Genomic DNA, 57,671 nt, shown 5'->3' on the forward strand with positions numbered 1-57,671 from the left:
TGGTAAAGACTTGTGGGCTATGCGTTCACTCTTGTTCACTGAGCCTGTCGATTTCATGATCGGTAACAGCTATGGTAAAGAGTTGATGCGCGACACTGGTACTCCGTTGATCTACATCGGATTCCCAATCTTCGACCGTCATCACCTACACCGCTATTCTATCAGCGGATACGACGGAGCGTTGAACCTTCTTACTTGGATCACGAACAAAGTTCTTGACCAATTGGATGAAGATACCAAAGGTATCGCAACCACTGACTACTTCTTCGACCTCGTTCGCTAAACCTTTGTCCCCTCTGCGGGACAAAACTTCATTGTTTCTCGTCATTTTCCCGCTTTGCGGGATTTTTTTGGTTGAATCTTTTTCGAAATATTCAGTCAAACAAATAGGATGATTTATGGCCGGTGTACAAGATAAACTAAAAGCAGAACTTATGGTCGAAATCTATGCCAGTATCGATCGTATTTACGATTCGATCGAGCAGCATTTCGATCTCGATGATACGCGCCGAAATAACGTCATTAAAAGTCTCAATACTCTAAAAGATGAACTCTATTTCGTCGTTCAGACCACTGCGTTATCATGATCTAATGTGCAGTGCTGAATTCAAAGTTTTTTTCTTCAAACAGTTTCAAGCATGCATCAACAACTGAGGGTTCATACCAGTTTCCCCGTCCTCGTCTGATCTCCTCTAATGCCGGTTCGATTCCTAATGACGCGCGATAAGGACGATGGGATGACATTGCTTCCACAACATCGGCAACGCAAATAATTTTAGCTTCGAGCAGTATTTCACCGTCCTTGAGCCCTTGCGGGTAGCCAGATCCATCGAGCTTTTCATGGTGCTGTAAGATGATGTCGGCAATCGGCCATGGAAATTTTACATTTTTGAGAATATTGTATCCTTCCTCGGGATGAGTTTGTATTAGCATGAACTCTATTTTGTTGAGTTTTCCGGGTTTGGAGAGGATCTCTGCAGGGATATGAATTTTACCCAAATCGTGGATGATAGCGGCGAGATGTATCCCCTGAATCTGTTCTTCACTTAATTCCATTTCACGGGCAATTGCAGTCGCCAGTTCACTGACTCGATGCTGATGCCCTGCAGTATAGGGATCGCGTGCCTCGACTGTAGCAGCGATGGTTTGAATGGACTGTTCCAAACTTTGCCGAAGGAGTGTTGTGTGTTGTTCATGAAGAGCACGGGTACGGAGATTGAAGATACCGTAGGCCATATCGTTGGCGAGTTCTTCAAGCAGTTTGATTTCTTCATCATCGAATGCATTTTCTTCGGAAGAATAGATGCAAACAGCCCCGAATGTTTTATTTTGATCTGTTAGAGGGAGGGCTATATTTGAAATATATCCTTTTGATAGGGCAGTATCTTTCCATTGTTTGAAACCGATTGCACAGGCGATATTGTGACAGACCTGTGTTGTACCGGTCCGTATGGCAAGCGAAACGGGTAATTGACCTTTTGGGGTATCTGCCCATGTAAGATCGCTTGCCCAATCATAATTATCGACTTTTATTCCGGAACCGGCTATGAGTGTAATACTTTTTTGTGGGTTTTCTTCAGCATAGACAACGGCAGCAAGGTTGTAGCCTGCCTGTTCAACGATCACGTTTGTAACTGTATGAAGTAATTCGAATTCATTTTTAGCTCGTACCAAGGCCATATTGCACGATGAAAGGGTTTTGAGTGCACGATTAGCACGACTGAGAGTGACTTCTGCGTGTTTTCGTTCTGTAATGTCCCGATCGATTCCTCGATAACCGGCAAATTCCTCTTGTTCGTTAAAAAATGGGAGACCGCTCGTTTCCAATATTTTGATGCTGCCGTCTTTACACACATTAGTATTTTCTAAGCTCGTAAGCGCACTATGATCAGCAACCAGTTGTTTAAATCCGGAACCTAGACGTTGAGCCTCTTCGGGAGGCATAAAATCAAAAGGAGATTTGCCCACGACTTCTTGAGGGGTGTAGCCAAGCAGTGTTTCTACACTTGGGCTGGCGTAGGTGTAGTTCCCATTTTGGTCAACTTCCCAAATCCAGTCACTGGTTGATTCGACAAGTGCACGGAATTTTTCTTCGCTTTGTCGCAATAATTCCTGGTTTTTTTTACGCTCAGTGACATCTAATCCTACGGAAAGTAGTCCAATTGTAATGCCCTGTGTATTTTTTAGTGTCTTGTCATACCATTCGATTAGCCGTTGTTCATTATTTTTTGTAAGAATGATGGAGATATTTCCATACGTTCGTATATCATCCATTGCTTTAAGAAATAATTTTTTGGTTGGTTCTCTCTCCGGTTCAGGGAGAAAAGTGTTGAACCAATCTTCTCCTTTGACTTCACCCAGTGTATAGCCGCTTAGGGTTTCCATGTAATTATTGAAACGGACGATTTGACCTAGCGGATTGAGGATTAGAATGATGACAGGAGCCGTATCCACCAGCCGTTCAGAGAAATCTCGTTCTTCTTTCAATAAAGTTTCGGCTTGTTTTCGTTCTGTGATATCGCGGATCATTCCGATAGCATGTTGTTTCCCCTCTCTCCTAACGATCGAAAGCGATAATTCTATTGGAAATTCACTCCCGTCTTTTTTGAGGGCAGCGAGTTCAAGGGTTTTGCCGATAGCTGGACCTTCTCCCGTTTGTTTGAAATGTTCAAACCCTTTGTAATGGGAGGCGAGAAATCGTTCGGGTGCGAGCAGTGTATGCAATGATTGCCCCATTACTTCTTTTTCGGTGTAACCGAAAATTTTTACGGCTGCTTCATTCCAATAGGAAATTTTCCCTTCATCATCCATCATTAAAATAGCATCTTGGGCAGAAGCTGTGATACTGCGAAATTTTTCTTCGCTTTCGCGCAGGGCTTGTTCAATTTGTCGTTGTTCGGTAATATCTTCAAGAATATGCAAAGAGTAAAGATAATTGCCTTGGTTATCTTTGATGATGAAACCTTTTGAATGAAAAAGTTTATCGTCAATCTGAACATCTTCCTCGCTTCCCTCACTTAGAGGATCTTCGAGTGCTTCGGTGCAGTGGGGAAGGGGACCGTCGTTTTTAGGGAAGAGCTCATAATAGCGTCGGCCGATAATCTCGGTATAGGGAATGCCTGTATACTGACTGTAGGCTTTGTTACAGCGGAGGATGCGGAAATCTTTATCATGCAGAAATATCGGAGATGAAACAGCATCCAGAGCACATAACCATTCTTGATGAGCAGACTCTATTTTTTCGTTGATCGATATTTCCATTTCCATGCGCCCTATAATCTGACTTTGCCTTATCCGTATTGGCGGATATTATAGCACTTTCTAATTGCATAATCTAATTATTCCGTTACCGTAAATATCTTCCCCTTTCCTCACTTTTGTATTATTTGTTTCAATTATACACATTACAGAAGTCTTTTTTTGATTTTGCTCAAAAAGTGTCATGATTCATTGTATAAAGTTCTATCATAAATCAGATATTAATTAAAGGTTTATTTTGTGCCTTTTATAAAAAAAATGACGGTATTGCAGCGAACAGTAGTCTGGTTGATCGCAATTGCTATTATCTTTTTTATGCTTCTGCTCTCTATAATATGGGAGTTAAAACAAAGTATTCTACAAGGACATGATCCTACAACCTCCTTGATCGTTTTATATTTTATAGGTGTTTCGATTGTTATCGGGCTGATTATAAAAGTATTTCGTTCGTTTGAAAGACCGATTATCGAATTGACCGAAAATGCTATGAAAATAGCTGAGGGAAATTATAATGTCCATTTCAATATCGATCAATACGATGTTGAATGGCAACTTCTGATGGGAATATTTAACGATATGTCCTCGGAAACCCGTCGTAAAATTGAGCAGCTTAATTCTCAAAATGAGGTATTGTTTACTTATAAAGAGCAGATTGAAGAACTCAATCAGCGTCTCTCAAAAAAGATCCAAATCAAATCAAAACAGCTTGAAGGGTATGTTGAGATTATAGATCAATATGTTATCACTTCTCAAACAGATCTATATGGCAATATTACCTATGCTTCAGAGGCATTTTGCAAGATAAGCGGTTATACAAAAGAGGAACTTATCGGTAAAAACCATCGGCTTATCCGACACCCTGATATGCCTAAAGAGTTGTTTGAAGAGTTGTGGCGTACGATCAGTTCCGGACAAATGTGGCATGGTGAAATCAAAAATCGTAAATCAGATGGTGGTGATTATTGGGTAGATACTACCATTACACCCAATGTAGAAGAGGGTGTAATTATCGGCTATACGGCCATACGGCATGATATCAGTGATAAAAAAATGATCGAAGAGATGGCCATTACCGATTCTATGACCGGTCTTTATAACCGCCGTTTTTATGTTCAAATAATCAGTGAAGAGATGAATCGGATCAAACGTCACCGTTCAAGTTTGGTTTTGATGATGCTGGATGTTGATAATTTTAAACTTTACAATGATAATTATGGCCACCAAGCGGGGGATATCGTTTTAAATCAAGTGGCTAATGTTTTAAAATTCTATACGTCGAGAAGCGGTGAATATGCATTTCGGCTGGGCGGTGAAGAGTTTGCTGTTTTGGTCAGTGATATGAATGAAGAGGGATATTTGGCTTTGGCAGAACGTATTCGCCGTGCGATCGAAATGCTGGAAATTCACCATAAAAAGAATGATGCTTCAGCGTTTGTTACCGTATCGATAGGGGTTGCAATCTATTACCATGATTCTATGATTACCTGTGAAGAACTGTATAAAGAATCAGATAATCAGCTATATCGTGCAAAAGATAACGGCCGAAATCAAGTGGCAATACAGAGTGAGAGAACCTGATTTAATTTACGTTTTTATGCTTATACATTGATTTGTCCGCTGCTTCAATAACACTCGCTGCATCTGCACCACGGGTAAAGGGAGCTATTCCATAGGAAAAGCTGATTTTAAACGATTGATCTTCGACTTTGAAGTGGATTTTGTCAAAATAGGCGAGAAGGGATTCCATCTTTTCTTTGATTTGTAATGAATTGATATTTGAATCGAATATGACTATGAATTCATCTCCTCCATATCGAACGACTCGACCGCCGCACTCTTTGAGTTTGATAGTCACATGGATTAGGACTTTGTCTCCGACGACATGACCGAAGGTGTCATTGATATCTTTGAATTTATTCAAATCAATGAGTACGATGGTTCCATTTTCACGTAAAGTGAGGTGATCATGATCCAAAATGGTATCGTCGAACCATTTGCGATTATAACTTTTGGTGAGGCTGTCTTCGTAGACGATTTTTTGGAGTTCTTGGATCTCTTTTTGGAGCTTTTTGGTTTCTAATAAAATGGAGGCTAAAATTGTTTTGTTTTTGGTTTCTATGGCATTAATCGCTTGATCGGCACACTCGGCAAGAGTGATGACATGACGTACTATTTTCTCATCCAGCATTTCTCGTGTCAAGAATTCATTGGGTTTAAGTTCAATATCACGTACATGTGCAGCTTCTTGATAAAGTTTTCCATATAAAGCGGGGAATACTATTTTTAGACTTTTTATAGTTTGTTTGACTTCATCGGTAATTTCTATATGCTCTTGGTGTAAATCTTTCATATTATCCCATCAGCGTTATATTATTTAGTATTTTTCAATAATTATACTCTGTTTAGCAGCGTTTGATTTTTTTAAATACTGAATAATATAAATTAATTTTAATGTTTTAAAAACAATTCTTCTGCTTTTTCAAAGGACATAGGTTTATAATAATAATAGCCTTGAATTGAATCGATATTGTTAGCGCGTAAAAAGTTCAGTTCTTCAAATGTTTCGACCCCTTCGGCAAGGGCTGTCATCCCCAACCCCTTTGCCAAAGCGATAATCGTTTTAACGATGCTTTGGTTTTTTGCTTCATGCGTGATATTCCGGACAAAGGAGATATCGATTTTTAGTTTGTCAATCGGAAGATTTTTGAGGTAAGAAAGGGAAGAATAACCCGTACCGAAATCATCAATAGAAATACTAAACCCTTTTGCTTGGATAATATCCAAAAGCGCGATCATTTGTTCAGGATTTTCGAGGATGGAACTTTCAGTGATTTCAAGCTCGATGAAGGTGGGATCGCATTGTGTTTCTTGAATAATACGATCCAGTGTCATTAAAAAATCGATATGGGTAAGCTGACGTGCCGAAACATTGATTGCAAGACGTCCATAAGAAAATCCTTTTTTTGCCCATTGGGCAGCAGTTTTACACCCTTGCATCAGAACAAATTCACCCACTTGCAGAATCAGTCCGCTCTCTTCGGCGATCGGAATAAATACTGCGGGTGAAATCATCTCTTCGAAGCTAGTCCATCGCAACAGTGCTTCCATTCCAATAATATTTTCTGTCTGAATATCAATTTGAGGTTGAAAATAGAGTTCTAATTCGTGATTTTGTATCGCTTTTTTTAATTGTGTGGCGATGGTAGTACGGTGGAGTGCTTTTTCAGTGAATTGTAAATCGTAGAAGCTGTACGTATTTCTCCCCATATTTTTGGCGTTATACATGGCGGCATCCGCTTTTTGGAGGAGTTCTTCGGCACTGCTGGCATCACTTGGATACATAGTGATACCGATACTTGCTGTAATGTAGACATCTATTTCATCGATGTGAAAAGGGTTGTTGAGGGTATTGATGAGATGGAACATGGTGTTATGTATGATATTCTTATCTTTATGACATGATAATAGAATGACAAATTCATCTCCTCCGCTTCGTGAGATAAAGGTATCGGGGGGGAAGAGTTCTTGCAGCAATTGTGTAATACGAACTAAAAGTTCATCTCCGAATCGATGACCGTAGGAATCATTGATCTCTTTAAAACCATCCAAATCAAGGAAGAGGAGGGCGAACGGGTGATTTTCAATGTCTGATGTTTGATGTTGAAGCTTTTCAATTAAACTTGTCCGATTAGGAAGTTCGGTGAGCAGATCATGGTGTGCCATATAGTCGAAATGTTCTTTCGCCTTGATTATTGCTTGTTCATTTTCTTTGATGGTAGTAATATCGCGTGAAATACCGAATATTCCAAATGTCTTTCCGGTTTCAGACAACAGTGGTCCTTTGGTGACCCAAAAGTATTTTTGTTTTCCGCTCGCGGTTATTACATCTTCTTCGTGATTTTGGATCACACCGCCGGCGAGAATTAAACGATCTATCTCTTGGATTTTTTTTGCCGCTTCAGAGGAAAATAGGAGTTTATCGGTATGCCCAATGACATTTTCAGGGGATATATTGACAAGTTCTCCGGCACCTGAGTTAAATAACATATATCTGCCTTCCATATCTTTTGCAAATATGGCATCAGGAGAACTGTTGACAATGGTACGAAGAAGGGTGTCTTGTTGGGCAAGTCGGTCGTGAGAAGCTTTTTGCTCGCTGATTCGTTGCGTGTATTCGATAAAACCCTTATGTAAAAATCGATGCATTAAAAGAAATAACAAAAAGGTGGTAATGAGAATAAAAAACCAGCCTTTATAATGTTGCAAAAGGGTAAGTTGATGAGGATTTCCTGATGAGAAGAGCTCTACAACACTATCAGAGAAGTAGATCCATACGAATCCGAAAATAAGATATAAAGCGGAGATTTTCAAAGCACTCTTTACACTTTGTGAATCTTTTGATTCCATCTCTGTCTCCCTCTTTAGCTCTCAAGTGTAAAATATTATACCATAGAAAAAAAAGGGTTTTTGTCCATGTTGCTTATAGCTTCAAGAGGGCTTCTACTTCTGCTTGCGAAATGGGTTTATAGTAATAGTATCCTTGTACTGAATCTATGCCATGCTCTTGCAAAAATGTGAGCTCTTCAGCGGTTTCCACCCCTTCGGCGAGGGATGACATTCCCAGCCCTTTTGCCAACGCGATAATGGTTTTTACAATGGTTTGATTCTTAGATTCATGCGTGATATTTCGGATAAAGGATATATCTATTTTGAGCTTGTCTATCGGAAGATTTTTTAAATAGGAAAGAGAGGAATACCCTGTTCCGAAATCGTCGATAGAAATGGTAAATCCTTTGTTCTTGATGGTTCTAAGGAGAAGAATGATTTTTTCAGGGTTTTCGAGGATAGAGCTTTCGGTTATCTCAAGCTCAATCCATGAAGGGTTACAGTTAGTTTCTTGAATAATGTGTTCTAGCGTCGAAAGAAAATTAGGGTGGACAAGTTGACGTGCTGAAACATTGATAGCGATGCGTCCGTTTAACAGTCCGGATTGCGCCCATTGTGCAGCGATTTGACATCCTTGGCGAAGGACAAAGTCTCCTATTTCTTGTATAAGACCTGTTTCTTCGGCAATAGGGATAAAGATTGCTGGTGAAATTTGTCCATTTGGTGTAAACCAGCGAAGTAATGTTTCAACACCTATTATTATATTTGTGTAGGCATTGACTTGTGGTTGAAAATAAAGCTGCAGCTTGCCTGCTGCAAGTGCTTTTTTGAGGTTCGTAGCAATAGTGGTTCGGTAGAGTGCATTTTCGGTCAGATGAGCACTGTAAAAACTATAGGTATTTTTACCCATTTTTTTAGCATTGTACATTGCAGCATCGGCCCGCTGTAATAAATCTTCGGTTGTGAGGGCATCGTTTGGATACATGGCGATACCGACACTGGCCGTAATATAAATATCTGTTTCTTCAATATGAAAAGGGTGATTTAGAATATCGATCAGTTTATTCATGGTTGATTGAATAAGTTCCTGATCTTTTTGACATCCTAATACAATGACAAATTCATCTCCACCGGTACGGACAATAAATGATTCTGGCGGGAATATCTCTTTGATTAATGAAGAAAAATGGATTAAAAGAGTATCTCCGAATCGGTGCCCATAGGAATCGTTGACCTCTTTAAAACCATCGAGATCAAGGAAGAAAAGGGCGAAAGGATGATCTTCCATCCCCGATGTTTTATGTTGAAGTTTTTCAATAAGACTGAGACGGTTGGGAAGGGCGGTTAGCGGATCATGATGGGCTAACCGATCAAATCGCTCTTTGGCTTCAAGAATGTTTTGTTCTACGCGTTTGCGCTCGGTAATATCTCGGGCAGAGGCATAGATATAGTGTACTCCTTTGATCACAATTCCTCTGGAATTGATTTCTACATCCATCAGTGTCCCGTCTTTGCGGGTATGTACGGTTTCAAAAGAGATTTTTTGATCTTTTAGGGTGTGCATCATTTCATGGATTATGGTAGGGTCAAAATGGTGATCCCAATCATATATATGCAGTTGTGCCGTCTCTTTTCGCGTATATCCGAGCATTTCCGCAAAGGAATCGCTAAAAAGAATGAGGTTTCCCTCATCATCATGTACATGAATGCCGTCCGTGGAGGTGGAAAGGATAGATTCGATCTGTTTGGTATGGATTGCGGCCTGACGTGATGAGAAGATGTAATAGAGGGTAAAAGATGCTCCGCCGATTGTCAGAAAAATAAAAAATATAATTAGGGTGAGACTGTATTTGTCGAGAACGTCTTGAAACGTAAACGTAGCCGTGTCAAAGGGATAAATATGATAGTTTTGCATCATATCCCGTGTCGATTTGTAAGAGAGAGGGTTTGCGAATGCGTGAAAGTCTTGATTGTCTGTAGCGTTGATTTGATAGAGGGCTATTGTCGTCTCTTTAATCATATCCGTATCGGGACGAGTGGTGGATGCAACAGACCATTCCGGATAAAGCGGTGTTGAACGAAGGTAGTGGAATGCGTTGTTTATTGGTTGCGGATTGATAATCTTGAGCTCGCCGGAGTTAAGTTTGCCTTTGGCTATCAGCTCTTCGATGTATCCGGTACGAAAAAAAGCAACATCGGCTTTACCGGAACGTAAAGCGTTCAATACCCGTTCTTGGGGTTGACCGGTAAAAAGCATACGGCACTCTTTGCGCATATCTACACCGGCGTGCATTAATGTATCGAGGGGCATCAGATAGACGGCAAATCCCTCTTTATGTGTCGTCGCAATCATTTTACCACGAATATCACTGAGTGTTTTAATATCAGATCGATTCGCTTTAACGGCGATGACACCGCCGTAATGGGTTAAATGATTGTGGTTTACATCCTGACGTATCAGCGAAGCGATGTTTTGAGCATCGTATTTGGTCTCCATAGTGATGAAAGAGAGCGAATGCACAATAATAAAATCGAGTTTGTTGTGTGCCACAGCTTTTTCAAGATCGGATTCGCTGTAGGAATGAATGCGGTAATCATAATGTTTTGAAAAGCGGTTTAGTTCATCTGCAAGCGGTTGCCAAACGTGTTGATTTTCTTGGATAGGCCGAAAAGCAATAATACCTATTTCAACCGGTTTTTTTGAAGAGGGGAGAGCCGCGAATAATGATGTTATAAGCAGGAATAGAATGATAAAAGATTTAAACAAAGAATTCCCACTTTTTATAAATATGTTCATTAACATTATAACACAAAGTAAAAAGATGCCATCTGGAACACTCTATGCAGATGTTTTACCAATCAACTTAGAAGGATTATCAGATGGAACATCACGTCGTTATAGAAAAATTGTGCAGCTGTGCAAAAAAAGAGGGATTATCCCAAATCGCTACTTTTGATGCCAAAGATGCTGCATTTGAAGCGGCTGAAACACAACTTGCCCACATGAATGGAAACTTTTGCGGTAAACATACGTTTCAGCTGGTTGAAGTGAATGACAATTTTGTCATTGGTATGGTCGGTGGCGGCTGCGGCTGTAAATCCGATCACTAAAGAAGGAGAAATTATGGAACATCATGTCGTTGTTGAGAAGTTGTGCAAATGCGCAATTCGGAAAAAAATGCCTCAAATTAAAACATTGGATGATAAAGAAAATGCAATGCGAATAGCCCGTGCATGGGCACAGGAGATGAATGAAAGCTTTTGCGGGCAGCATTCCTTCGGTGTGGTGGAAGTGGATGACAACTATGTCATAACCGTAGGGGAAGGGAGTTATTAACCCTTCGCCTCAGATATGAGAGGAAAAGAGAGTTACTATGTTGTCCCAATCTTCTAGGGTATCGATATCTCTTGAGTCATCTTTGCTTAAAGGAATATATTGATAGATATTTGTTTCAAGTAAGGCTTTGGCTCCTTTATCTCCTTTTAATTCGCGCAGGGCAGGGAGATACTGTTTTGGAAAGACAGCGGGGACACCTGATTTTTTATCATAGTGTGATGCAATGATCAACTCCGGAAATTCTTTAGACGTTTCTATCAATCTTTTATAATGCATTCGCGGGACTAAGGGTTGGTCACAGAGCATAATCAAAACGCAATCGCACGCATCCAATGTCGAAACTCCATAGGCGATTGAACTGCCAAGCCCCTCTTCATAGCGTGAATTAATGACTGTTTTTACAGGGAGATCTTTGATAGATTCACTGCATTGTTCATGTTTATTCCCTAATACAACAGTGACGTTGGGTGTCAATTCCAATGCCTGAGCCGCTGCGTACCATAACAGTGTATGGTTGTTCAGTTCTAAAAGTTGCTTAGGCTGACCTAAGCGACTCGACATTCCTGCTGCCATAACAAGAACCTCAAGCTTATGGTTAGTTAGCATGGATTGCTACCCTTTTTTTTTCTCTTAGTGACATCGGAGTAGCTCGGTTTCGATGGGATTCGATTTCTGCACAAATAGATAAGGCGATTGATTCAGGGGACTCTCCTCCCAAATCCAATCCGATAGGATTATGCAATCTCGGATCCATAAAAACTGTTTCACCCATTGTACTGAAAGAGTCGATGATAGTTCTCGTTCGCTTCTGCGGACCCATAATACCGATGTAGGAAACCTCTGAATCAAGCAATGCTTTTAAATAAACGGCATCGCTGTTAAAATTGTGGCTCATAACGACAGCAGCATCGAAATCTCGTTCTAAAATCTTAGTAACCTCTTCACAGTCGTTTAACAAATGTGTTTCATCGGCGGAATGGATATGGGTAAGATTGGATGTTCTTGTATCACAGATTGAGGTTTGCCACCCAAGAGCATTTGCCATGGAGAGTAACGGTTCACTCCCCGGTCCTGCTCCTAAAATCAATAACCGATAAGGGGAATTGATCTTTTGATAAATAAGGCGAAGGTGCGATTCTTCATCATAAAAGATCTCTTCTTTCCGCTCTTCGGATGAAAACCCATAAAAACCCTTTTGCTCCGTGGAACGGATCAGTGTTTTCTTGGTTCTCTTTAAAGCATACTCAAGCGCGATACCGATCGCACCGTAGTTTTGATTGTAATAAAACGGCTCCATCCAAAGTTTTATCAGTCCGTTGCATCCAACCCCTTTGCCCCAACTGTCCAATGTGTCATCTTTCATTCGCAAGTCATGGACAACATACTTTCCTTCGTGTTTTGAGAGGATATCTTGGGCGCAATGGACAATGTCCTCTTCAAAACACCCTCCGCTGACGACGCCGATAAATTTTCCGTCGGAATTCACCAGCATGGTCGCACCGCTTTTACGATAAACGGAACCTTCCGTATCCAACACATTGATACAGACGATATCTTTTTTATCGCTTTTAGATTGTTGTAGAAAATTGATAAAATCTTTGTGAGCAAACATGATATGCCTAACTTATTTTAATTGGCAGTGAATGATATCGTTTCCCCGTCGCATCAAAGATTGCATTGGCGACTGCCGGGAAGATAGGAGGAACTGCCGTCTCGCCTATACCGCCGATTTTTTCTCCTGAATTGACGATGCTTACTTGGATATCCGGAGCATCGGAAATTCGTGTGACTAGATAATCATAAAAATTATTCTGTTCCGCTTCACCGTTTTTGATCGTTATTTCACTGTATTTTGTTGCAGCAAGTCCGAAATTGATTCCGCTGATCATTTGGTTCTCAATATTAAGTGGATTGAGTGCAAAGCCGCAATCGACACTGCACCATACATTTTCCACTTTAAAATCATTTTTGGTGACTTTGACTTTTGCCACTTGTGCCACAATACTGCCGAATGATTTGACGATAGCAACGCCATATCCCACATTTTTCTCTTTTTTACGATTTTTCCAATCGGATATTCTTTGAACGTCCAATAATAATTTGATGCATCGTAAATCATCCAGCATACTGATTCTGTAGGCGATAGGATCGATTCCTGCTTTGTGCGCCGCTTCATCCACGATACCTTCCACAAGAGGTGCCGTTTGCGTATGTCCTACCGAACGCCACCATAATACGGGAATAGGGGAACTTGGTGAATGTGCCTGCATATCATGATTCGCAATCGAATAAGGATGATCGGTCAGTCCATCCCATTGCGCCCAATCCACACCGTCTTTAAATAAAAATCCGAGTATGGTGTCTTTAACAACCGGCTGTCCGACGACTTTAGCTTCAAAGGCCGTGATATCGCCATATTGGTTCAGTGCAAGACGGGCTTTATTTTTATACATAGGACGGTAGTTCCCCATGCGAATATCATCTTCTCGGGTCCAGAGAGTCATAATCGGCCATGCTTCGTCTTTTGCGGTATAGATTGCATCTTTGATATAATCGGCATTTGCAGCAGCTCTACGACCAAATCCTCCGCCCAAGAAGGTATTGTTATACTCCACAGCTTCCGGTTTAAGACCCAATATTTCTGCACAGACATTTCGATAGACAGTTTGTACCTGTCCGCCGGTCCACATTTTTGCGCTATCACCTGTATGGTGAACCGTACAATTGAGCGGTTCCATCGGTGCATGTGCCAGAAATGGGAATTCATAATCTGCTGAGATGATGCTATGAGCTTCTTTGAAGGCTTTTGCCGTATTGCCATCATGACGCATAGAAGCACCCGGCTTATCTAAAAGAGCATCGTATTCTTTTCGTATATCTTCGCTGCTGATTTTGGCAAACTCGCCTTTGTCCCATACAACATTGATATGATTTAATGCTTCTTTTGCCTGAAACCAGTGTTCAGCGATAACCGCGATACCCGTCGGAATTTGTTTGATTTTTAAAATTCCGTCGCGTTTGAGAGCTTCAGACGGATCAAAACTCACGATGGTAGCACCGAAAACAGCCGGATGTAAAACCGCCGCATATTTGAGATTATCCATTCTCACATCGATTCCGTATTCTGTTTGTCCTGTCACTTTGGCCCATGCTTCGCTCGGGTGTCTTTTTGTAGGTTTACCGATGAGTGAACAATCTTTAAGTGCTTTTAGCTCAGGGTTTTCGGGAATGCTCATCGTTTTAATATCGGATACCAACTCACCATAGGTGAACTTATCCCCTGTTTTTATATGGATAACATGGGAATTTTCGGTTTTGATATCTGAGAGAGCCGCATCCCATTTTTGTGCAGCGGCTTTTTTGAGCATTTCGTTTACGGCAGCACCGACTTTACGCATTTCGAGCTGTTTAGTACTGATTGAAGTTGAACCTGCCGTCAACATCCATGGCCCGAAGACAGAATTATAGACAGGATCGATACCGGATGCTTGAAAATGAACCGCTTCCCAATCCGCATCCAACTCATCGGCGATACACATGGCTAAAGCGGTGTAGGTTCCCTGACCCATTTCTGCTTGTCCCATCAAAAAGGTAATAGTATTATCTGCATCAATTTTGATAAATGCGTTAGGGTGCAATATCTCTTTTGCTCCTTCATCAGCACGTGCTTTTACAGGCAAATAAAATCCGACAATAAAAGCGCTGCTGACAAGCGCAGTGTTTTTAAGAAAAGTTCTTCGTGAGAGTCCCATAGTTAAGCTCCTGCATTTATTTTTTTAATAGCGTTTTTGATACGGTTATAGGTACCGCATCGACAAATATTGCCATTCATCTCAGCTAAAATCTCTTCTTCGGTAGGATTGCTATTTGCCTTTAGCAATCCCGTCGCATTCATGATTTGTCCTGATTGGCAATAGCCGCATTGAGGGACATCTTCTTCAACCCAAGCCTCTTGTATTTTTTTAAGAAGAGGATCGGTTGTATTGGCAATTGTCATGATCTCTTTATCGCCGATCTCTTTTAAAAAGGTTGCACAGCTTCTGATTGCTTTCCCGTCTAATAAAACCGTACAGGCACCGCATTGTGCAGCGCCGCATCCATATTTGGTTCCGGTTAAATTTAAGTACTCTCTGAGTACCCACAATAAAGGTGTATCCTCATCAACAGTAACATCATAGGTGGTACCGTCAATTTTTAATTTAGTGGTCATAGTTATCCTTTTTGGGCTTATCTTTGGGAAAGTATATAGAATGTAAATAGCGGTGAAATAGCGAAGAATTTCAAGTTTTTATCATAAATTCTAATTTGTTAATAAACATTTATATAATTTTTTTGTATCTGATAAAGAAATGCTTTCATTAATATATTTTATAAGCATATTGGCGATTAAATTTAGCATATATCGCTATTTCAACGCTATTTACATTCTATATACTTATCCCACGATTTTAAATTGTATTAATAATACCTATATATGTAAGGTGCTATTTATAATGAAAATCAATAGATTGAAGGAGATGATATGAAAAAAACAGTAGTGATGAGTCTGGCAGCAGCAGTATTACTTGGAGCAAATGCATTTGCAATTGATAATGTAAAGGTAAGCGGTGACGCTAAACTTTACTACTACACGGATGATAAAAATGCAGGTGATCTTTTTAGTAAAACAACAAGTGCCGCAGATACTGCTCTTCGTCTTGGGGTAACCGGGGATCTTGCAAAACATATTTCTTTCGGTGTAACCGGATATGCGGTTAGTACGCTCGGTCTTGAAAATAATCTTGTTAGCAATACATGGTCAAGCGCTCACACAGCAAGCGGTCAGGGTGTCGCTGACGCAGCATGGTTGGGTGAACTTTGGATTGCCGGAACGTATGGCAATACGACTCTTAAAGCAGGACGTATGTTGCTCGATTCACCGCTTTCATTTAGTGAAACGTGGTCTGTTGCTCCAAACAGTTATGAAGCTGTTGTTCTTCTCAACCAAGATCTTCCGGATACCACTTTGGTTGCTGTATATGCAGGACATAGTAATGAAGTTGATGGTGATATTTCAGCTGTTCCCGGTATTGATAAAATTGTAGGTCCAAATGGGAAATTCGGTACGCATGGCGTAAGCGGTGCAAATGTATTCGGTCTTATCAACAACTCGTACAAACCGCTCACCGCGCAAGCATGGTACTACGATGTTGTGAGTGCTGCGGATGCTTTCTGGATACAAGGCGATCTTAATAGCGATATGGTAAAAGGGCTAAAATTGGGTGCTCAATATACCGAAATTAGTCCAAAAGGTGTATACCCGAATACGAATGATTCTAAAGGGTATGCATTGAAGGTTGGATATGAAGGTATCGAAAATCTTAACGTATCTGCTGCCTATTCTGCCGTAGACAAAGACAGTGTCTTTAAAGTTGCTAATCTTGCAACTAACAATGCAGTTTCTCAATCGAAATTGTATACGGAAGCATTTTGGAACTACGGTTATGTAGGTGCTCCTGATGCACAATCATGGAAGTTGAATGCTGAATATAACGTGCAAGATATTGCTAAATTCGGAGCTTACTATACCAATGTAAGTATTGATAAAACCAATGTCGATATGCAAGAGATTGCATTGAGTGCAACCAAATCTTTTGGACCATTGGACACGACTTTGGCCTACGTCTCTACGGATGCGGATGACCAAAATAACGGTTCACAGTCTAACTCTATCCAAGTATATTTGACTCTTAACTTCTAAGAATCGTTATACACCGTTCATCCTTTCGGGGATGAACCCTCCTTTTTATGTAAAGTTTTGAACCTATAGTGAAGTTTCGTCGACGTCAATAAGGTAATGATGAGAAGAAGGGGAGAAAGAGTGGGTGCTTTCGGGTACTCCCTCTTTCTTCAGTAGCTCTAGTCAAGAAAATAATACTGCACATCTCCCCTTTAAACGGCTATATTAAAGCTATTCTAATTCAATATACTTATATTCCAAACAATAATAAAATGTGGAGTTTTTATAATGAATAAAACAGTTGTACTGAGTTTGGCTGCGGCCGCGGTCTTAAGTGCTTCGAGTCTGAATGGAGCCTTTGCAGAAGGAAAAGCCAGCGGTCAAATACGGATGGCTTATGTCACTCAAAACAACGATGTTGACACCGATACATACGGAACGTCAATCGGAGGTATTTTAAAATACGAAACGGCTCCTTGGAATGACATAAAACTCGGTGTCGGAGCTTATGTATCTCAAAAACTTCATTTTGCAACCGGAAACACGGATGAGGGACGAGCAAATCCTGATTTGTTTGGAGACAACATTTCGTCCTATGCTTATGTAGGCGAGGGATACATCGATTATAGTGCAGACGATATTACCTTACGCATAGGTCGTCAAAGGATCGATACTCCGTTTGCCGATAGCGATGATATCCGAATGCATCCGAATACGTTTGAATCAGCGATAGCGACGTACAAAGGAATTGACGATACAACACTTATCGGAGGCTATATCACACGATGGGCAGGATACGATTCAGAAAATGATATCTCCAAGTTTAAAAAAATTGTTCCTGAGAGTAACGGTGCTGCTGTTTTCGGTATCTTGAATGAGAGTGTTGAACATCTCGAATTGCAAGGATGGTATTACGGTATCGATAAACTCACGGATATTTTTTATACTGACGCAAGCTACACAATTCCATTCAACAAAACCACTGGATTAGAATTTGTAGGACAAGGGATTAAATTTAAAGAAGAGAATGGTTCGGGCGTGGATGGTAATGTTTATGGAATCGGTGCAAATCTGACTATCGGTATGTTCACTCTCGGTACTGCTTATAACGAAGCTTCGAATGAAGCAGGTAAATTTGTCATCAGCGGTTTGGGAAATGGAGCCTATCTGGTTGATACGGAAGAGATGAATCTGGATAATTTTGAAGATATCAAAGCGTATATGTTCAGCGCAGAGCTGGATATGGAAGAAGCAGGGCTGGAAGGTTTGACATTGACTGCTATCTATGCAGGTTTTAAAAGTGCACCGGCAGATATGAAAGAAAAAGAGATTGATTTAATCGCCACATACGAGATTACTAAATCCCTTAGTGCCGAAGTAAACTATGCAATACTCAATGACCAAAATAACAATACATCCGAAGACGGACTTTATAGCGGTGGGTATGATCGTTTTCTCGTTCGTGTGAACTATAACTTCTAACGAGGTTAGTCCTCTACTTTAGTGGAAATATGGTACTTATTCGCATCAGTGTCTTCTAAGTCGATCGTGTAGGTACCATTGCCACCCATCGTTTCAAAAATCATCGTCGGATTTTGACTGATCGCTGAGGTTAGCTCCATACTCGCCAGCAGTTCATTGCTGCTATGGAGTTCAAGATGTTTGATGTAAAAAGGATTGGTTCCAAACATTAACCCTGTTTCCATGGGATGAAAGATAGAAAATTTTATGAGATAGCCTTTCTCTTGACGGACGGTGTGGCTTTTGTGTTTGCCCAAAAGAGGGGCAAATTTTTTACTCTCCTCCGGTGTACTGGCTGAACATCCTCCACCAAAGCTTTTGATGTTTGCACTGCCGATATGCCATAACCCGTTTGCATCCTCAACGAGTACCCGAATCGGTGTTTCTTGGGCAACACGGATACTAAAAGAGAATATGGCTTTGAGATTTAAAAGTTTTATATCCATAATTTCCGGAATAAGGTTTAAATCGGCGAATACAATCATTCTTTTTGCATCTTTAATTTTGGAAGCATCTATAGATATGGGCACGTGAGCCGGATTGTCTGCAAATTTCGGGACATTTACTGTGATGTTTATATCATCAAATGTGTAGTTTGTACTATGAAGTGTTTTTTGGAGCAGATCGTCAAAGGTTGGAGAATAAATCGGATTTTTTGCTTGTATATTTGCACTGAACAGGAGAAAAATGAGGAGATATTTATAGGGGTTTGAGGACATGAATTTTCCTTTAAGGTCCGTAAGAAATGGGTTTGGAATAGGTAACATGATAGGAATCGAATATTTTTTGAAGGGTATTGTTTTCATACAGTTTTGTAATGACGTCGTCGATGTGATAGCTTAATTCACGAGCATCTGTTCGAGTTGCCAACCCTATATCCCAAATCGATTTGATTCCCAAAACCTCATTGGTCATATAATATTTATCCTGATTATTGTTGTAGTCAAGCAAAAACTCTAATTGAGATTTCAATCCTGCTAGGGCATCGATTTTCCCGGCTTTAAAATCTTTGACAGCATCTTGGAAGTTAGCGTAGCGTTTAACATTTTTTCTGAGTAATCCTCCGGTATTCATGGAGAGATGTTTATCCGGAAGGGTATCTAGTTCCACCCCTATGGTGTTATAGGCAAATACGCCCAACGTGTTAACCGTCGGTAAGATATCTTTATGGGTAACGATAACCCATTTTTCTGCATGATACGGTGATTTTATGACCACCATATCGGTTCGGAGTGCACCGGTGCTGACATCGGTCTCTCGCATATAATTATAATCATATGGAATTCTGAGCATGACATCCGCACGGGTTTTATGGACAGGATTTCCTTTCCATACTACATTTCTAAGATCACCATCCATATCTTCACCCGAATCGGTAAAGTACCATTTTGGCTTAACATTGAGGGATTCAGCAATATGTTTGCCGATCTCAACATCAATTCCTTTGGCTTCACCGTCTTCTATATACGAGTATGGCGGAAAGTCATTGTAAAGAGCAATGACGATTTCCCCACTGGCTTGTATATCCTCAATACTCCGTGCATAAGAGCACAGAGATATAAGTAGTAGAGTAATGATGATCGTTAGAAATTTCATTATTTAATGGTCGATTTTAACTGAAAACAAATAAGCGCGGATTGCCCACATCGCTTCTTGATTAATGATTCCTTCGAATTTAGGCATATAGACATTACCGTTACGTACTGCTCCGCCACGGATTCTCTCCATAAACCATGCGTCTCCCTCTACGCCCGGGTCAAGATAGCGAAGATCCGGCGCGACACCGCCTGATACAACGTCCAATCCATGACAACGGGCACAGTTTTCGGCATACGCATGTTTACCGATCTCAATCGCTGTTTCATTTCCGACATACGGATTTTTCTCCAACCAATCTTTTCCTAGAGGTGCCAAACCTTTAGTATCTACCGGTTGAGGGGTTACGTTTCCGTGACTCAATAATAATGTTGCTGATAGCAATGCTATCACTCCAAGCGTATGAGATGTTTTCATACTAACTCCTTTTCTGATGTTTGTGATTTGGAAATTATAAAGTATGAAAATAGCCTGATAATAGCGTTTAAAAGGAAATTTTTACCGCTATATTCAAGCTATAAATCTGTACTAAAATGATTTGGAAATATTATAGATGTAGGAGAATTATTTATGAAAATTTTTGCTTTGCTGTTGCTCTCTTTATCTCTATTATATGGAAGCAACAATCAACTGAATGTGGGAGTGTTGGCGTATGGAACCGTCAACTGGGAATTGATGACTATAAAGTCACTAGGACTGGATAAGAAGTATGGATTTGATCTTGAGATAAAAGAACTGGCATCTAAAGATGGCGTTGCTGTCGCTTTTCAAGCTGATAGCGTCGATGTTATCGTTAACGACTGGGTTTGGGTCAACCGACAAAACTACCCTAATTTCTCACTCTATTTCTATCCTTATTCCACAGGAACCGGAGGGATTTATACCAATAATCCCCGTTATCGTACTCTTGGTGATTTAAAAGGTAAAAAACTGGGTGTTGCCGGAGGGGCGATGGATAAAAGCTGGTTGCTCTACAGAGCGTATGCGCAACAAAAACTTGGGATTGATTTGTCCGGCTATGCAGAGATCGTCTTTGCCGCACCTCCGATTTTGAACGCTAAATTATCGGATGGCAGTTTAGATGCGGTACTTAATTTTTGGCACTACAATGTACTGTTGGATGAAAAAGGGATGACCCCCATATCCTCTGTTCGGGAGGTTTTAGGAAGCTTCGGTATTAACAATCCAGATATCCCCTTTACCGGATGGGTATTTAAGCGTTCATTTGCGGCAGAGAATAAAAATGTGATCAATGGTTTTTTACAAGCATCACAAGAAGCGAATAAAATACTTAAACACAATGATGCGGTATGGGATACGTTAAGACCACATATGCATGTCAAAGACGATGTGGCTTTTGAAGCGTTAAAAAAAGGGTATCGTGACGGAATTCCCGATAAGTTCACCCAAGATGAGATAAAAGGAATTGAGAAAATATATACCATTTTAGAAAAAACCGGCGGTAAAAGTCTCGTCGGTGAGTCCAAACAGTTTAATAAAACGATGTTTTGGCCTTATACACCTAATACTGCGCGGTAATAGTGATGCTCAATCTTCTTTATCTGCGTATGGGGTCTGTTTTAGTCTTGATTACACTTTGGCATATAACAGCATTGCTTGCTGATTCTCCTATGTTTCCATTGCCGTTAAATGTGTTGAATAGCTTCATGGAGCACATTTCAAACGGAGAGCTTCTGCATCATTTGGGTATTACGTTATATCGTGTCACTATGATTTTTCTCATTGCCATGCCTTTGGGGATCGCTTTTGGTCTGCTGATGGGTAACTTCAAAAAAATCGATGCAGCATTAGATACACTCTTAGTATTGGGGCTTAATATGCCCGCACTTGTGGTTATTATGCTGTGCTATATCTGGTTTGGACTGAGCGACGTCGCAGCGATCTTAGCCGTCGTTATCAACAAAGTACCAACCGTTATCGTCAATATCAGAGAAGGGGTCAAAGCCATCGATAAAAAACTGATCGAAGTAGCCTACATCTATAAAGTATCACGATACAAGATGCTATTTACCTTCTATATCCCGCAACTCTACCCTTATATTATTGCAAGTGCGAGAAACGGTCTTTCGTTGATCTGGAAAATTGTCCTTGTTGTAGAGTTGTTGGGAAGAAGCGATGGAATTGGATTCCAACTTTCCATGTTTTTCCAGTTTTTTGATATCACTTCGATATTGGCCTATTCATTTTCTTTCATTGTTATCATAATTTTGATTGAAAACTTTATTTTCAGACCTATTGATACACAACTATCGAAGTGGAGATAATATGCTGCACATTGATATCAGAAGTAAAAAGTATGCTGATCAAAATATACTTAAAAACATTCATTTTAGTCTCAAAGAAGGGGTATTCCTCTCTATTATCGGCCCCTCCGGATGCGGCAAAACGACGCTGCTACGGCTTATCTCCTCTCTGGATAGCGATTTTGAGGGGTCGATCGATATCGAGACAAATTCCATCGGGATGATGTTTCAAGAGCCCAGACTTTTACCGTGGCTTACTGTCAGGGAAAATATCGCCGTTGTGGATAAAATCGGCGATCCGGAGGCAGTAGTTAAACTTTTGCGTATGGTGGGACTGGAACACACGCTGGATACTTACCCTAAAAATCTCTCCGGCGGAATGGCACGAAGAGTATCGCTTGTGAGAGCTTTTATCAACCGTCCCAAACTTATTTTGCTGGATGAGCCGTTTGTCTCTCTGGATAAACCTACTGCACTTGCTCTTCAAAATGATTTGATGCTCTTTTGCAAAAGTTTCAATCCTGCAGTGATATTGGTTACACACGATCTCGATGAGGCTATTGCCCTTTCTCAAAAAATACTCTTTTTAGGAGGAGAAGTAACTGGAGAAATCATAACGCATGTCAATGATCATTACGGCTTTGATTCTCTTGAGCCGACACAAGTACTAACGATAAAAGAGAAAATTTTATCTCTGTATCCCAATATTTTAGAAGGAAAATTATGAAAAAAACACTCCTACTCCTCTCAATGCTTTCATTAGCAGATGCGGAAGATCTCAAAATGCAAATTTATAAACCTGTCACAAGTTCGTGTCCGGCATCATGGGTGTCAGATGTAGAGCTGACAATCGCAAAGCCGGAGATTACGTCTCTCACCGATGTAAAAAGTCTCAAAAGCAGTATCGGTATTCCGCGAGAACTTTATTCGTGCAACACCTCTATTTTGGGTGATTATGTTTTTGAGGGCAATGTTCCTCCTGCGGCTATTAAAAAGTTTATGAATGAAAAACCCGCAGGCGCAATCGGACTCAGCCTCCCTGCCAGCCAAAATGATGAGGCGGTAAAAAAGGTCTATATTATGTATGGTGACAAGACGTATAAGCTGTATGGAACCTATTGATCCAAACCGGATGAAATGATATGCTCGATCATTTCATCCACTTTTTTCGGATCCGCTTGATCACTTAGTTTCGGTGTTTTTAGAAAAGAGACTGTAACCTCCGAGCTATCTTTCGACTGAAAAATAACCAGCTTCAATGGGCAGTAGAGCAAAGTATCAATACTTTTATCCACCATCTGATAACTTACAGAGGGTTTACAAAAACCTATGCTGATTGCATTTTGCAGAAGCGGTTGTTTTTCTAAACTTTTGGATACTGCTTCTAAGGCTTTTGCTATATTTAACTCAAATACGATGTTAAATGCATTGACTTGCAACTCATTGCTAATGCGTAATTGCACCTCATCAAACGATCTGTCGCTAACTCTATAGGAGATATATTCAGCTGTCTCCATGCGAATAGTCTTGGCATGGAGGACTCCTGTAAAAAAGAGACAGAGCAAAAAGATTATTTTCGTTTGCATTTCATCTCTGATGCTGCGATACCCAGCGTATCTAAATCGGTTACCGGATCTAAAAAACCTACTTGCGGTGAGGTGGAGATCAGTGCATTTGGCTGAACCAGTGAAATCGGCATTCTCAGCTGACCGTTGTAGCTTCGGTAAGAGAGTTGTCGTCCCATGTAGGCTGCCAATTCAAACTCGTTTGAGCGGATATAGGCAATATTTGTTTTGACGTCACTCGTATTGGTATGCATGATAGAGGTTACAATCGTACGAACCGCAACCCAAGCCGCAAAGTCTTCCGATTCCATACCTCGTGATGCATATTTTTCAAAGCGATCCTGCATCTGCGCCGCACCCCACTGCTCGATACTTTTATGCCATTCTACGGGAGTAAGACCTTGGGTTCCGGCGACAGGACGCGGGAGCCATGAATTAAAATAGACAACCTCTCCAAAATCTCCGTAATAATCGGCCGTTACAATCACATCATAATCTTCGCCTTGTGTAAATGCCGGAAGTTCATCTTCTGCTTTTCTGCGAATATCACTGTTATTGTCCCACACTTTTTCTTTTACGATTTTGGCACCGAATTTTTTGGCGGCTCTTTTAATTGCATAGACTATATTTTTGTCTTTAATTGTTTGTCCTTCGATTATAAATATTTTTTTGAAATTACGTTTCACCAAAAACTGCATCAACCCGTCATAAAGCATCGTATCATCCGCCATAGTATGCAAAAGATTCGAATTGCAGTAGACCATTCTCAGTCGAGGATTGCTCAAACCGGCATTGATCAATAAAACATTTTTACTTTTAGGATTGTTGAGAAGTTTGACGAAAAGGGGATATTGAACATTTAAGATTGCATAACGCCCACCTTTGTCTACATAACGTTCAAAAGCTTTTAACAAGGCTGTTTCATTCTCTGAAACTTCCGTTTGCAAGGTGTAATGCTGATTCATAAACTGAGCTGTTTTTTCACTGTCTTCTACCGCTATTTTTGCCCCTTGCAGACCCAGATCAGCGGGCCTTTCTATGACATTTGAGAGGACAGGAGGATGCTTTACTTTTTGGTCTAAATAGAGGATTTTCACTGATATATCCGCAGCATTGAGTGAAAGGGTCCAAAGCAGTGTCGTTATCAATAATCGTAATACAGTATGCATGTCTTTTCCTGTTAAAAGGGGGTGAAGAGAATTATAGGAAAAGTAAATAGCGTGTATATAGCTATTTTCGAGCTATATACTTTTTGTATAATTTTTTCAATTCACGCATAAGGAATTTTTATGAAAAGAACAGTACTCTCTGCAGCTTTATTAGTGAGTGCATTAGCTCAAGCGGATACGGTTTTTATATCCAATGAAAAAGATAATACTATCTCTGTTATTGATTCAAAAACTCAGAAAGTAACCGATACGATACGTGTCGGACAAAGACCGCGCGGAATAGTCCTCGATAAGTCCAAAACCCAGCTGTATGTGTGTGCAAGTGATGATGATACGGTACAAATTTTAGATTTAAAAAGTAAGAAGATAATCGCAAATCTCCCATCAGGAGAAGATCCGGAACAGTTTGCACTGCATCCGGAGGGACGAGAGCTTTATATTGCTAACGAAAACAATGCGATGGTGACTGTAGTCGATACGCAAAAGAGAAGTGTATTGAAACAGATTCCTGTGGGGTTGGAACCTGAAGGTATGGCGGTAAGCCCTGATGGAAAACTTGCTATCGCTACAACGGAAACATCCAATTTCCTCCACTGGATTGACACCAAAACCAAAAAAATCGTACATACGACACTTGTCGACCAAAGACCAAGACATATAGAATTTACTAAAAGCGGTGATAAAGTTTGGGCATCTTCTGAAATAGGAGGAACCGTCATGGTGGTTGATACCGCTACGAAAAAGGCTATTGCGAAAATAAACTTTAAAATACCGGGTATATTTAAAGACCAGATTCAACCTGTCGGAATCAAACTTACCAGTGATGGAAAATACGCTTTTGTCGCACTGGGACCTGCAAATCATGTTGCTGTCATTGATACTGCAACCTACAAAGTTATTAAATACCTTTTGGTCGGTAAACGAGTATGGCAACTGGCGTTTGCCGAGAATGAACAACAGCTTTACACTACCAACGGCGTTAGCGGCGATGTCTCCATAATCGATGTTAATGAACTTAAAGTGCTCAAAAGTATCAAAGTCGGCCGTTATCCTTGGGGCGTAGCGGTTATTCCGACGAACTAAGATGAAAATAACTATTTTAGAGCTTGAAAACGTATCGCACTCCTACGATAAGGAGATGGTTCTTAAAAAAGTTTCATTTTCTATCGAAGAAGCCTCTTTCTTCGTCCTGCTCGGATTAAACGGAGCAGGTAAATCGACTATATTCTCTCTTCTGACCAGACTCCTGAACCTTCAATCCGGCTCGATAAAAATCAACGGTTACATGATACAAAACTACAGCAAAGCGCTGAAAGATATCGGTATTGTATTTCAGGAACCGACCTTGGATCTGGATCTGACCGTCCGACAAAATCTCTACTACTACGGCGCGTTAAAAGGGTTGAGTTTTAAAGAGACGATTGCCTCTATCAAAGATGAGCTTACTAATCTTGACCTCGATGAAAAACTGGACACAAAGGTGCAAAAATTAAACGGCGGACACAGACGTCGAGTTGAAATCGTACGCTCCCTTATTAATAAACCGAAACTCCTTTTGTTGGACGAAGCAACGGTCGGACTGGATTTAAAAAGCCGCTTTGATATTCTGGATTATTTACGCCGAAAAGTTCAAAAAGGGGAAATATCCGTTTTATGGATTACCCATCTGTTTGATGAGGTTCAAGAGAGCGACTCTCTTGCGATTATCCATAAAGGAGAAATCCTTGCGACAGGTACAGCTGAATCAATTATCGCCGAATACAAGCAAGCGGACTTAACCCAAACATTCCGATATGTAACAAGGGAGAATCCTGATGCGTAACTATTTCTATTGTGCCAAAGGGATCATTTATAAAGAGCTGCTGCGCTTTTTAAAAGAAAAAAGCCGATTTTTTTCGGCACTTGTTCGGCCTCTTTTGTGGCTTTTTATCTTTTCAGCAGGTTTTACGTCAGCATTGGGGTTAGCAATCATCCCCCCTTATGAGTCTTATATAACCTATGAAACGTATATTGTTCCCGGACTTGTGGGGATGATTTTACTTTTCAACGGTATGCAAAGCTCTTTAACCATGATTATTGATAAAGAGATGGGAAGTATGAAAATATTACTTACTTCTTATATAAATAGGAATTTTTTGCTGTTTTGCAAAATGTTTGCTACGGCCATTGTCTCTACGATACAAGCAATAACTTTTTTGATTGTTGCCTATTTCTACGGAATCGAGCTGAGTATTACCGGTGTATTGCTTACGATACCGATCATTTTATTTACCTCGATTATCCTTAATGCGTTTGCCCTCTTTATCTCATCCGTTATCAAACAGCTGGAAAATTTTGCGGCTATTATGAACTTTGTTATTTTTCCGATGTTCTTTTTGAGCTCGGCACTTTATCCATTATGGAAGATAAAAGATTCATCGCTTTTCTTATACACCGTCTGTTCATTCAATCCATTTACCTATATTGTCGAATCTATCCGTTTTACGCTCTATTTAAAGTACGATTTGTCCACCTTTTATATTATTTTTTTCTATTTTATAGTGGCGCTAAGTCTCGCATTTATGGGATATAAGTCAAAAAAGGTTTTGAAAAAAAGTTAAAATTTAGCATCGCTAATTTCAGGCTATTTTTCTTATGTATACTTTTGGCAATGACAGATTTTCCTAAATTTGTTGCTAAATTAAAATTGAAGGAGTAGAGAATGACAAAGAGTAAAATGCTAACTACTAAGATAGCAGTAACGCTTGCTGCCTTTCTTATTGGTTGTGCCGCTCAGGGCACAGGTCTTACGAATAAAGGTGGGGTGAAAGCTTCATTTGCACCGGTAACATATGATGATATCCTTAACGATGATAAAACCGTAGGGGATGTTGTAACGTATGGTTTAGGACAAAAGGGACAACGTTTCTCGACGTTGAAACAAATCAATAAAAAGAGCATTAAAGATCTTGTTCCAGTATGGAATTTCAGCTTCGGCGGTGAAAAAATGCGCGGGCAAGAGTCACAACCGTTGGTTAAAGACGGTGTTATGTATGTAACAGCATCGTATTCACGTTTATACGCTCTGGATATTGCAACCGGACGTGAAATCTGGAATTATGAAGCAAAACTTCCGGATGCGATCTTACCTTGCTGTGACGTAATCAACCGAGGGGCAGCTCTTATTGATAACCTCGTAATCTTCGGAACATTGGACGCTAAAATTGTAGCACTTGATCGCGCTACCGGTAAAGTGGTATGGAAAAAAACCATTGCAGATTATAAAGACGGTTATTCATTTACGGCAGCACCATTGATCGTTAAAGGTCTTGTTGTAACCGGTGTATCGGGTGGGGAATTCGGTATTGTCGGTAGAGTTGAAGCCCGTGATCCAAAAACCGGTGAGATTGTGTGGAGCAGACCAACGGTTGAGGGACACATGGGATACCTTAACGGTAAAGAAAATGGTATCAGCGGAACCTTAAACGCAACATGGGAAGGCGATCAGTGGCAACACGGCGGAGCCGCTCCGTGGAATGGTGTAACGTATGATCCGGAAACCGATCTCATTTATGTACCTACGGGGAACCCATCTCCATGGAACTCACATGAACGAGCCGGAAACAACTTCTATTCAGCATCTCGTGTCGCGATCAATCCTGACACCGGTAAAATCGTTTGGCATTACCAAACAACACCGAATGACGGATGGGATTTTGACGGTATGTCAGAACTCGTATTGTTTGATTATAAAGATGCTTCAGGAAAAACGGTAAAAGCCGGTGCAACTGCCGATAAAAACGGTTTCTTCTATGTCTTAAATCGTGAAAACGGTAAGTTCATCAGTGCATCGCCGTTTGTTGACAAAATTTCATGGGCTAAAGAGATTGATAAAGACGGTAAACCTGTTGTTATTGAAGAAAATCGTCCCGGTGTACCGGTCAATGGTGAAAAAGGTAAAACCGTGTTCACTGTTCCATCGTTCTTAGGTGGTAAAAACTGGAATCCAATGGCGTATTCACAAAATACAGGTCTCTTCTATGTCCCGGCAAATGAGTGGGGTATGGACATGTGGAATCAGCCAGTAACGTATAAAAAAGGTGCCGCGTATATGGGCGCCGGTTTTACCATCAAACCTGTCTATGAAGATCATATCGGTGCGCTTAAAGCAATCGATCCTAAAACCGGCAAAATCAAATGGAAATACGAGAATAAAGCTCCGTTATGGGGTGGAGTACTTGCAACAGCCGGCGGTATCGTATTTACAGGAACACCTGAAGGTGAACTTCTTGGTTTAGATGATGCGACTGGTAAGGTTCTCTATAAATTCCAAGTGGGTTCAGGAATCGTCGGATCACCGATTACGTGGGAACAAGACGGCGAACAATATGTTTCTGTAGTATCAGGATGGGGCGGAGCTGTTCCATTGTGGGGCGGAGAAGTTGCGAAATCCATTAAACACATTTCACAAGGTGGAATGGTTCACGTATTTAAACTACACAAATAAAAAAAAGGAGGATGCTATGAAATGGGAAAAACCGTCATTTACGGATAACCGATTCGGATTTGAAGTAACTATGTACATCTGCCACGAATAATCGTAGCTACAATGATAAGAGCGGGCAATTTATTTTGCCCGTTTCTGTTATGAATTGAGGCTATTTAATATAATTTTAATTAATAATAGAAAAGGATTGAAGGTGAAAATAGAGGTATTAGGTTCCAGTGCCGGCGGCGGTCTTCCTCAGTTTAACTGCAATTGTGATAATTGTAAGGGGTACAGAGAAGGCAAGCCATCTATTAAACGCCGAACTCAATCATCGATAACGATCAGCGAAGACGGTGAAAACTGGGTATTGTTTAATACCTCTCCCGATATTTTAGAACAAATTCATAATTCACCGTTTCTACACCCACAGCAGCGAAGAGAAACCAAGATCAAAGCAATCGTTTTCATTGATGCTCAGATCGATCACACGACGGGGCTTTTAATGCTCAGAGAAGGGTGCCCTCACGAAGTCTATTGTACCAAAGAGGTTCATGAGGAGTTAAATACCTCTTTTCCTCTTTTCACAATGCTGACCCATTGGGACGGGGGAGGAACCCATTATCATGAAGTGGCGACGGATGGAACCAGTTTTGAGATCCCTGTTATGCCGAGTTATACCTTTAAAGCGGTTCCTTTGATTTCGAATGCACCCCCGTATTCAAAATATCGTGACAAACCGAGAGCCGGCGATAATATCGGGATGGTGGTTATCAATAAGCAAACCGGGAAACGGCTTTTTTACCTTCCGGGACTTGGTGTTCTGCAACAATCAATCATCGATGAGATGCGTATAGCAGATATTCTTTTGGTAGATGGGACGCTTTGGACCGATGATGAAATGATACAAAACGGTTTCTCCACAAAACTCGGAACCGATATGGGCCATGTCCCTCTCAGCGGTAAAGGGGGGTTGATTGAAACGTTAGATACGCTCGACAAACCGAGAAAGATATTAATTCATATTAACAATACCAATCCGATTCTGGATGAAACGACCGAAGAGTACCAAGAACTCATTCGACATAACATTGAGATATCTTACGATGGTATGCATATCGAGATTTAACACCAAAAACTAACTTAAAGGACAAAAATGAAAACGCCCCTCAGTAAAAAAGAATTCGAAGAAGCATTACGAGGTATGGGCAGTATGTACCATATCTATCATCCTTTCCATGTGCGGATGTATGAAGGTAAATGTACAAAAGAAGAGATTCAAGGATGGGTCGCCAACCGTTTTTATTATCAGACAATGATACCGATCAAAGATGCGGCGATTATGTCTAACAACCCTCCTATCGAAGATAGACGAAAATGGATCGATAGAATCAATGATCATGACAGTGTCGGAGGCGGAATCGAAGCATGGCTCGATCTGGGTACCGCAGTGGGGCTGAATAAAGAAGATCTTATCAGTCATAAATACGTCTTGCCGGCAGTCAAATTTGCTGTAGATGCATACGTCAACTTTGCGAAACATTCACCATGGAAAGAGGGGGCAATGTCTTCATTAACCGAGATGTTTGCACCTGAAATACATCAACAGCGCCTTGATACATGGCCAAAAAACTATCCATGGATCGATCAGAACGGTCTGCGTTATTTCCAAAAACGACTTACGGAAGCGAGACGCGATGTACAGCACGGATTGGCACTGACGTTGGAAGAATTTAATACGGTAGAACTTCAAGAAAAAGCTTTTTCGATACTTCAGTTCAAATTGGATATTTTGTGGACGATGGTAGACGCCCTCTATTTGGCGTATGAGCTTAAAAGACCGCCGTATTTTAATATAAAGGGTTGTGATGCAACGCGAAAAATTTCTTGTAGTGAATAGCCACTTTCAACTCCAATATGAGGAAAAACAGAGCTGTTATGTTCTGCTCTATCCGGAGGGGATGGTGCAACTCAGCTTCTCAGCAGGGGAGATTATGAGTCTGTGTGACGGTAAAAACTCGTGTGACTCTATCATCACCGCATTGGTAGAGAAATTTTCGAATCAAGCGATTGAATCCGATGTTATTGAATTTCTTGATGAAGCGATGTCTCGCAACTGGATAATCTATCATGAAGCCCGATAATAAAACGATTAGCCCGCCGTTATGGATTTTGTTGGAGTTGACACATAAATGTCCTTTGGAGTGTACTTATTGCTACAATCAGCTTGATTTTGCTAATACGAAAGATTCTATGACCAAAGATGACTGGTTTAGAGTCATGGAAGAGGCCCGGGCTATGGGAGCCGTTCAGTTGGGCATCTCAGGCGGAGAACCGCTGCTTAATAAAGACCTTCTTGAGATCGTTAAAAAAGCCAATGAACTAAAATTTTATACCAATCTGATTACTTCAGGGGTCGGAGCCGATATCAGTATTGTGCCTAAACTAAAAGAAGCAGGTCTTAAGACGGTGCAGTTGGGTATTCAGTCCTCCGATGAGCATACGACTACGCTTATAACGAACAATCAAAACGCTTTTAAAGATAAAATGGCCTTTGCCAAAGCGTGTAAAGAGAACGGACTTCAGCTGATTATTAACACCTGCATTACCCGCCAAAATATCCATCAGATCGGTGATATCATTGAAATGGCGGAACGTCTGGGGGCAAATTATCTTGAAATTGCCAACATCCAGTACTACGGCTGGGCGTTGGAAAATATCAATGCGCTGCTACCGACCCGAGAACAGCTGGCTGAGGCAAAAGCGATCACGAATCACTACCGGGAAAACCGCAAAGACATGAAAGTCTTTTTTGTGGTACCGGATTATTTTGCCACACGTCCGAAAGCGTGTATGAACGGATGGGGTTCGACTTTTTTGACCATCAATCCAAGCGGAGTGGCACTCCCGTGTAACACGGCTAATACCTTGCCGCTTAATTTTCCAAATGTTAAAGAGTATTCGGTCGAAGCGATATGGAACGATTCGGAAGCATTTAACTATTTTCGGGGAGATTCATGGATGAAGGAGCCATGCCGAACGTGTAATGAAAAAGAGAAAGATTTTGGCGGGTGTCGATGTCAAGCCTATGCACTGACCAAGGATATGCATGAAGCGGATCCCGTTTGTGACAAATCCGGTTTTCATCATGTTGTAACATCCAAAGTAGAGGAGAGTATTACCTCAGATAAGCAGCCTCTGTACCGAAACAAAATCAATTCGATGAACATCATCGCAAACCGATTGGCTCGATCATGCAAATAGTACTCAGCAATAAACAGCCGAATGAATGTTTAACCCTTTTGTTCGTAACAACTCTGTCCCCAAAATCAGATCAGACTAAAATGCTCTCCAAAGCAGGTTTCAGTCTCAAAGAGGGGACGACGTATTTGGATATTCACCACAATATTTTGTATGTGGCAAGCCGTTCGCTCTGTTGCGAAGATCTTAAAATCAGTGCGGCAAAAGCGATTCAATCTATACAAAAGAGCAGTTTTACAACACTCTTTATCGCATTAGAACATTATCAAGACAAACTGGATGTAAAAGCATTGGCGGAAGGGCTGATTTTGGGTGATTACTATTACACTCAATACAAACACGAGTCACAAAAGCATCAAGAGAGAAAAACAATTATTGCCTACAGCGGAAGTATGTATACCAAAAATCATCTCGAAGAACTTCTGCATGAAGTTGAAATTATATGCCGTAACGTCAATTTTGTCAGAGATATTGTCAATACGCCGCCACAAGACTATTACCCGCATATAATGGCACTGGACGCAAAATACCTTGCTAAAAGAGACGGTTTAGAGTGCAAGATATTGGGTGAACATGAAATGCATGAGATGGGAATGAATGCGATTTTGAGTGTCGGCAGGGCATCCGTACATGAATCACACCTCATTCATCTCACCTACCGACCTAAAAATCCCAAGGTTAAAATTGTCCTCTTGGGCAAAGGGCTTACGTATGACAGTGGGGGGTTGAGTCTTAAGTCGGCGGATTCAATGGTCTCTATGAAATGTGATAAAGCTGGGGCTAGTGCAGTAATGGGAGTTATGTATACTTTAAAGGCTCTGGGATTAGCGTGCGAAGTGCATGGGATTATCGGTGCGGTAGAGAACATGATAGGGGGCAATGCCTATAAACCCGATGATATTTTGCGGGCTAAAAACGGTATGACCATCGAAGTTAAAAATACGGATGCCGAAGGTCGATTGGTGTTAGCAGACTGCCTCTGTTACGCTCAAGATGAGATCGAAGATTTTGATTATATTTTTGACTTTTCTACCCTTACAGGAGCCTCTATTGTTGCATTAGGAAGTCATACTACGGCGGTGATGGGACACAATGACACGCTAAAGAACAAAATAAATACGGCAGCATTGCAATGCGGCGAGCTCGTCGGATTTTTGCCTTACAACCGATATTTTGAGAATGATCTCGACAGTGAAATCGCCGATATGGTTAATACCGCTTCCTCAAGAAACGGCGGGGCGATAACAGCCAGTCTCTTTTTAGACCGATTCGTCAAAGAAAAAAATAAGAAAAAATGGCTTCATTTCGATATGGCCGGAGCAGCTTATGCACACAAAGCATGGGGATATAACCCTTATGGTGCCAGCGGCGCCGGTGTCCGATTAATCGTGCAATTTTTGAAAAATATTACTAAAGAATCCCATTCAAAGTTATAAAGAGTTCAAATAGCTTAATCTAAGCAAATTATATGAATAAATTATATTAAAATAGCTGGAAATGTCTTTATTTTATTTATATTTTTGATAGAATAGAGAGATGAAAACATACACATTTGAGTATACGGATTTATCGCAGCAAGATTGGTTGGATGAAATTAAAAATGAAGCGTATGTTTTAGTCCAAATTTTTTGCGGCGATGGTAAAGAGATACTCCAAGAAGCGTCAGCACATATCAAAAAAAGACTCCCTTTAAGTGTCATTATCGGTACGACCACAGATGGGGAAATCAACAATGGCGATATTTTAACGCACTCAACGATCATCGCTGTTTCTACGTTTAACAAAACGGAAATTACCAGCGCATCGGTGGATGGAAAAGATTGTTTTCAAAACGGGGTTGATCTTGCAAAAAAACTGATTAAACCCAACACAAAACTGCTGATACTTTTTACCGACGGTTCAACCAGCAACGGCGAAGCGTTTTTAAAAGGTATCGAATCGGTCGATAATCAAGTCATCGTCTGCGGCGGAATGGCCGGAGATAACGGTCAATTTATTCAAACGTACATCTGCGAAAATGAAACGGTACTCGAACATGGTGCCGTCGGTGTTGCTTTGAACTCTGATAGATTGAGTGTGTACAAAAACTATAAATTTGACTGGTCTCCCATCGGTATCGAACATACGATCGATGAAATCAGAGATAATCGGGTTTATAAGATCTCAGGGATGCCGGCTGTCGATTTTTACAAAAAATACTTAGGGGAAGAGGTAGCAAAAGCGCTCCCGAAAACAGGGATTGAATTTCCATTGATTATGGATAAAAACGGTTTTAAAGTTGCGCGTGCCGTTATTGCCAAGCATGATGACGGAAGCATGAGTTTTGCCGGGAATCTTAATGTCGGAGATAAGGTGCGTTTGGGATTTGGAAATGCAGAGCTGATTATCCAACAATCGTTTGACAGCTCTTATCTGGCACCTTGTAAAAATATACAAAGTTTTTTTGTCTATTCGTGTATGGCACGCAGAAGATATATGCCCAGTCTGATCAGCATAGAGATGTTACCCTTTGTGAAGAGTGCGCCAACGGCAGGATTCTTTAGCTATGCCGAGTTTTATCATCATGAAGGGCATAATGAGCTGCTTAACCAAACCTTCACTGTTGTCGGTTTGTGCGAATCCGACTGTTTAGAGTGTGTTGCCATTGAAAATAAGCCCAAAGCAATTCCTCTGGAAAATGATGAATATGCGATAACCGTCGGTGCCCTTGCCCATCTCATATCACAATCAGCGGACGACTATGAACGGCAAAAAAAGAGATTGGAAGAGGAACAACTCTATTCTCAAAGTTTGTTAAAATCCCAAGATCTATTTATCAAATACGCAGTACATGAAACCAATACACCGCTCAGTATTATCATGTGCAATGTCGAACTTTACGAAGCGGAACTCGGTAAAAATCCATACCTTTGTAACATCGAAGCTGCGATGAAAAATGTCTGTACTATTTATGATGATTTGTCGTATTTACTCATTAACAAGACTATCGAATACACGAAGCATACGATTGATTTAGTGGATTATGTTCGGAGTCGGATTGAATTTTTCAATATCGTGGCCAAGAAATCGAATGTCAGTTTTATTTTTACGAGTCCCGAAAAAGAGTTCATAATTTATTTTAATGAATCCCAGCTGCAACGGATTATCGATAACAATCTGACCAATGCGATCAAATATACGAAAGAGAATGAACCGATTTACGTTGTGATTGAAGACGATCAAAGTACGTGCAAAGTTACGTTTAAAAGTAAATCCTCGGAGATAGAAAATCCGCATAAAATATTTGAGCAATTTTACCGGGAAAGTTCTCAGCAAGAAGGGTTTGGATTGGGGCTAAATCTCGTAAAAGAGATTTGTAATAATGAGAATATCGCTTTTGAATTACATTCAACGAAAGAAGAGACTTCGTTTACCTATGAATTTAAGGAGGCATACCTTTGAAAATTTTATTAGTCGAAGACGATATCATGCTTGGCGAAGCCATCTCTAAATACATACAGGCCACGGGGCATGTTGTGGAATTGGTTAAAGACGGGACACAAGGATTGGAAAAGATTCATAACAGCAATTTTGATCTGCTGCTGCTAGATATCAATGTTCCCGGCATGGATGGGTTAACACTCTTAGAGACTACCCATAATGAGAAAATACAGATTCCTACGATTTTTATCTCAGCTCTAATCGATATAGAAGATATATCAAGAGCGTTCAATTTAGGGTGCTATGATTATTTAAAAAAACCGTTTCATCTAAAAGAGTTAAGTCTTAGAATAGACAAAATTCTACAATCGAGACAAGTTCCTCAATCGCATAAAAGGCTCTCTAAATCGTACAGTTTTGACAGTGAGACGATGACGCTCCTATTCAATAACGAGCCCCAGATTTTGCCGAAAAGACAACTTCAAATCATAGAACTTTTGTCTCAGCACAGAAGCAGAGTGGTTACGTATGACATGTTTAGAGATTATGTTTGGAATGATGACATGATCGATAATGCCACAATCAGGGCAGAGTTAAACCGAATCAAAAATGTTTTGAAAGAGGATATGATCATCAATATCCGATCGATAGGCTACATGGTGGAACGACCTAAATAATACGAATCAGATACAGCCGCTTAGAAATTAATATTTATACACCGTACACATTTATGCTAATGTTAAATAGTTACAAATAGGTAACATTACAGTAATAAATTTGTAACCCGCACTCCCTACTATTTTGGCGCTATGAAAACACTAAAAAAGGGATTCCAATGTATTTACGGACTTATTCTCTTGCTGCCGCAACGGCTATTTTAGGAACTTTATTTTTTGTCGGATGCGGCGGTTCATCTGCTTCAACCAGTGCAAGTGTTCAAAGTGGAACATTTGTAGACAGTGCCGTCAAAGGGCTCTATTACGTCAGTGGTTCTCAATCGGGTACGACCGATGTGAATGGAACTTTTAAATATGAATCAGGTAAAACGGTAAAGTTTTATCTGGGCGATGCTAATGGTGCTTTGATCGGTGAGACAAATGGTTCTACTCTGGTAACTCCGCTTGATCTTAGTGATGATGGGATCGATGGTACAAAAACAACCAATATGCTACTGCTTCTTCAATCTCTGGATAAAGACGCTAATGCAACGAATGGTATTGAGATCGATACTACTAAGGCCGCAAAAATCAAATCGCTTAACTTATCGGATGATGCGAATGTGACAGACTCTTTGACTGCTGCCGGAGCAACTCCAAAAACATCCGCTGAAGTTAAAGCACATTTCCGCGAATCGTTAGCGGAACTTTCAACCAAAGGTACGGTTCCCTCAACTGCTACAGTAGTCAGTACAGAATTTATCGGAATGGATGCACCAACAACCTTTGCAAAAATGGATCATGTCTATTCGGAAGCCTATGTAATCGTTCGCTACAGTGACGGAACACGTATTGTTCGTCCTATCGAATACACTACCCTTATGAGTACAACCGACACAATCGGCGGAAAAACCGTAGGGGCTATTTTGGATATTAACGGCAATCCGATACTGGACACAAGTGCCGGCGGATCAGCTCCCTTCATCTCCGACACACCTGATGGTCAAAGTGTTATGCAAATCGGAAATACGATCCAAATGGTGTCGCAATTTGAGTACGTTACTGCGGACGCCAGCGGAGCAAGCCGTTACGGTGTTTTACCTGCTATGATGAACCTCAGCACTCTCACGCAAGCAACAAACGGAGCATTAAGTGTAAGTAATATTGCGAATATCGATACCAAAGATGTCGGCGGTTTATGGATCACGTGTGCGGCGAGTATGACACCGTGGACAACCCATCTCGGAAGCGAAGAGTATGAACCGGATGCGAAACTCGTTGAACTGGGAACCGGTGCGGGAACCGATACCCTTGGCGGCCCTAATGCCTATTTCGGTGATACAACGACAGCCAATGTCTATAATTACGGTTTCATCCATGAAACAACAGTTACCGCTGCAGGGACAACATCCATCAAAAAGCACTATAGTATGGGGCGTTTTTCACATGAGTTAGCTGAAGTTATGCCGGATAATAAAACGGTTTATTTCGGAGATGACGGCTCTTATACTATGCTCTTTATGTACGTTGCCGATACAGCGGGTGATCTTAGTGCAGGTACGTTGTATGCGGCAAAATGGACACAAACAAGTACATCGACTGATCGTGATGTTAAAGCAAATCTCACATGGATCAAACTAGGTCATGCAACCGATGCGCAGGTAAAAACGCTTATAACTGCTAAAACAAAATTCAGTGATATTTTTGAAACGGCAGCCACTGCAACGGCCGGATTTACGAAAGTAAAAACGTATAAAGGGACGGAATATCTTAAACTCAAAACGGGTATGGAGTTTGCCGCAGCTTACCTCGAATCACGCCGTTACGGAGCATTGCTCGGCGCAACCAGCGAATTTAACAAAATGGAAGGGGTGAGTGTCAATGTCAAAGACAAAAAAGTCTATGTGGCAATCTCTAACATGAGCGGCGGTATGACGGACAGTTCAAGCGATCCGGTAAACGATATTCATACTCCGGTTGAAAAAGCGGGTGCTGTATTTGAACTTGCACTCACTAGCGGAAAAAGTGATACTGCTGGAGCAGCCATCAACAGTGCTTATGTCGCTTCAACCATGAATGCTATACCTGCTTTGACCGGTTTAACCGTGTCTGTAAAAGATACGTTCGGTAACGCTGCCGATGTATCCAAAGTCGCCAATCCGGATAATCTGAAATTCTCTGAAAAAATGCGTACCCTTTTCATCGGTGAAGACAGCGGTATGCACATCAATAACTTCGTATGGACATATAACGTCGATACGAAAAAATTCTCACGCATCCTCTCTAATACGGCCGGTGCTGAAGCTACAGGGCTTCAAGCGATCGAAAACCTCGGCGGTCACGGATATGTCATGTCGAGTATCCAACATCCGGGTGATGGGCTTTTGGCCGATTGGAACGCTGCCAATCCGATCGTGCAACAGCTCAACAGCTCTATTAATAAGAAAAAATCCTCTATCGGATACATGAAACTTCCCGTAATCCGCTAAATCAGATGTCCCTTTTCGGAGGGACTCTTTTTTTACCAATAATCACCTTTCGATTACTGGTCAAAGAAGAGGAATACAGGATGAAACAACGGCTTATTATAGGAACATTGAGTGCAATTGTATTCTGTATTATTGCAGGATGTCAGAGTGATGCAACATCGGATTTGAATACCTCTGCGGCGACGCAAGAGGTAAAAATTACCGAAGCTGAAAAGATCGCATTGGGGAGAGCGATTTTTTTTGATACCAATCTCTCTGAACCCGCAGGTCAGTCATGCGCATCATGCCATTCGCCTGAAGCAGGGTTCGCCAATCCTAACCATTTAACTCCAACCTCCGAAGGGGCTGTTAAAGGTCTGTTTGCCGATCGCAATGCCCCTACCATTGCTTATTCGCAATATTCGCCCGAATTTTATTATGACGGTAACGGCTACATCGGAGGTCAGTTTCTCGATGGACGTGCGGGAACACTGGAGATTCAAGCCGGAGGGCCTCCTCTCAATCCAGTCGAAATGCACAATGCCTCCAAAGAGAGCTATATCAGCAAAGTTGCCGAAGCCGCCTATTCCGATGAGTTCAAACGAATCTACGGGCAAAATATTTTTGCCGATTCCAACAAAACCTATGCGGCGATCGGCGATGCACTTGCAACGTATGAGCGAACATCTCAGCTATCGGCGTTTACCTCAAAATTTGATGCTTTCCAAAAAGGAGATGCTTCTTTGAGTGCTCAAGAAAAATTAGGGTTGGACCTTTTTACCGGTAAAGCCAACTGCTTTGTGTGCCATCCTCTCTCCAATGAAGATTTGACAACCGTACCGGCGCTATTTACCGAATTTGATTATGAAAATATCGGCGTTCCGAAAACCCCGAATAATAAATTTTATACCCTTTCAAAAGAGTACAACCCTGAGGGTGTTGATTTTATCGATACGGGGTTAGCCCGTAATCCACGCGTGATCGCCGATGGAAGAGTGCCAGAGAACCGAGGTAAATTTAAAACACCGACTCTTCGCAATGTTGAAATAACCGGACCGTATATGCACAACGGCGTTTTTACAACACTGAAACAAGTCGTAGCCTTTTACAACACACGTGATTCCGATCCTTCACGATGGGGAGTGCCGGAAGTAGCTGAGAATGTCAACAAAGATACGATCGGAAACCTTCATCTAAGTGATGCGGAAGAAGATGCAATCGTCGCCTTTTTAATGACGCTTACGGATGGGTATCCTCTTAACAATAATTAATTTAGATAGAAGGGCTGAAAGGATAGAATAAGTTTGAAAATGAATAATAAAAGATAATAAAATATAAGGGATTAGGGGAATGAAACGTCGCGGTGCCATATTATTGATGACACTTCTTCTCATTGCGATTATGAGCGGCGGTATTGCTCTGATACTCTCCGAAAGTGATCATTTGCTCCGTCTGTCTGAACAGAGTCGAAGCGATGCCCAAATCAGTAAAATCGCAAGCGATCTCAAACGGCTTCTTCCTCGGATGCTTTCTAAAATCACTACCGCGCATGATTTGGAGTATGCGATGATGTTGCCGTTATCCAGCCGTTCCGCGGATGGACGCTTCATCCTGGACGCATCGCTTCATTCTCCCCTCGGACGTTTCAATATTAACAACGTATGCGATGCGACAGGCAAGCCCAGAGAAGTCTCTTCCGTATTCCTGTCTGCACTGTTCACGCGCTATAGGGTTGCTGAACCGGAGACGTTTATTAACATTCTTTACGATACAATTGATACTGATTTAGCAGAGCGCCAAAGAGGGAGTGAAGTTGCTGCCGTTTTTCCTGATTTCCATAACGGGTCGGTTGAAAATTTTGCTCAATTCACTCAGGTTCTTGCACGTTATCTTGCATTGACAAAAGATCGCCAGATTCTTGCCATTCCGTGGGAGCGGCTAATCGGATTTGAAGGGGACAAAATAGATATCAATTACGCTTCACCGGAACTTTTGTCCCTAATCGTACCGGAACTTGATACTGAAACGATTCATCGCATAACCGATCTCCGCGCCGCGCCGTTTGAGAGCAAAGAGCAGTTGCTCTCAAATACTCCGCAACTCTCATCCGTCTATGATACGTGGTTCTTAGTCTATACCCCCGGTAGCTCCTATCCCCTGATCGCAGATGTTGCGATGCAAACAAACGGTACCGAAAGCACTTTTTCGTTTCATACCGACACGCAAAACCGCACTTTTAACCGTTTGGAGATTACTCAATGAACGTTTTTTCATCGATGATAGAGCGTGTGAGCAGTACTTTTCGATGTTTTGGCAAACGGCGTTACGGATATGTGGATCGATCATCGTCTTATATCCCCGCCGGTCACGAAGCGCTGGTAATGATCCTTTCTCCCGATCTTTATCGTATCAGCATCGCTTCGCTCCCGGTTGCCACCGCTAAAGAAGCGGTTCGCTATGCCGAGTCGTATTTTGATGTGAGTGATGAACGAACCCGTTACGGAGCCTATTTCATAGGGGAAGGGCGTTATCTTTTGAGTGCTTTTGACCCTGAACCGACGCGGAAATGTTTGGAAGAAGCCGGAATCGATCCTTCATCCGTAGAGCGATTTGTACTCGCTCAGGAGGCTTTCGGAAGCGATAACCTCCCTGTATCGTTAGCAGATGGGTCGGTGCTGGCACTGAGTGAAGGGATCGTCGTACGTCTGCCGTCTCACTATATCAATGTACCGATACAACAGACGATAGAGGAAGCCCTCAAAACACTTGCACCGTGTTTACGCGGATTTACGGCGGATATGTATGTGGGAGGAGAAGCAACGAAAAAGACGCTTCTCTTCACTGTCGTTCTTTCCTCACTTGTTGTCCTGAATCTCCTGATTCAAGGGGTTTTATCCTACCGTGAAGCGCAACAGATTACGGATGCACAAGAGCAGATGAACATCGAAAAACATCTTCCCGCAACCCAAATGGAGCTTGATTCCCTTGCAGCGTCATGGGAGAAAAAAGAAGCCGAGCAAATAAAACTGCGAAAAATAGTCGCTGCATTCGGGACACTGTCACTGGAGAGCAATAAGACTGTTTCTATCTCTACACTCCCTTCTTCGTCTACGAACGGTATTGTCTTAGTCCCCGGTTCCAAACCCGGAGAGCGTAATCTTCTACTGGTTCCCGGTGATACAAACACAACAATCGGGACAGTTTCGGGAGAATATGTTACATCTCTTGCCTATGAAAATGGGTTAGTCACTTTTAAAATCCTTACCCCTTCGCAAGAGCGGGCAGAAAAAATACAAGACAGTGTCTCTAAAACCCTTAAAACCGATACGGTTACGATTAAAGAGAATTCGGTCGAGGGGAGCATTCAATGAAAACCCAGTTTGATCCTGCCACTCTCATTGTCGGATTATCGTTTGCTGCGATCAGTATCGCCGCAGGATGGTCATTGCATGAGGGGAGCGTTTTGAAAGAAGCGGCGGCTAAGCGTGATGAAAGTGTTCAAACCTTTGAGCGGTTGTCGTCGCTTAAAACACGCTGGGGACATTCGCCCGAGATTCAACGAAAAATCGATTTCTTACTTGCCCACCCTGCATTAACACGCCAGGAACACAGACAAAAGAGTCTATTTCTCGAATACGGCAATCTTTCGGGTAATGAGTTTGATAAACTGGTTTCTACCCTCATGAATGCCCCTTTTGTAATCAGCAAACTCGCTTTGTCTCGCAATGCTAATGCGGGAACGATCAGCGTGGAGATAGAAGAATGAAAAAAATTCTCTCTTTCAGCGTACTTTTGTTGATTTCTATCATCATCTTTTTACCCAAAACGAATATCTACTATGCAGCGGAAGAGTCCCTCGCGTCTACCCATTTGTATCTGAACGGCGAACAGGTCAATGACCGCTTTTTCTATATGGATGTCCGTGATGCAACATTGCTTTTGAATTCAATGCCGATCGGAACGGTTGAACAGATTCGTATTCTTCCTCTGATTGTTTATAACCGTGTAACGGTTAGTTCGGTCAATTTTAGCGGGGAGTTCGCTTCACTGTTTCCGGAGGGTATTGAGTACATAACGTTCACCTATACGCTGTTACACCCGTTTAGTATCATGATTAATGGAGAGGGGGGCTTTGGCCCCGTACAGGGAGAGATCGATTTGAGTAACGAGCGGCTCACCCTCTTGTTTGAACCTTCTCAGATTATGCGCGCATATCCGCTGTTACTGGCAAAATTACACAAATCGGACGAAGGGCTGGCCTATGAAACCTCTTTTTAACGATCATACTCTCCGACTCATCAACCGTGTCGCTCTTCCCGTTGTCATTGCGATGAGTTTTTCGACGGCATTGATACCGTTTTTAAAAATGACATCACCGGCCCACCCTCAAAGCGAGGTTATCCCCTTTTATGATCTGTATCATCTCGGTTCACTTTTTGCCCTCCATTTTGATGAAAACGGGGCTTCGATGAAAAAGGTTATGCATGAGGTACTTACTCCTGTTCCTCATCGCTTAAATGCCGTTTATATGGATGGTGCACGTTCGTTTGTCGCCGTGAATGATAAAAGTACCACCACCTTCGTCGATCGGGGTACGATGTATAAGAATCTCTATCGACTCGTCGGAATTTCGCCAACCAGCGCCATTTTTACAGCGTACGGCAAGCGGATGATACTTCGATTGGGCGAAGATGGCAATCTCAGTCTCAAAGAGACGGTTACCGAATATGTCCCAGATGAAACTTCCGTCGCATCCAGTTATGCGATTCCCCGTTCTACGATTGATCGTTATATGGATAATATGGGTGAAACATGGAAAAATATTACGATCAATGAAGTGGCCGAACAAGGCAAAATTGTAGGATTCCGGGTAGACGAGATCGCCTTGGGCAGTCCGTTTGCCCTTCTGGGACTACAAAAAGGGGATGTTATCACCGGTGTAGATAACAAGCCTATTGACTCTTATGCCGCTGTATTTGCCGCATATCAGAACGGATTACGCCGATCCGCTATTAAAATTACTGTTTTACGAAATAACCAGCCAAAGGATCTTGAATATGAAATCAGCCGTTAATCTTTTAATCGTCTTTCTCTTTGCGCTAACGTCATTGCCGGCCGCAGAAACGGTAAAAAATGATAAAGCCACCATTTCTATCGACGGGATGGAATTAAATGATTTCATCAAATTAGTGGCGAGAATAAGCAATAAAAATATCTTTCTTACCGAAGAAGTAAGCGGAAAAATCAGTTATGCCGGAAGCCGTCCGATTCGACGTACAGAACTTTTTACCCTCTTGCAGACTACTCTCGAAGCACGCGGTATGACGATGCTTGATTCCGGTGCCGGATATTATTCAATCGTTAAAAGTGCTGATGCCGCTACAATGAATGTTCCGTTTCTTACGAAAAGCGATATCCCTCAGTTACAAACGGAAATTTTGAAACTCAACTATGCCATGGCTGAACCGATGGCACTTAAGGTCAAAAACTATTCGAGCAAGAACGGTAAAATCGTCCCTTCCAAAGAGTCCAATTCATTGATTGTCACCGATCTTCCGGCGAACATCAAAACAATGCGTCAACTGGTTAAAGCGTTGGATATTCGGGATGAGACAACAGCCAACTACACCCATCTGATTCAGCTCAAAAATGCGGATGCCAAAAACCTTGTCACCACACTCAACACGGTTATCGCCAAAATGACCCTTTCTCCTGGACAACAGCCTCCCAGTATCGCCAGTGATGATTCGACAAACTCATTGATCATTATCAGCAGTGACGATCTTTTTACGACACTTTTACCGACAATACAGGGTCTTGACGGTGACCGTCAGCAGGTTTATGTCAAAGCCAAAATTATTGAAATCAGTGAAAACAAAGCACAGGAAGTGGGATTCAAGTACGGTTTGTCCGGGGGATCGTTCGGATCAGGTGGGATATTTTCGTTTAATTCGGCACTTGGCGATGGGAAAACCGGAGCAATTAATTTGGATTCGGTTCTTCTTTCTAATATCACGATTCCTACTTTGAGTTCAGGGATTGCACTGGGTGCCAGTATTTCTTTGTTGAATAGTAACGGTGCAGCCGATATCCTCTCCGAACCGTCTATTTTGTGTATCGATAACCAAGAATCGTCGATCTACGTGGGTAAAACAGAATCTATCAGCAGTGGAACGACTTTAACCGGGACTGGATTGACACAATCGAGTTATACCCGTCAGGATATCGGTTTAACACTCAAAATCAAACCGCGCCTTTCGAACGATAATAAAGTTCTTTTAGCGGTTGAAACAAGGCTTGAAGATATCGATGCTACGACAACCAATCTACAGCTTCCCAGTACGACCAAACGTGAAGTTAAAACTTCAGCTATCGTCAGTAACGGAGAGAGTGTTATTATTGGTGGTCTTATCAAGGATAAATACGATCAAAGTGCATCAAAAGTACCTTTTTTAGGAGATATTCCTATCTTAGGAAATCTTTTCAAGGACAAGGCTGCATCGCATGAAAAAATCAATCTTGTCATTGTCCTAACCCCTTATATTTTAGATAAAAGTTCTGATTTAGCGACCCTTCGAACACAGTTGGAGGAGTTGGATAAAATCCAACAGAAATATATCGACGATGTAGTTAGTCATGTGAAAGAACAGCACTAACATGATTTATATTCCTCTTTTTTCCGAGGTAAACGCCTTTCCCTTTATTCCTGATGGGATTGATCCGTTTGAGACCCTTCGCAGCGGGTTGTTATTTGCCGATATTAACGATCAAACGTACGCGATTCTCTCTTCTCGCGATACTGCTGCGGCACTTTCGGCTTACAATACCCTCTCTCTTAATCTGCCGCTTGCCCATTTGGACGAGCAAACGTATGAAACCCTTTATCTCAAATTTCTCGAACTCAAGACCGATCGCGAATTGGTACGAACCACATCGCAAGAAGAGCCGTACGAAGATGAACTTTCTCTGATCGATTTTTTGAAAAATTCATCGGATTTGCTCACCAGTGAGGAATCTGCTCCGATCATAAAATTCGTAAATTCAATTTTTTATCAGGCGCTTAAGCGGCGAGCCAGTGATATCCATATTGAAACACATGAGAAAAAAGGGGAGGTCCGTTTTCGTATTGATGGCGTCCTCTCCAAACATATCGATCTGGACAAAGCGATTATTAGTCTGGTTATCAGCCGGATTAAAGTCATTTCCAACCTCGATATTGCAGAAAAACGCCTTCCCCAAGACGGTCGTACGCAGATAAAGATTGCCGGTAAATCACTCGATGTCCGGGTATCGGTTTTGCCGACCTATCACGGAGAGAGAGTCGTTATGCGTTTGTTGATGCATGCTGCATCGATTCCCGGACTGGAAGAACTCGGATTCAATGCCGCAACGACGGAGCGTTTTTACGAATTGCTTAAGTTTTCACACGGAATAATTCTTGTCACCGGTCCGACAGGAAGCGGAAAATCGACTACGCTTCACTCCTTTTTGCAACGACTTTCCGGCCCTGATAAAAACGTGATGTCAATTGAAGACCCGGTCGAGTATGATGCCGCACACGTGAGTCAGATCCCGGTCAATTCCAAAATAGGTTTGACGTTTGCCGAGGGTCTGCGCTCGATTTTACGCCAAGATCCCGATATTATCCTAGTCGGTGAGATTCGAGACGGAGAAACAGCTCAGATCGCAATCCAAGCAGCAATGACAGGGCATCTTGTATTCTCCACGCTCCATACGAATAATGCGACATCGGCAGTTACCCGTCTCGTTGATATGGGGGTGGATAAGTTTATGATCACCTCGACACTTTTAGGGGTATTGGCACAGCGTTTGGTCCGTAAAGTGTGTCCGGAGTGCCGAGAACTTCATACGATTGATCCGATTGATGCACATGATTTAAACCTCCCGTTGGATATTCTGGTGGCCCACAGTGTGGGCTGTTCAGCGTGCGGAGGGACGGGATATCGCGGTCGTATTGCCGTCGGTGAATTGTTGATGATGGATAATAACGTTCAGACATTAATGAAACAGTGTGAAAATGACGTAGAACTTCGTGCGGCAATGAAAGGGAAAGGGATGGCATTCTTAGCTGATCAGCTCAAAGACCTTCTGCTCGTTCATGAGACGACAGTGGATGAAATAATCCGTGTCGGCGTTAAAGAGGTCTAATGGAATTCGTCTATAAAGGGCTGAACCCTGAGGGAACGCAAATCAGCGGCACACTCGAAGCAGTTTCCTTGGATGAGGCTAAACGGCAACTTAGAGCTCAGGGAATTATTTACTCGGCTTTGAGCGTTCAGGGCGGCTCATTGAATGATTTATTCGGAATGCTCGGGACACGAGCAATCCCCTCATCCCTTTTGACCCGTATCAGCCGTGATTTGGCGGTTTATCTGCGTGCCGGAGTACCGCTGATGCGGGCACTTTCGCTTCAGGAGCGCCAATACAGAAACGAACCCAAAACAGAACGTTTTTTTGCCTCTTTGATTACCTTACTGGATGAGGGTAAAAGTTTGTCTGCTGCTCTTGAAGCCCAGAATATTTATACCATTCCGTCCTTTTATCTGGGAACCTTGCGTGCCAGTGAAGATCGCGGTGTGCTTGCCGCTGTATTGAGTGAGTTGGCATCTTATATCCAAGTCGGCGAACAAATCCGTGCACAGCTTACTAAAGCATTCATCTACCCCGGATTTATTGTGGCTGTTTCCATCCTGACTGTTTCGTTTATGCTCAGTTCGGTCGTTCCGAAACTCTCCGCCATTTTTGAGACGATGGGGCAGGAACTACCGGCTTTGACACGCGGTGTTTTGGCCCTTTCCTCATTTTTTTCCGTTTCATGGCCGTGGATACTCCTTTCGTTTGGACTCATGATTATGATGGTTACTTCGGCATTAAAAAATCGTCCGGCATTTCGTTATCAGGTCGATCGTATGTTGCTCTCTCTCCCGGTTGTGGGAAAGATTATTCAAACCAGTGATTTGGCACGATTTAGCGCTGTCGCATCACTGCTGATCCGTTCCGGCATCCCGATCGTTAAGGCAATATCTCTTGCAGGAGGAACACTCTCATCAAGTGTGTTAAAAGCACAATTTGCGTATGGGGCTGAGCGGATTGTGGAGGGGGGAAGACTCTCTACGTCACTCTCATCGTCCGAACATGTCTCACTGGATGATGCGTTTATCGGTGCATTGGCTGTGGGCGAAGAGACGAGCGAATTACCGAGCATGCTTGAAAGCCTTTCCGAACTGTATATGGAACGAAACCGTGAGATGATCGCTTTATTTCTCTCACTGTTGGAACCGACGCTGATTTTGGTGGTCGGAGGGATTATCGGGGTCATCGTTACGGCAATGCTGCTGCCGATTTTTTCCCTGAGTTTAGGGTAGTTTATTATTATTTGTTTCAGTATAATTAAGTCAACAAAAAAGGAAATTTCAAAGTGAAAAAATATACTTTACTTATTTTAGCATTTGCCATAAGTGCATTTGCAAATGATCAAGAGTTAAGGCTCAGTGTTAATACGATGTCAATGGATTATACGGAATTTAATTTTGATGGTTCATTTGCTGATTCTGAAAAAACAAACGCATTAGCTGGATTAAGTCTAAATTATTCTACACAAATAAGTGATGGTATTTTTAGTGATGGTGGCTATTTTGACGTGGACCTCTCACTGTATCAAGGAAATACTAGATATGATGGATTTTATCTTGATTCAAATGGCAATATTACCGGTCCGGCAAATAATAAAACTACAAAAAATATAATTACTGATAGCAGTATAGGCTATAGTGAGGCTAAGAGATTGTCCAATGCACTTTGGGTTACTCGTCTTGGTATTGGCTATCGTTTTTGGGAGAGAGCACTGGAAGGTGGACATACAGAAGACTATGCATGGTCATATGGGTCTCTTTCTACTGGTATTAGTGGGAATTTATTTACTAATGACAACATTGGGATTTCTGTTGAGTACCACAGAGCATTTACACCGAAGATGGAATCTAATCAGTTTGGTGTGTTTGATTTAGGTCGTACAGACGGGTATAGTATCACTGTGCCATGGGTTCATACAATTTCCCCATCATGGGCATTTAAATTCACATATATGTATCAAACATGGAATATTGAACATTCATCAATACATTCAGATAATAGGTATGAACCTCGTTCGGAATCGAACTTCAATATTTTTAATGCCGGATTAGTTTATTGTTATTAGTCTTTAGTATTGTATTATTTACTAAATTTAAACATTAGGATATATTGATATGAAAAATACTCAAAAGCGAAATGCGTTTACCTTGATTGAGATCATGGTAGTTATTATAATCCTTGGGATGTTGGCGGCCTTCGTTATTCCTAATATCACCGGTAAAAGTGAAGAAGCAAAACAGAAACTGGTTTGTGTTCAAATGAAGAGTCTTTCCGAAGGTCTGAAAATGTTTAAAATCGATAACGGTTCCTATCCGACTGCGGAAGAGGGGATAGCTGCCCTCATAACCAATCCTTCATCTGATACGTATCCTTCTTACAGCAAAAATGGTTACTTGGAAGGAAAAAATCTTCCGAAAGATCCTTGGAATCATCCCTATATCTATTTGAACGATGGAGAGATGTTTGATCTCGTCTCTTTGGGTGCGGATGGTAAAGAGGGTGGAAGTGATGACGAAAAGGATCAAAAGCTTTCTGAATGTCGGTAATATCAGATCGTAGAGCCTTTACTCTCATTGAACTCATCATCGTGATTATGGTGATGGGGTTGGTAGCAGGGCTCGTCAGTTCACGTCTTTCGCATATGGCCGATCACTCCTCTACGTTAACCCCTAAAACGTTAAAAAACTATCTAAGTGCATTCAACTCCAATAAACGTCTCGATCTCTTTTGTTATGATCATTGCACTCACTGTGATCTATGGGAAGGGGATAAAAAAATTCGTAATGCTCTTCTTTTAGAAAACAACAGTTCTATCACTGTTCGCCGCTTTGATCGTTACGGTCGTTTAGTTAATGCCGATCCGGCAGTACGATCGGATACGGATGGGATGCGTGAGGGAGATTTTATATTTTCTCTTTATCCTGATGGGATTACGAGTTCTCTTATACTTGAATCAGAAGGTAAATTAATCGCTTATTCCCCTTTATCCGATCTCATTATAAGCAGTGATGAAGAACAACTGCGTACCGAGTTATATGATACGACCCTTATGAAGAGAGAGAGCTATTATGGCGGGCGCTAGAGGGGGATTTTCCATCATCGAAGTGCTGGTTGCCGTCGTGATAGTTTCTATTGCCGGTATGGCTTTAATGGAGTCGGCGGCACAGGGAAGACGAGCCTATGATACAGCGTTAAAACATCAAAAAAACTCAGCATTGGTATCCTTGGTCGCTCTTTCATCGAATTCGATGGATGGAAGCGGGCAGAGCGATGGAGCAACCCTTTTGTCAACGCGCTATCCGCTTGATAATTCTCGAATTAACGACAACTTAAAAATGTACCATTTTACTGTAAGAACGGAAGCTTCTCATGCATGGCGTGTATCCGATGAAGAAAACTCAACACTAAAAGCCGTATCATCGATCTCTGAGCATGCGATTGAGCGGATAATGATCGAAACAGACGGTATTAAAATTCCTCTATATGGATTGAGCGGGGAGGGGTGGTGATGCGGCGCGGATTTACTTTAATTGAAGTATTGGTTTCCGTTGTTTTGTTCGGACTGATTGCCGCATTTTTGTACGGAGGGATCGATCAGGTGCGGCTTATGCGTCTTTTTTATGCTGAAAAAGGGAAAGAATTTACCCATCATGAGAGAATACGATCCCTTTTGTATCGTGATTTGGCACAAGCGGGTAAAATGAGTGTTATTGATGGAGATGTCGATCATAGTATAGTACTGTTGGAATCGAGTCGACATTCGCTTTATGGAATCAGCCTTCCGAATGTAGTATGGTTTATTAGAAAGAAGGATAATGCCCTTGTGCGTCTTGAATCATCCGAGGCGATCACGGTTCCTCTCGACCCGCTAAAATTTTATGCTATACACAGTGATACGGTAGCGAGGGGGTGTACGACATTTCGTGTTTATGGATCTGGTGTAGGACGGTTTGGCGTGGTAATGTGCGGTAAGGATAAAATTATGGTTGAAACTCCGCTTTGATGTGTTATGCTAAACTGTATGTATAAATTTTAGACGTAAGGGGGATAAATGTATATTTTAATTATTGATGATAATGAAGAGTTGCTCTATGCTCTTGAACAGCTTTTGAAAGATGCGGCTTATCATGTTGATGTAGCCAAAAATATTCGGGATGGAGAATTCAGTATTTCTGAAAAAAAATACGATCTGATTTTATTGGACTGGATGTTGCCTGACGGCAATGGTGTTGATCTGCTTTCACGTTTACGTCAGGAGAATATCCGAACCCCTGTCTTGTTTTTTTCCTCTAAAAAAGAGATAGAGGATAAAGTAGAGGCATTGGACTGCGGAGCTGATGATTATCTGGAAAAACCATTTTCAAATATAGAATTATTAGCAAGAATCAGAGCATTATTACGTCGGGAGAGTGTTCAAAAACAGACGCTTTTACAGTTGGGAGAACTCACTATCGATTTTTCTTCCCGAAGCGTTCTTATCCTCAATGAACCGATAAAACTCTCCAGCAAAGAATTTGAATTATTGGAGTTGCTTGTACTGAATGCGAATACGGTTTTAACGCGTTATCAGATATCGGAACATCTGAGCCGGGATTTTGATCACCTCAGCTCCAGTAATATTGTCGATGCTCATATTAAGAACCTTCGTAAAAAACTGAACGCCGATGATTTAATACAAACCGTTCGCGGTGTTGGCTATATGATCGTAAAGTGATCTAAAAGGTACGGAAATGAAAAGTTGCCGTGGACCCTTTTCCTTCCCCTTTACTCATAACAAACAAATCCCCTCGCAGCAACAAAGCAATCCGCTTACTGATTGCCAATCCAAGACCGCTTCCCTCTGAAGTAGTTGTATGTTGAGGACGCACTTGATAAAATTCATCAAATAGATTATTTAAAGCTTCATGCGCGATTCCACATCCGCTGTCTTTCACCTCTAGAACATAGAGGTCATCGATAGGGTGATAGTGTAGGATTATATTAATCGATCCCTGTTCCGTAAATTTAATTGCATTGGAGAGAAGATTAATAACGACTTGTCCGAAGAGGCGTGTATCACTCATAAAATGTGCCGGGATTGGTTCGAAAATGGTTGTGATAGACAATCCTTTATCTTCGGCTAAAGGGGCTACTAGTTCCAATGCATTTTCAACGAGGCTGATAGGATCGCATTGTGCGATATGAGGTTCCATTTTTCCTGATTCTACTTTTGCCAAATCCAAAATATTGTTAATGACACCCAGTAAATGATAGGCAGAGTTTTCGATTTTACCGAGTGTTTCACGCATCTGTTCCGGTGTTTCAGGTTGAATCATCATGTATTGTGTCAAACTCAGTACAGAGCCAAGCGGAGTTCTAAGTTCGTGCGACATAGCGGATAAAAAAGATGATTTTGCCCGCAAGGCAGCTTGCGTTTTGCCTAACAATTCGATCCTTTCCATACTAAGGCGTGTGGTAGACATTAGCGCATTAAATGAATGTGCCATCATCCCGATTTCATCATTTCCTCTTTCTGTAACGGTTTTGGTATAGTCACCGGTCATAGCTATACTTTTGGCGGTATTTGATAATTCTCGAAGGGGTGCAACAATTCGAAGAATGGTAATCCAGACCAAGAAAGTGATCAGTACCAGACCGATACCAAATGCACTTAAAAAAAGTGTTTGGTAATGGTACAGCGTAGCAAGGGTCTCTTGTTTGGGCATAGCATAATGCAGTGTCCATCCTTCTAATATTCCATCCAAAAGGACTGTGTCATGCAAATAGGCATTCTCATCGAGAACAGGAGACTCATTCCTATAAAGATTAGATAAATAATAGGGCGGGGTAATCCATCGATAAAAACTCTGATCACTTTTTAGCTGAAGTGCAAAATTTTCCAAAGGATAAGACATGACTAAATACCCTAAAAATTCTTGTGTATTAAATGACCCGTATACAGGAGTAAACAAGTAGAGATTATCACCCATAAAAAAATACGATTTCCCATGCTTTAAAGCATTTTTTAGTGTACGCCCACCAGCAAAAAAAGTAGTAATCTGTGCCGTTTTAGATGAAGCATGGACGGTAAAATTGGGTGATACCATAAACAATGACAAGGATTCCCCTAAATCATCTGCTTTTTGTTCTAATAAACTGGTGATACGTCTATCCATATCCTGAGCAACCATATCATCCATGATTTCGAGATGAGATAAGAAAAGAATCTCTTTTTCCAGTCGCTGTGTATGAGTATTTAACTCTTTTGCTGTTAATGCAGATTGAGTATGGAGGATATCTTGTTCTTTATTGAGCATTAATTCGGATTCGTATCCCCATAGGTAAGAGAGTAATGCAACAATAATAATGGCTATACCGACAACCAGTGCAAGAAACAGCTTGTAGACAATGGGTAAATTATTCCATAAACGTTTCATCCATTTACTCTTTTAAACGAAATAATATTTTTAAATGGAATTTTTGGGCAGTTTCTTCATCTAAATACCCTATGGAATTGTCTACTTTTGACAAAAATTCAGCAACACTCTCCTGACTTTTAAATACTTTGGGTGTATGGTGCCCGAGATAATGAGCTTGGAGCCAATATTGTGCTAAGGTATCTTTGTCCTTATCCAGAACATACTGCTCAAATTTGTTGCGTAAGGGATTATCAATCCCTAAATTCAAAGGTATGATCTTTTTATTATCCAGCCGAAACTGTTTGCCTGAATATATTCTCCGTATTTCATCAATATCCATTGAATTGATACTGAAACTTTCTCCTGAAACAATGACAAGGGCATTAGCCGTAAAGAAGAAAAATCCATTATAAATCAGTAAAGCAAAAAGTAAATTTTTCATGATCTAAAAGAGAACCGAAAAAGAAAACAGCCAACGATTTAGGCTGCTTTCTTGATGAGCGTCATATTCCCCTTTCAGGGCAACATTATTAAGCGGTCGATACGTATATCCTACGACGATATTGCCATCATGCAGCTGTGTAACAGGAGCTTTTTCGACTTCTGCGCGCACAATGGCATCGTGTTTCGCGACCAAATGCCAAACACCTTGGGCATAGATATCGTAAGAGAGTTTAGTCTCACCCATATCGCGTCTCAGGATCGATTCGAGAAGAAAATCCCACTCTTTCTTTTCTACTTTAAGCGCACCGAGGAGATACACGGCTTCCTGTGTCGGCTGGTAGCGAAAGTATCCTCCGCCAAAACGCCATAGAGTCTCTTGGTCAGCTATATCGCACGCAAGTGCATAATGGCGGTCTGCATTGAGGTTATTGTAGCCGATATCAAGATCATTATTATTTTGAAGGGTTAGGGAAATACGATTTAGTGTACCAGGCATTTGATGCATTTCGTAATTGATACCGGTCGTCAATTTCGGGAAAAAATCATTTACGAGATGAGGGCTTGATGTGGTATCACGGAGTACGTTGACCGGCATTTGATTCCAAAATCCGATATCCGAATTAAATTTACCCAGTCGTAATCGTTCATTATCATTAATATAATAATCACCGAAGAACCGCTCAGTATGTATGGTAGTACTGGTACTTTCGTCGGGATGTTCTCCATGCTGTTTTTTATAGAGATGAGCCGTTTCAAATTCAGCTAAAAAATCAAAATGGTCATATTCACCATACGCTAACAATGCCACATCATCAATATCCAGATAACGTGAATGTTTATTATGTTCATACATAGATGAGATATAGCCGCCTAAAATCATAGGAGAATCTCCGATTTGCAACCCATCACCGAACGTATACTCTTCAGCATGCAAAAATGCACATGTCAGTGCAACTATTATTATTATTTTTTCAAATTTTATCATGGGATATTATACACATAAGATGATTATTATTTAAAGGATGCACTAAGACGGTTAAGCCATTTTTCTTTATGCACGGGTGTTGCTGAATGGTATCGTCCGACTGCTTGGAGATTGAATCCGTGCTCTTTGATATGTTCGGAGAGGAGCCAGCTTCCGGCATATATATTGATTTTTGGATTAAGTATATTGTGTTCGTTAATGCCCCACTGAGAAAGTTGTCGCAGATGGGAAGAATTGATTTGCATGAGACCGTAATCGACGGTTCCGTTTGCATTTTTGTTGATGGCTTTTGGATTGATACCACTTTCGATCGTTGCAATTTTTTTGATAAGTAATGGAGGTATATTGTATTGTTTACCCGCTTCATCAAAATAGCAGTCATATAAAGTATTGTCTGCATACGCATTGGTATAAATAATAAGAACCAAAACAGCAAAATATTTTTTCATAATATTAAGTGTAGCAAAGTGGAAGTAAGTGATAGCTGAAAACGAGAGTGACCTCAGCCGCTATAGGGCTGCAAGTCACGCTTTGATGTCGAGAGTCTGTCCCAGACCCGTTAGACCGGCACCGGAAACACCGCTTGGTTGTGAAGAGGAAGGTGAAATGCTTTCCAGCGCTTTCATCACTCCTTGCTCTTGTACTTCCATCGCTTTTTTCATTGCATAAATCTCAGGTAACGTACCTGTTCCTGCATTAATTGCATCCATATTTTTCTCCTTTTTGGAGTGATACCTATATCGACAAAATGAGAAGAGTTCTAAAGCCGAACCATTACAGTTCTCCGCCGCCTCTCACTATATCCATACCGTATTTTTCCCGCATTTTAGTAAGGGCATCGGTAAGGTTACGCATTTTAGTGTCATTGTGATATTCTAGAATATTAAAAGTTTTTGGGTCATGGTGAATGAACTTTGTTGCACTCATAGCAATGTAGCGTACAGGGATATGCGGATAGAGGTCAAGCTCCTTGAATTTTTCATGGGCAAAGTGTTGGATAAAGTGCTCATTAAAGAGTCTATAGGTCGTGTATTGTTTCTTTGAACTACCCCAGTTCTCATATCCTAGAGAGAATGAATAAGTTGTCGGATTGACTCCCAGTTTTATAATAGTATGACTCCAATGTCTTACCATCACGCTGATACGTCGATACAGCTCAGAACGCTCTTTTACGGGGTGATCCATCGAACGGGATATTCCGATTCCTTTGCGGCTTTGGCGTGCTGAAACGGATTCATTATCACTCCCGGTGAATCTGGCATAGAGATCTTGTCCCGCTCTTCCCCATGAGGTGATAAGAATTTTTGATTCCCATGCATCTCCAATGGTTTTAATGCCGTAATTAGCCATTTTTGCTGAGTATGCTTTACCGACTCCGGGGAAGTCATCAATCGGAATATCGTTTACAAATTCTTTGATGTTATCTTTTTTAATGACACGTATTCCATAGGGTTTGGCGGCAGAAGTGGCGAGTTTGGCGATCCATTTTGAGGTCGAAGCACCGATAGAGACAGGGAGATTAAAACGCTCAGTAATCTGTTTTTGGAGATGGATGACAAAACGCTCCGTTTCCTCTTCCGCGATCCACCCTCCTAAATCACCAAACATCTCATCAATACTGTATTGCTCCATAACCGGAACGAGGGTTGCGAGATATTCCATCAGTTTATGACTCATTGTGTGATAGAGCAGATGATTCGGAGGGACAAGTATCAGATCGGGGCAGAGGCGAAGCGCTTCATGCAGGCTCATCCCTGTTTTGACACCGAAAGCTCTAGCCTCATAACTGGCAGTAAGAACGATGCCGCGTATTGTATTTTCATCATTGAAATAATGGTTCGAATTATGTGAGGCGTGAAAGAGGGCGGGGACAAATGCACCGGAGTTAAGAGTAATCAGCTTTTTAGCCTGCGCAGGGTTCTTATCAAAGATGAACGGGTCACCTCGCCCTCCGACAACCAAACGTTTGCCGATGAGAGAGGGGTCACGGAGTCGTTCACAGGAGGCGAAAAAGCAGTCTAAATCTAAATGAATTATCATAATAATGGGATTATAGGACGTTTTGCAAAGTAATTTGAAATTTATGTCGTGTTGACATTATAAGGTTTTATAATCTCATTTATGACACATAAAGTATCTAAAAATAATATTAACAATATTAATAACATTTAAAAATAACACTAAATAGTTCAAATAAATTCTAAAAAATATTTTTTAAAAGATTTTGTAAAGAAAAAAACGGTAACATATCGATCAAAAATAACATTAAATCATAATTTTACGTAAGGATCACTATTGTTTGAATTGATGATTAATCCGCTTTCCGATCAATCCCTTTGCGGTGTCGATGCAAAATATGATGATGTTTATTTATTGATGGAATCGGAGATCGATAAAATTAACAGTGTTGCGGAGGGGGCACAACCGAACTGGCAATATGTCAGTAACGAGTGCAAATCGCTTCTAGAACTGCGTACAAAAGATATCAAACTACTTTGCTGGTGGGCATATGCACAGTATAAGCTGAACGGTTTAAGCGGATTTACTCACGCCATACAAACGATCAATCAGTTACTTGAAAATTTTGGTAAAGAACTTTTCCCAA

At 41.3% G+C, this 57,671-nt stretch carries 59 protein-coding genes (2 of these 59 only partly in view); 40 read left to right on the forward strand and 19 right to left on the reverse strand.

From position 1 onward, the window contains the following. Nucleotides 1-283: the 3' portion of a nitrogenase molybdenum-iron protein subunit beta gene (gene nifK, locus PHI47_RS01670; protein WP_299933030.1), read on the forward strand. It extends 1,262 nt beyond the left edge of the window; only the last 283 of its 1,545 coding nucleotides appear in the window; its start codon lies beyond the left edge, outside the window; its stop codon occupies nucleotides 281-283. A 115-nt stretch (nucleotides 284-398) separates the two neighbouring features. Continuing rightward, nucleotides 399-587 (forward strand): hypothetical protein, encoded by a 189-nt coding sequence (locus PHI47_RS01675; RefSeq protein WP_299933032.1) that lies wholly within the window; start codon nucleotides 399-401, stop codon nucleotides 585-587. 1 nt (nucleotide 588) lies between these two features. Here the strand turns inward: PHI47_RS01675 and PHI47_RS01680 are convergent, their stop codons facing one another. Beyond that, nucleotides 589-3,261, reverse strand: a complete 2,673-nt coding sequence (locus PHI47_RS01680; RefSeq protein WP_299933034.1) for a PAS domain S-box protein — start codon at nucleotides 3,259-3,261, stop codon at nucleotides 589-591. A 237-nt stretch (nucleotides 3,262-3,498) separates the two neighbouring features. Between PHI47_RS01680 and PHI47_RS01685 the strand changes: the two genes are divergently transcribed. Next, nucleotides 3,499-4,836: a diguanylate cyclase gene (locus tag PHI47_RS01685; RefSeq protein WP_299933036.1), complete on the forward strand. Its 1,338-nt coding sequence runs from the start codon at nucleotides 3,499-3,501 to the stop codon at nucleotides 4,834-4,836. A 1-nt stretch (nucleotide 4,837) separates the two neighbouring features. On the opposite strand, the gene PHI47_RS01690 is transcribed toward PHI47_RS01685, so the two are convergent. The 3 genes from PHI47_RS01690 to PHI47_RS01700 form a co-directional block, all read right to left on the reverse strand. Continuing rightward, nucleotides 4,838-5,608: a GGDEF domain-containing protein gene (locus tag PHI47_RS01690; RefSeq protein WP_299933038.1), complete on the reverse strand. Its 771-nt coding sequence runs from the start codon at nucleotides 5,606-5,608 to the stop codon at nucleotides 4,838-4,840. Between the two features lie 98 nt (nucleotides 5,609-5,706). Next, entirely contained in the window at nucleotides 5,707-7,665 is a 1,959-nt protein-coding gene (locus PHI47_RS01695; protein ID WP_299933040.1) for an EAL domain-containing protein, read from the reverse strand. Nucleotides 7,666-7,738: 73 nt separating this feature from the next. Next, nucleotides 7,739-10,411 (reverse strand): EAL domain-containing protein, encoded by a 2,673-nt coding sequence (locus tag PHI47_RS01700; protein ID WP_299933042.1) that lies wholly within the window; start codon nucleotides 10,409-10,411, stop codon nucleotides 7,739-7,741. Between the two features lie 113 nt (nucleotides 10,412-10,524). Here PHI47_RS01700 and PHI47_RS01705 point away from each other — a divergent pair, with 113 nt between their 5' ends. Both PHI47_RS01705 and PHI47_RS01710 read left to right on the forward strand, forming a co-directional pair. After that, nucleotides 10,525-10,755, forward strand: coding sequence for a hypothetical protein (locus PHI47_RS01705; protein WP_299933046.1), 231 nt, complete (start codon nucleotides 10,525-10,527; stop codon nucleotides 10,753-10,755). A 13-nt stretch (nucleotides 10,756-10,768) separates the two neighbouring features. Beyond that, a complete protein-coding gene (locus tag PHI47_RS01710) occupies nucleotides 10,769-10,981 on the forward strand; it encodes a hypothetical protein (protein ID WP_015653865.1) in 213 nt (70 codons plus the stop codon). Between the two features lie 9 nt (nucleotides 10,982-10,990). Here the strand turns inward: PHI47_RS01710 and PHI47_RS01715 are convergent, their stop codons facing one another. The 4 genes from PHI47_RS01715 to PHI47_RS01730 are packed head-to-tail and all read right to left on the reverse strand — an operon-like array spanning nucleotide 10,991 to nucleotide 15,191. Beyond that, entirely contained in the window at nucleotides 10,991-11,587 is a 597-nt protein-coding gene (locus PHI47_RS01715; protein ID WP_299933049.1) for a nucleotidyltransferase family protein, read from the reverse strand. Next, a complete protein-coding gene (locus PHI47_RS01720; RefSeq protein ID WP_299933052.1) occupies nucleotides 11,577-12,593 on the reverse strand; it encodes an XdhC/CoxI family protein in 1,017 nt (338 codons plus the stop codon). Before PHI47_RS01720 ends, PHI47_RS01715 begins: the two co-directional genes overlap by 11 nt. A 7-nt stretch (nucleotides 12,594-12,600) precedes the next feature. Continuing rightward, a complete protein-coding gene (locus PHI47_RS01725; RefSeq protein WP_299933055.1) occupies nucleotides 12,601-14,733 on the reverse strand; it encodes a molybdopterin cofactor-binding domain-containing protein in 2,133 nt (710 codons plus the stop codon). 2 nt (nucleotides 14,734-14,735) lie between these two features. Continuing rightward, nucleotides 14,736-15,191 carry a (2Fe-2S)-binding protein gene (locus PHI47_RS01730; RefSeq protein WP_299933058.1) on the reverse strand — a complete coding sequence of 152 codons (456 nt, stop codon included), beginning with the start codon at nucleotides 15,189-15,191 and terminating at the stop codon, nucleotides 14,736-14,738. A gap of 312 nt (nucleotides 15,192-15,503) precedes the next feature. Here PHI47_RS01730 and PHI47_RS01735 point away from each other — a divergent pair, with 312 nt between their 5' ends. Together PHI47_RS01735 and PHI47_RS01740 are read left to right on the forward strand one after the other, a co-directional pair. Continuing rightward, the gene (locus tag PHI47_RS01735) at nucleotides 15,504-16,721 is read left to right on the forward strand and encodes a porin (protein ID WP_299933061.1); all 1,218 of its coding nucleotides are present in this window, start codon (nucleotides 15,504-15,506) and stop codon (nucleotides 16,719-16,721) included. A gap of 267 nt (nucleotides 16,722-16,988) precedes the next feature. Next, on the forward strand, nucleotides 16,989-18,182 hold the full coding sequence (locus tag PHI47_RS01740; RefSeq protein ID WP_299933064.1) for an OprD family outer membrane porin: 1,194 nt from the start codon (nucleotides 16,989-16,991) through the stop codon (nucleotides 18,180-18,182). Between the two features lie 5 nt (nucleotides 18,183-18,187). On the opposite strand, the gene PHI47_RS01745 is transcribed toward PHI47_RS01740, so the two are convergent. The 3 genes from PHI47_RS01745 to pedF are packed head-to-tail and all read right to left on the reverse strand — an operon-like array spanning nucleotide 18,188 to nucleotide 20,234. Further along, nucleotides 18,188-18,940 (reverse strand): quinoprotein dehydrogenase-associated SoxYZ-like carrier, encoded by a 753-nt coding sequence (locus PHI47_RS01745; protein ID WP_299933067.1) that lies wholly within the window; start codon nucleotides 18,938-18,940, stop codon nucleotides 18,188-18,190. Nucleotides 18,941-18,950: 10 nt separating this feature from the next. Further along, nucleotides 18,951-19,817, reverse strand: coding sequence for a transporter substrate-binding domain-containing protein (locus tag PHI47_RS01750; RefSeq protein ID WP_299933069.1), 867 nt, complete (start codon nucleotides 19,815-19,817; stop codon nucleotides 18,951-18,953). A 3-nt stretch (nucleotides 19,818-19,820) separates the two neighbouring features. Then, a complete protein-coding gene (gene pedF / locus PHI47_RS01755) occupies nucleotides 19,821-20,234 on the reverse strand; it encodes a cytochrome c-550 PedF (protein WP_299933078.1) in 414 nt (137 codons plus the stop codon). Nucleotides 20,235-20,387: 153 nt separating this feature from the next. Here pedF and PHI47_RS01760 point away from each other — a divergent pair, with 153 nt between their 5' ends. Genes PHI47_RS01760 through PHI47_RS01775 form a run of 4 tightly spaced genes read left to right on the forward strand, consistent with a single transcriptional unit; the run spans nucleotide 20,388 to nucleotide 23,203 of the window. Next, nucleotides 20,388-21,356 carry a hypothetical protein gene (locus PHI47_RS01760; RefSeq protein WP_299933081.1) on the forward strand — a complete coding sequence of 323 codons (969 nt, stop codon included), beginning with the start codon at nucleotides 20,388-20,390 and terminating at the stop codon, nucleotides 21,354-21,356. A 5-nt stretch (nucleotides 21,357-21,361) separates the two neighbouring features. After that, a complete protein-coding gene (locus PHI47_RS01765) occupies nucleotides 21,362-22,102 on the forward strand; it encodes an ABC transporter permease subunit (protein ID WP_299933202.1) in 741 nt (246 codons plus the stop codon). Nucleotide 22,103: 1 nt separating this feature from the next. Continuing rightward, the gene (locus tag PHI47_RS01770; protein WP_299933084.1) at nucleotides 22,104-22,808 is read left to right on the forward strand and encodes an ABC transporter ATP-binding protein; all 705 of its coding nucleotides are present in this window, start codon (nucleotides 22,104-22,106) and stop codon (nucleotides 22,806-22,808) included. After that, nucleotides 22,805-23,203 (forward strand): DUF411 domain-containing protein, encoded by a 399-nt coding sequence (locus PHI47_RS01775; protein ID WP_299933087.1) that lies wholly within the window; start codon nucleotides 22,805-22,807, stop codon nucleotides 23,201-23,203. The genes PHI47_RS01770 and PHI47_RS01775 overlap by 4 nt, the downstream gene beginning before the upstream one ends. Here the strand turns inward: PHI47_RS01775 and PHI47_RS01780 are convergent. Both PHI47_RS01780 and PHI47_RS01785 read right to left on the reverse strand, forming a co-directional pair. Continuing rightward, nucleotides 23,197-23,598: a DUF302 domain-containing protein gene (locus tag PHI47_RS01780; protein ID WP_299933089.1), complete on the reverse strand. Its 402-nt coding sequence runs from the start codon at nucleotides 23,596-23,598 to the stop codon at nucleotides 23,197-23,199. The two genes, PHI47_RS01775 and PHI47_RS01780, sit on opposite strands and share 7 nt — an antisense overlap. Before the next feature lie 53 nt (nucleotides 23,599-23,651). Next, on the reverse strand, nucleotides 23,652-24,815 hold the full coding sequence (locus PHI47_RS01785) for a hypothetical protein (protein WP_299933091.1): 1,164 nt from the start codon (nucleotides 24,813-24,815) through the stop codon (nucleotides 23,652-23,654). A 120-nt stretch (nucleotides 24,816-24,935) separates the two neighbouring features. On the opposite strand from PHI47_RS01785, the gene PHI47_RS01790 reads away from it, so the two are divergent. The 28 genes from PHI47_RS01790 to PHI47_RS01925 all read left to right on the forward strand — a co-directional run bounded on the left by PHI47_RS01790 (nucleotide 24,936) and on the right by PHI47_RS01925 (nucleotide 51,953). Continuing rightward, a complete protein-coding gene (locus PHI47_RS01790; RefSeq protein WP_299933093.1) occupies nucleotides 24,936-25,898 on the forward strand; it encodes a YVTN family beta-propeller repeat protein in 963 nt (320 codons plus the stop codon). A 1-nt stretch (nucleotide 25,899) separates the two neighbouring features. Then, complete coding sequence (locus PHI47_RS01795; protein ID WP_299933095.1) at nucleotides 25,900-26,637, forward strand: ATP-binding cassette domain-containing protein; 738 nt, start codon at nucleotides 25,900-25,902, stop codon at nucleotides 26,635-26,637. Continuing rightward, complete coding sequence (locus tag PHI47_RS01800; protein ID WP_299933097.1) at nucleotides 26,630-27,415, forward strand: ABC transporter permease; 786 nt, start codon at nucleotides 26,630-26,632, stop codon at nucleotides 27,413-27,415. The genes PHI47_RS01795 and PHI47_RS01800 overlap by 8 nt, the downstream gene beginning before the upstream one ends. 101 nt (nucleotides 27,416-27,516) lie before the next feature. After that, nucleotides 27,517-29,301, forward strand: coding sequence for a PQQ-dependent methanol/ethanol family dehydrogenase (locus PHI47_RS01805; RefSeq protein ID WP_299933099.1), 1,785 nt, complete (start codon nucleotides 27,517-27,519; stop codon nucleotides 29,299-29,301). Between the two features lie 16 nt (nucleotides 29,302-29,317). Further along, entirely contained in the window at nucleotides 29,318-29,392 is a 75-nt protein-coding gene (pqqA, locus tag PHI47_RS01810) for a pyrroloquinoline quinone precursor peptide PqqA (protein WP_015653473.1), read from the forward strand. A gap of 102 nt (nucleotides 29,393-29,494) precedes the next feature. After that, nucleotides 29,495-30,409 (forward strand): pyrroloquinoline quinone biosynthesis protein PqqB, encoded by a 915-nt coding sequence (gene pqqB, locus PHI47_RS01815; protein WP_299933101.1) that lies wholly within the window; start codon nucleotides 29,495-29,497, stop codon nucleotides 30,407-30,409. Nucleotides 30,410-30,436: 27 nt separating this feature from the next. Continuing rightward, the gene (pqqC, locus tag PHI47_RS01820; protein ID WP_299933103.1) at nucleotides 30,437-31,180 is read left to right on the forward strand and encodes a pyrroloquinoline-quinone synthase PqqC; all 744 of its coding nucleotides are present in this window, start codon (nucleotides 30,437-30,439) and stop codon (nucleotides 31,178-31,180) included. Next, a complete protein-coding gene (gene pqqD, locus PHI47_RS01825; RefSeq protein ID WP_299933104.1) occupies nucleotides 31,149-31,424 on the forward strand; it encodes a pyrroloquinoline quinone biosynthesis peptide chaperone PqqD in 276 nt (91 codons plus the stop codon). Before pqqC ends, pqqD begins: the two co-directional genes overlap by 32 nt. Further along, nucleotides 31,411-32,544, forward strand: a complete 1,134-nt coding sequence (pqqE, locus tag PHI47_RS01830; RefSeq protein WP_299933106.1) for a pyrroloquinoline quinone biosynthesis protein PqqE — start codon at nucleotides 31,411-31,413, stop codon at nucleotides 32,542-32,544. Before pqqD ends, pqqE begins: the two co-directional genes overlap by 14 nt. After that, the gene (locus PHI47_RS01835) at nucleotides 32,535-33,977 is read left to right on the forward strand and encodes a leucyl aminopeptidase (protein ID WP_299933108.1); all 1,443 of its coding nucleotides are present in this window, start codon (nucleotides 32,535-32,537) and stop codon (nucleotides 33,975-33,977) included. Before pqqE ends, PHI47_RS01835 begins: the two co-directional genes overlap by 10 nt. Nucleotides 33,978-34,077: 100 nt before the next feature. Continuing rightward, the gene (locus PHI47_RS01840; protein ID WP_299933110.1) at nucleotides 34,078-35,982 is read left to right on the forward strand and encodes an FIST N-terminal domain-containing protein; all 1,905 of its coding nucleotides are present in this window, start codon (nucleotides 34,078-34,080) and stop codon (nucleotides 35,980-35,982) included. After that, nucleotides 35,979-36,638, forward strand: a complete 660-nt coding sequence (locus PHI47_RS01845; protein WP_299933112.1) for a response regulator transcription factor — start codon at nucleotides 35,979-35,981, stop codon at nucleotides 36,636-36,638. The genes PHI47_RS01840 and PHI47_RS01845 overlap by 4 nt, the downstream gene beginning before the upstream one ends. Before the next feature lie 158 nt (nucleotides 36,639-36,796). Next, nucleotides 36,797-39,106, forward strand: coding sequence for an alkaline phosphatase PhoX (locus tag PHI47_RS01850; protein WP_299933114.1), 2,310 nt, complete (start codon nucleotides 36,797-36,799; stop codon nucleotides 39,104-39,106). Nucleotides 39,107-39,186: 80 nt separating this feature from the next. Continuing rightward, complete coding sequence (locus PHI47_RS01855) at nucleotides 39,187-40,356, forward strand: cytochrome c peroxidase (RefSeq protein ID WP_299933116.1); 1,170 nt, start codon at nucleotides 39,187-39,189, stop codon at nucleotides 40,354-40,356. A gap of 79 nt (nucleotides 40,357-40,435) precedes the next feature. Continuing rightward, nucleotides 40,436-41,347, forward strand: a complete 912-nt coding sequence (locus PHI47_RS01860; protein ID WP_299933119.1) for a type II secretion system protein GspK — start codon at nucleotides 40,436-40,438, stop codon at nucleotides 41,345-41,347. After that, on the forward strand, nucleotides 41,344-42,456 hold the full coding sequence (locus PHI47_RS01865) for a hypothetical protein (RefSeq protein ID WP_299933121.1): 1,113 nt from the start codon (nucleotides 41,344-41,346) through the stop codon (nucleotides 42,454-42,456). The genes PHI47_RS01860 and PHI47_RS01865 overlap by 4 nt, the downstream gene beginning before the upstream one ends. Then, nucleotides 42,453-42,851 carry a hypothetical protein gene (locus tag PHI47_RS01870; protein ID WP_299933123.1) on the forward strand — a complete coding sequence of 133 codons (399 nt, stop codon included), beginning with the start codon at nucleotides 42,453-42,455 and terminating at the stop codon, nucleotides 42,849-42,851. Before PHI47_RS01865 ends, PHI47_RS01870 begins: the two co-directional genes overlap by 4 nt. Then, nucleotides 42,848-43,363, forward strand: coding sequence for a hypothetical protein (locus PHI47_RS01875; protein WP_299933125.1), 516 nt, complete (start codon nucleotides 42,848-42,850; stop codon nucleotides 43,361-43,363). The genes PHI47_RS01870 and PHI47_RS01875 overlap by 4 nt, the downstream gene beginning before the upstream one ends. After that, a complete protein-coding gene (locus PHI47_RS01880) occupies nucleotides 43,347-44,159 on the forward strand; it encodes a PDZ domain-containing protein (protein ID WP_299933127.1) in 813 nt (270 codons plus the stop codon). The genes PHI47_RS01875 and PHI47_RS01880 overlap by 17 nt, the downstream gene beginning before the upstream one ends. After that, a complete protein-coding gene (locus tag PHI47_RS01885; protein WP_299933129.1) occupies nucleotides 44,143-45,741 on the forward strand; it encodes a secretin N-terminal domain-containing protein in 1,599 nt (532 codons plus the stop codon). Before PHI47_RS01880 ends, PHI47_RS01885 begins: the two co-directional genes overlap by 17 nt. Nucleotide 45,742: 1 nt before the next feature. Then, complete coding sequence (locus PHI47_RS01890; RefSeq protein ID WP_299933131.1) at nucleotides 45,743-47,254, forward strand: GspE/PulE family protein; 1,512 nt, start codon at nucleotides 45,743-45,745, stop codon at nucleotides 47,252-47,254. Beyond that, on the forward strand, nucleotides 47,254-48,471 hold the full coding sequence (locus PHI47_RS01895; RefSeq protein ID WP_299933133.1) for a type II secretion system F family protein: 1,218 nt from the start codon (nucleotides 47,254-47,256) through the stop codon (nucleotides 48,469-48,471). Before PHI47_RS01890 ends, PHI47_RS01895 begins: the two co-directional genes overlap by 1 nt. A 53-nt stretch (nucleotides 48,472-48,524) precedes the next feature. Continuing rightward, complete coding sequence (locus PHI47_RS01900; protein WP_299933135.1) at nucleotides 48,525-49,304, forward strand: hypothetical protein; 780 nt, start codon at nucleotides 48,525-48,527, stop codon at nucleotides 49,302-49,304. 49 nt (nucleotides 49,305-49,353) lie between these two features. Beyond that, entirely contained in the window at nucleotides 49,354-49,785 is a 432-nt protein-coding gene (gene gspG, locus PHI47_RS01905) for a type II secretion system major pseudopilin GspG (protein ID WP_299933137.1), read from the forward strand. Continuing rightward, nucleotides 49,776-50,321, forward strand: coding sequence for a type II secretion system protein (locus PHI47_RS01910; RefSeq protein WP_299933139.1), 546 nt, complete (start codon nucleotides 49,776-49,778; stop codon nucleotides 50,319-50,321). Before gspG ends, PHI47_RS01910 begins: the two co-directional genes overlap by 10 nt. Next, nucleotides 50,308-50,748 carry a prepilin-type N-terminal cleavage/methylation domain-containing protein gene (locus PHI47_RS01915; RefSeq protein ID WP_299933141.1) on the forward strand — a complete coding sequence of 147 codons (441 nt, stop codon included), beginning with the start codon at nucleotides 50,308-50,310 and terminating at the stop codon, nucleotides 50,746-50,748. Before PHI47_RS01910 ends, PHI47_RS01915 begins: the two co-directional genes overlap by 14 nt. Continuing rightward, nucleotides 50,748-51,242 carry a prepilin-type N-terminal cleavage/methylation domain-containing protein gene (locus PHI47_RS01920; RefSeq protein WP_299933143.1) on the forward strand — a complete coding sequence of 165 codons (495 nt, stop codon included), beginning with the start codon at nucleotides 50,748-50,750 and terminating at the stop codon, nucleotides 51,240-51,242. Before PHI47_RS01915 ends, PHI47_RS01920 begins: the two co-directional genes overlap by 1 nt. 48 nt (nucleotides 51,243-51,290) lie before the next feature. Continuing rightward, nucleotides 51,291-51,953 carry a response regulator transcription factor gene (locus PHI47_RS01925; RefSeq protein ID WP_299933145.1) on the forward strand — a complete coding sequence of 221 codons (663 nt, stop codon included), beginning with the start codon at nucleotides 51,291-51,293 and terminating at the stop codon, nucleotides 51,951-51,953. A 1-nt stretch (nucleotide 51,954) separates the two neighbouring features. Here the strand turns inward: PHI47_RS01925 and PHI47_RS01930 are convergent, their stop codons facing one another. The 6 genes from PHI47_RS01930 to PHI47_RS01955 all read right to left on the reverse strand — a co-directional run bounded on the left by PHI47_RS01930 (nucleotide 51,955) and on the right by PHI47_RS01955 (nucleotide 57,106). After that, on the reverse strand, nucleotides 51,955-53,655 hold the full coding sequence (locus PHI47_RS01930; protein ID WP_299933147.1) for an ATP-binding protein: 1,701 nt from the start codon (nucleotides 53,653-53,655) through the stop codon (nucleotides 51,955-51,957). Between the two features lie 4 nt (nucleotides 53,656-53,659). Then, nucleotides 53,660-54,079 (reverse strand): hypothetical protein, encoded by a 420-nt coding sequence (locus PHI47_RS01935; RefSeq protein WP_299933149.1) that lies wholly within the window; start codon nucleotides 54,077-54,079, stop codon nucleotides 53,660-53,662. 3 nt (nucleotides 54,080-54,082) lie between these two features. Beyond that, complete coding sequence (locus PHI47_RS01940; RefSeq protein WP_299933151.1) at nucleotides 54,083-55,066, reverse strand: hypothetical protein; 984 nt, start codon at nucleotides 55,064-55,066, stop codon at nucleotides 54,083-54,085. A 26-nt stretch (nucleotides 55,067-55,092) separates the two neighbouring features. After that, a complete protein-coding gene (locus PHI47_RS01945) occupies nucleotides 55,093-55,515 on the reverse strand; it encodes a lytic transglycosylase domain-containing protein (protein ID WP_299933153.1) in 423 nt (140 codons plus the stop codon). 75 nt (nucleotides 55,516-55,590) lie between these two features. After that, the gene (locus PHI47_RS01950) at nucleotides 55,591-55,776 is read right to left on the reverse strand and encodes a hypothetical protein (protein ID WP_299933155.1); all 186 of its coding nucleotides are present in this window, start codon (nucleotides 55,774-55,776) and stop codon (nucleotides 55,591-55,593) included. Between the two features lie 64 nt (nucleotides 55,777-55,840). Continuing rightward, nucleotides 55,841-57,106 carry a DNA polymerase IV gene (locus PHI47_RS01955; RefSeq protein WP_299933157.1) on the reverse strand — a complete coding sequence of 422 codons (1,266 nt, stop codon included), beginning with the start codon at nucleotides 57,104-57,106 and terminating at the stop codon, nucleotides 55,841-55,843. A 255-nt stretch (nucleotides 57,107-57,361) separates the two neighbouring features. Here PHI47_RS01955 and tssA point away from each other — a divergent pair, with 255 nt between their 5' ends. Beyond that, on the forward strand, nucleotides 57,362-57,671 hold the beginning of the coding sequence (tssA, locus tag PHI47_RS01960) for a type VI secretion system protein TssA (RefSeq protein ID WP_299933159.1). Its footprint extends 1,181 nt past the window's final position; 310 of the gene's 1,491 nt are visible here — the first part of the coding sequence; the start codon lies at nucleotides 57,362-57,364; its stop codon lies off the right edge, out of view.

Origin of the sequence: Sulfuricurvum sp. (assembly GCF_028713855.1) — a bacterium.
In the GTDB taxonomy this organism is placed as follows: domain Bacteria; phylum Campylobacterota; class Campylobacteria; order Campylobacterales; family Sulfurimonadaceae; genus Sulfuricurvum.

Coding starts and splice junctions, on each gene's coding strand:
- PHI47_RS01725 (WP_299933055.1), bottom strand. CDS start 14,733: ATGGGACTCTCACGAAGAACTTTTCTTAAAAACACTGCGCTTGTCAGC.
- PHI47_RS01775 (WP_299933087.1), top strand. CDS start 22,805: ATGAAAAAAACACTCCTACTCCTCTCAATGCTTTCATTAGCAGATGCG.
- PHI47_RS01715 (WP_299933049.1), bottom strand. CDS start 11,587: ATGCTAACTAACCATAAGCTTGAGGTTCTTGTTATGGCAGCAGGAATG.
- PHI47_RS01795 (WP_299933095.1), top strand. CDS start 25,900: ATGAAAATAACTATTTTAGAGCTTGAAAACGTATCGCACTCCTACGAT.
- PHI47_RS01840 (WP_299933110.1), top strand. CDS start 34,078: ATGAAAACATACACATTTGAGTATACGGATTTATCGCAGCAAGATTGG.
- PHI47_RS01945 (WP_299933153.1), bottom strand. CDS start 55,515: ATGAAAAAATATTTTGCTGTTTTGGTTCTTATTATTTATACCAATGCG.
- PHI47_RS01805 (WP_299933099.1), top strand. CDS start 27,517: ATGACAAAGAGTAAAATGCTAACTACTAAGATAGCAGTAACGCTTGCT.
- PHI47_RS01760 (WP_299933081.1), top strand. CDS start 20,388: ATGAAAATTTTTGCTTTGCTGTTGCTCTCTTTATCTCTATTATATGGA.
- PHI47_RS01875 (WP_299933125.1), top strand. CDS start 42,848: ATGAAAAAAATTCTCTCTTTCAGCGTACTTTTGTTGATTTCTATCATC.
- PHI47_RS01890 (WP_299933131.1), top strand. CDS start 45,743: ATGATTTATATTCCTCTTTTTTCCGAGGTAAACGCCTTTCCCTTTATT.
- PHI47_RS01780 (WP_299933089.1), bottom strand. CDS start 23,598: ATGGAGACAGCTGAATATATCTCCTATAGAGTTAGCGACAGATCGTTT.
- PHI47_RS01925 (WP_299933145.1), top strand. CDS start 51,291: ATGTATATTTTAATTATTGATGATAATGAAGAGTTGCTCTATGCTCTT.
- pqqD (WP_299933104.1), top strand. CDS start 31,149: ATGCAACGCGAAAAATTTCTTGTAGTGAATAGCCACTTTCAACTCCAA.
- PHI47_RS01745 (WP_299933067.1), bottom strand. CDS start 18,940: ATGTCCTCAAACCCCTATAAATATCTCCTCATTTTTCTCCTGTTCAGT.
- PHI47_RS01765 (WP_299933202.1), top strand. CDS start 21,362: ATGCTCAATCTTCTTTATCTGCGTATGGGGTCTGTTTTAGTCTTGATT.
- pqqE (WP_299933106.1), top strand. CDS start 31,411: ATGAAGCCCGATAATAAAACGATTAGCCCGCCGTTATGGATTTTGTTG.
- PHI47_RS01860 (WP_299933119.1), top strand. CDS start 40,436: ATGAAACGTCGCGGTGCCATATTATTGATGACACTTCTTCTCATTGCG.
- PHI47_RS01680 (WP_299933034.1), bottom strand. CDS start 3,261: ATGGAAATATCGATCAACGAAAAAATAGAGTCTGCTCATCAAGAATGG.
- PHI47_RS01750 (WP_299933069.1), bottom strand. CDS start 19,817: ATGAAATTTCTAACGATCATCATTACTCTACTACTTATATCTCTGTGC.
- PHI47_RS01950 (WP_299933155.1), bottom strand. CDS start 55,776: ATGGATGCAATTAATGCAGGAACAGGTACGTTACCTGAGATTTATGCA.
- PHI47_RS01910 (WP_299933139.1), top strand. CDS start 49,776: ATGTCGGTAATATCAGATCGTAGAGCCTTTACTCTCATTGAACTCATC.
- PHI47_RS01720 (WP_299933052.1), bottom strand. CDS start 12,593: ATGTTTGCTCACAAAGATTTTATCAATTTTCTACAACAATCTAAAAGC.
- PHI47_RS01885 (WP_299933129.1), top strand. CDS start 44,143: ATGAAATCAGCCGTTAATCTTTTAATCGTCTTTCTCTTTGCGCTAACG.
- PHI47_RS01955 (WP_299933157.1), bottom strand. CDS start 57,106: ATGATAATTCATTTAGATTTAGACTGCTTTTTCGCCTCCTGTGAACGA.
- PHI47_RS01940 (WP_299933151.1), bottom strand. CDS start 55,066: ATGATAAAATTTGAAAAAATAATAATAATAGTTGCACTGACATGTGCA.
- PHI47_RS01770 (WP_299933084.1), top strand. CDS start 22,104: ATGCTGCACATTGATATCAGAAGTAAAAAGTATGCTGATCAAAATATA.
- PHI47_RS01855 (WP_299933116.1), top strand. CDS start 39,187: ATGAAACAACGGCTTATTATAGGAACATTGAGTGCAATTGTATTCTGT.
- PHI47_RS01880 (WP_299933127.1), top strand. CDS start 43,347: ATGAAACCTCTTTTTAACGATCATACTCTCCGACTCATCAACCGTGTC.
- PHI47_RS01935 (WP_299933149.1), bottom strand. CDS start 54,079: ATGAAAAATTTACTTTTTGCTTTACTGATTTATAATGGATTTTTCTTC.
- PHI47_RS01740 (WP_299933064.1), top strand. CDS start 16,989: ATGAATAAAACAGTTGTACTGAGTTTGGCTGCGGCCGCGGTCTTAAGT.
- PHI47_RS01710 (WP_015653865.1), top strand. CDS start 10,769: ATGGAACATCATGTCGTTGTTGAGAAGTTGTGCAAATGCGCAATTCGG.
- PHI47_RS01915 (WP_299933141.1), top strand. CDS start 50,308: ATGGCGGGCGCTAGAGGGGGATTTTCCATCATCGAAGTGCTGGTTGCC.
- PHI47_RS01895 (WP_299933133.1), top strand. CDS start 47,254: ATGGAATTCGTCTATAAAGGGCTGAACCCTGAGGGAACGCAAATCAGC.
- PHI47_RS01735 (WP_299933061.1), top strand. CDS start 15,504: ATGAAAAAAACAGTAGTGATGAGTCTGGCAGCAGCAGTATTACTTGGA.
- PHI47_RS01920 (WP_299933143.1), top strand. CDS start 50,748: ATGCGGCGCGGATTTACTTTAATTGAAGTATTGGTTTCCGTTGTTTTG.
- pqqC (WP_299933103.1), top strand. CDS start 30,437: ATGAAAACGCCCCTCAGTAAAAAAGAATTCGAAGAAGCATTACGAGGT.
- PHI47_RS01730 (WP_299933058.1), bottom strand. CDS start 15,191: ATGACCACTAAATTAAAAATTGACGGTACCACCTATGATGTTACTGTT.
- PHI47_RS01835 (WP_299933108.1), top strand. CDS start 32,535: ATGCAAATAGTACTCAGCAATAAACAGCCGAATGAATGTTTAACCCTT.
- PHI47_RS01930 (WP_299933147.1), bottom strand. CDS start 53,655: ATGAAACGTTTATGGAATAATTTACCCATTGTCTACAAGCTGTTTCTT.
- gspG (WP_299933137.1), top strand. CDS start 49,354: ATGAAAAATACTCAAAAGCGAAATGCGTTTACCTTGATTGAGATCATG.
- PHI47_RS01850 (WP_299933114.1), top strand. CDS start 36,797: ATGTATTTACGGACTTATTCTCTTGCTGCCGCAACGGCTATTTTAGGA.
- pedF (WP_299933078.1), bottom strand. CDS start 20,234: ATGAAAACATCTCATACGCTTGGAGTGATAGCATTGCTATCAGCAACA.
- PHI47_RS01690 (WP_299933038.1), bottom strand. CDS start 5,608: ATGAAAGATTTACACCAAGAGCATATAGAAATTACCGATGAAGTCAAA.
- PHI47_RS01790 (WP_299933093.1), top strand. CDS start 24,936: ATGAAAAGAACAGTACTCTCTGCAGCTTTATTAGTGAGTGCATTAGCT.
- PHI47_RS01785 (WP_299933091.1), bottom strand. CDS start 24,815: ATGCATACTGTATTACGATTATTGATAACGACACTGCTTTGGACCCTT.
- PHI47_RS01705 (WP_299933046.1), top strand. CDS start 10,525: ATGGAACATCACGTCGTTATAGAAAAATTGTGCAGCTGTGCAAAAAAA.
- PHI47_RS01675 (WP_299933032.1), top strand. CDS start 399: ATGGCCGGTGTACAAGATAAACTAAAAGCAGAACTTATGGTCGAAATC.
- PHI47_RS01865 (WP_299933121.1), top strand. CDS start 41,344: ATGAACGTTTTTTCATCGATGATAGAGCGTGTGAGCAGTACTTTTCGA.
- PHI47_RS01695 (WP_299933040.1), bottom strand. CDS start 7,665: ATGGAATCAAAAGATTCACAAAGTGTAAAGAGTGCTTTGAAAATCTCC.
- PHI47_RS01870 (WP_299933123.1), top strand. CDS start 42,453: ATGAAAACCCAGTTTGATCCTGCCACTCTCATTGTCGGATTATCGTTT.
- PHI47_RS01800 (WP_299933097.1), top strand. CDS start 26,630: ATGCGTAACTATTTCTATTGTGCCAAAGGGATCATTTATAAAGAGCTG.